This is a genomic window from Nesterenkonia sphaerica (assembly GCF_005771565.1).
GTDB classification, from domain to species: domain Bacteria; phylum Actinomycetota; class Actinomycetes; order Actinomycetales; family Micrococcaceae; genus Nesterenkonia; species Nesterenkonia sphaerica.
This window is the reverse complement of the sequence record NZ_VAWA01000013.1, coordinates 1-57,332: the sequence shown is the minus strand read 5'-3', so window position 1 is coordinate 57,332 and position 57,332 is coordinate 1. Positions and strand designations below refer to the sequence as shown.

The following is a 57,332-nucleotide window of genomic DNA, read 5'->3' as shown; positions in this document are numbered from 1 at the left end:
GGCTGGGCGGATTGTGCTGTGTCTGGCCCCACAGGCTGCGCGATTCGGCGCGGCTGAGATACAGCCGCTGCTCGGCGCGAGTCAGTCCGACATACGCCAACCTGCGCTCTTCTGACATCTGCTCCGAATCCCCCATGGAGCGTTGGTGCGGGAAGACGCCGTGCTCCATACCTGTGAGAAAGACCACTGGAAATTCGAGGCCTTTCGCCGTGTGGAGGGTCATCAGCGTCACCTGACCCTGCTCGGCGGCCAGCCGCTGGGACTCCGGATCGGCGGCATCGGGAATGGCATCAGCATCAGCGATCAGGCTGACCTGCTCCAGGAAGTCCTCCAGGGTCGGCGCCTCCTGTGTGGCCTCATACTCCTTCAGGACTGCGACCAGCTCGCCCAAGTTGTCGGCCCGGGACTCATCCTGCAGGTCCTTCGACTCACGCAGAGCCGCCATCATCCCGGACTGCTCCAGTGCGGCCTCCAGCACCACGGAGGGCTTCTCGGTGGAAGCCAGGGAGGCGACGTCGTCCATAATCCGCACAAATGAGCCGATACTTTTCACCGCCCGTGCACCTAAGGCGGTCTCCTCCGCACGGCGCAGAGCCTCGAAGAAGGTGGTGCGGTCCCGAGCCGCGAGCGCAGCGACGGCGGCTTCCGCCTTGTCTCCGATGCCCCGTTTGGGCTCATTGAGGATCCTGCGGAGGTTGACGTCGTCGTCAGGGTTATTGATGACACGCAGATAGGCCAGTGCGTCTTTGATCTCTTTGCGGTCGTAGAAGCGGGTGCCGCCGATGACTCGGTAGGGGATCCCCCGGTTGATCAGCCGCTCCTCCAAGGACCGCGACTGCGCGTTGGTGCGGTAAAAGACTGCCACGTCTGAGGGGCGGATGCCGTGATCGTCGCCGAGCTGGTCGATGGTGCGGGCGACCCATTCGGCCTCGTCGGCCTCGGAGTAGGCGGTGTGCACGGTGACCTTGGTGCCAGCGCCGTTGGCTGTCCAGAGCTGCTTGTCCACCCGGGCGGGGTTCTGGCTGATGACCGCGTTGGCGGCCGAGAGGATGTTCTGGGTAGACCGGTAGTTCTGTTCAAGTTTGATCGTGGCAGCTGCCGGATAGTCACGTTCAAATTCCACGATATTGCGGATATCGGCGCCGCGGAAGGCGTAGATGGACTGATCGGAGTCCCCCACCACAGTGAGCTCAGCCGGCGGGGTGTCCACCTCTGCCTCAGGACCGGTCAGCAGCCGGATGAGCCGGTACTGTGCGTGGTTGGTGTCCTGGTATTCATCGACCAGCACGTGCCGGAACCGGCGGCGATAGTTGTCCAGCACCGCGGGGAAGGCCTCCAACATGTAGACCGTCTCACAGAGCAGATCGTCGAAATCGTACGCATTGGCCGCACGCAGCCGCTGCGTGTACTCCCGGTAGACAGTGACGACCGCTTCGCTGAACGGCTCATTGGGCGCCTTGGCGCTGAACTCCTCCGCGTCAATCAGCTCATTCTTCAGCGCCGAGATCTTATTGCGCAGAGCACGCGGGTTGAACCGCTTGGGATCCAGCTGGTGCTCCTTGCTGATCTGGGTGACCAAGCGCAGCGCATCGGCAGCATCGTAGATGGTGAACGTGGACTTCCGGCCGATAGTGGCGGCCTCGGCTCGGAGGATGCGCACGCAGGACGAATGGAAAGTAGAGATCCACATCCGTTCCGCTGTGGGACCTATGAGCTCCGCCACCCGCTCCTTCATCTCCCGGGCAGCCTTATTGGTGAAGGTGATGGCCAGAATCTCGTGCGGCCGCGCCTGACCGGTCTGGATGAGGTGCGCAATCCGCCGGGTGAGCACCCGCGTCTTGCCCGATCCGGCCCCGGCGACGATCAGCAGCGGCGCCCCGGTGTGCAGTACGGCTTCCTGCTGCTGCGGGTTCAGTCCCGCTGTCGCATCGGACGGGGAGTAGAGGTGGCGCTGCTGCGGCGGCGCAGACTCCACCTGGTCCCACGACTGCTGGCCGCCCAGGGCCGACTGGGGCACTCGGGGCTCTGGGGGCGTCGTCGCAGATCTCTCAGAAGGGGGCGTAAAGAGGAATTCCATATCCCTCCCAGTCTACGCGGGCGGCAGCAGGGCACTCCGGCGCACCGGGTGATGGGTCTGTAGGATATCCAGTCATGTGCCGCTTCGGCGGCCCTGAGTTTAAGGCGTAGCAACCCTAAGAAGCAGAGTCGGCATGTAGGCATGCCGCCATCAGGCCGAAAGGTGCATGTGAACTCTTCGTCTGCACCAGGGGACGCTGCGAAATTCCGCCGCCTGGTCTGGGCATTGGCGTGCAGTGTGGGGGTCAGCTTTGGGGCGATCCTCTACGGCACCTCAGTGCTGATCACTTCTGGCGCGGCTGGTGCTGAGTTCTCGCTGGGGCTGCTTTCGGCTGGCTTTTCGGGCTCGGTGCTGACTGGGGCCGCTGTGGCGGTGCCGGTGGGACGTTACGCCGATCGGCACGGCATCCGCAGCATTGTGGCTCTCGGCGGAAGCCTCGTTTGTCTGGGATTCCTGGGTTTCGCCGCCAGCACAGCTCCATGGCAGGTGCTGTGCGCGTGGTGGCTGCTCATCGGCCCAGGAAGCGCCATGGTGCTGTTCGAACCGGCCTTCGTGGCTCTCCAGCAGTGGTTTGGCCGCGAGCGCCGCAATCGCGCAGCTGGAACGCTCACCGTGCTGACCGGTCTTGCGGGGCCAATCTTCATCCCCGCCACCACTTACGCCACGGATCTCCTCGGTTGGCGCATCACGGCCGCGCTGCTGGGGCTCAGCGTGCTGTTGACTGCCTCGCTGACTGTTGGATGGGCGTTACGAGGCGCGCCTGCGCCTCCAGGTGCCGCAGCGGGCGCAACCGTGGATCCATCGTCTCCTTCGCGGCGGGTGCGCGACAAGGGTGTTCCTCGAGGTTTCATCCCCCTGAGCATCGCGGCGGCCCTGACCATGGCAGTACTGGAAGCTTTCAATGTGCACCGCATCGCCCGGTTTGAAGCCTCAGGCTTTGACCCCGCAGTGGTGGGGTGGTGGGCAGCCGCGGTGGGGCTGTTGAGTCTCCCGGCCCGGTTTCTTCTGCCGGTGCTGGCCAACCGGTTCGATGCAGCCAAGCTCTACATCACGCTGACGGTGCTGATCATGCCAGCAGTCTGGCTGGCGGTTCGAGGCACCGCGACCTGGGAGATGCATGGGCACTTCATCATCTTCGGTCTGCTTTTCGGAGCGTTCATCCCACTGCGCGCGGTGATCATGAGCGACTGGTACTCAGGTGCCCGTTTTGGCGCGCTGATGGGATTGCAGGCTGTGGCCATCGCCTTGGGACGGGCCGCAGGGCCCGCAGTGGTGGGGTGGTTGGCGGAGACGCCAGTCGGCTACTCCGGTGCGGTGGCGCTGTTAAGCGCCCTGCTGGTGGTGACCGTGCTCTTGGTGGTGACGGCCATGGTCCGGCGAGGCTGAGCAGGCTGCCGATTCTGGGAGGATGGAGCTATGTCGAAGCGGCGGAAGAAGAATCGTGGCAACCCGCAGTTCAGCAGCGGCGCTGTCGAGCCGCGCTCGGCAGGGCGCCGGCCCCCCTCCCCGCAGCAAAATGCGGGCTCACCACGGATTCTGGTCTACGCCCTGTTGGGCATCACGCTCTTTCTGGGGCTGTATCTGCACGCCTATGCGATGCCGCAGCTGACCTACTTCGCTGATGGGTTGTCCATGCCCGGGGCGAGGATCACCGGCTACGACGCTGCCGACATAGCTGCTTTACAGGCTGCCCTGGAAAGGGATGCTGAGGGGCAGCTGAACTTCCTCCACAAGACGGCCGGGATGATGTTCCCAGTCACGGTGGTGCTCGCAACGTGGGGAACCGTGGGACTGCTGGCCCGCGGGCGGTGGCGGTGGGTCGCCGTGGCTGCTGCAGCCGTCTTTGCCGCTGTTGACATCACGGAGAATTTCCTCATCGACAACCTCTTATCTCAGGTGCCGGTCGAGGCGAGCACGGTGGCGGTCAGCTCAACGATGACTATCCTCAGCTGGGCGCTGCTGGGCATTGTGAGCGCCGTGGTGGTCACGGTGGTGGTGCGGGATTTCATCCTCACCGGCAGGCAACCACGCCGGAAGCCCGCATAGCGGCTACCATGGACGGGTGCCGCATCCGGCACGCTAGGCCTCAGTAGCTCAGGGGATAGAGCACCACTCTCCTAAAGTGGGTGTCGCAGGTTCGAATCCTGCCTGGGGCACAACAAAACACCTAGTCAGAGGCGTTTAGTCAGACTTGAGCATTTCTTCCATCTGCTCGATCTCTGCCGTCTGGTCCGCAATGACGTCCTCAGACAGCTCCAGGGCTTCCGGGTGGTGACCATGCTGCAGATGGTCCTCCGCCATGGTCACAGCCCCTTCATGGTGAGCAATCATCTGCTCCAGGAAGAGCTGTGAGGCCGCTTCTCCGCCGGAGCTCTCCAGCTCCTCGAGATCCTCATCACTCATCATGCCGTGGTGCGCATCAGATGCGTCGCCGTGCCCTCCGTGTTCGGCGTCCGCGGCATGGCCCCAGGATTCCATCCAGCTTTCCATCTGGTCGATTTCCGGCTGCTGAGCCTGCCGAATATCGTGGGCCAAAGCAGCGACATCCGGTGCGACGTCGTCCTTGTTCAGTAGGATGTCTGACATCTCCACAGCCTGTTCATGGTGGGCGATCATCCCCGAGACATACTCAATATCAGCGTCGTTGAACTCCTCATCGGTGGTATCGGCCGTGGGTGCGGACTCGGCACCCGTATCCGGGGCCTCCTGGTCTGCTTCACCGCAGGAGACCAGCGCCAATGTGCCGGTGAGTATTCCGATCAGAGCTGCAGATGCGGGGGACTTCATGGGCGCGCTCCTTCAGGGTCGGGGAGAGTTTTCCCCTTCAGTTAACCGGTCACTGATCGGATGGTCACGCTGAATCAGACGCCTTGAGCAAATCTTCATCAAACCCTGCGCAGCACTTGAGGGACAGCTCAGGATTTGTTGCGGCCCTGGGTGTCCGGTCGCAGCCGCGGGACGCTGAGCAGCAGCTCGAAAGGTCCCCGTGGGAACACCAGCAGCCACAGCACGGCGAAAAGGATCAATGCTGCGCCCAAGACCGCAGTGGTGGTCACCCCACCGAGCAGTGTCTCCGGCCCGGGCCGGACCAGCAGTGCGATAACGACCAAGTGCAGCACATAGGCGGTGAAGGCAAGCCGACCCAAGTCGGCCAGAGGTTTGGTGGCCAACCGGGTCCAGTCACCAACTTTGAGGCACACCCCCAGCACGAATACTGCGGCCCCGGTGCTTCCCAGCATCCACAGCGGCATTTCCGAATGCGCCACATCACTGACCAGCCGCTGCCACCCAGTGTGGCCGGTGGGTTCACCGAACACGGAGATCAGCAGAAACGAGACCGCGCGGGTGGCAACAGCGGTCACCCCTCCCCAGAGGACCATGCGGGTGGAGACTCTTGAGTCGGTGAGATTCTGGCGCCCGAGCCACATGCCGAACAGGAACGGGGCTGCCCACACCACCGCAGGGTAGGGCCCGGTCAGCAGTGTGCCGGTGAGGATCTCCCCGGGCATGGACGCTGCGGTGACAGGTTCTCGGTCAAACGCTTTGTCGGTGTGCTCTTGCATCAGGATCCACAGCACCGGCCCAAGACTGACGCTGACTCCGGCCAAGAGCAGCAGGAGACGGCCGCGGGCACGGGCCAGGGGCAGACCCAGAAGAAAGAGCGCGGCGTAGGTGGTCAGTATGACGCGCAGCCCATGGTCGAGTTCTTGGAGCAGCAGCCCCACCGCCAAGAGAAGTGTCGCTCGCCAGAGCACCTTTCCCCATGGGGTGCCCATGCCGCCGTGCCAGCTGCGGCGGGTCAGCAGTGCGAAGCTGATTCCGCCCAACAAGACGAACAGCAGCGAAGCCCGCCCGTGGGGGGCGCGGTAGAGAATCTCCGCGAGGGAATCTCCGCCACGGGGTCCCACATTGACAGCAACCATGCCCAGGATGGCCAGGCCGCGGGCGGCATCCAGTGCAGAGATGCGATCCCAGCGCGGCGCCGGCCGCCGCGGGGAGCGGGACCCAGCATCAGGTGACAATCTCCGGCTCCCCCAGTGCAATCAGTAGGCCGTACAACAGGTGACAATCTGCGCGACCATCTAGGATATCCAACAAATCGCGGTCCGTCTGCGGAACGCGGGACTCTTGACGGAATCTTCACACGGCCGACCAGGGGTTCGCCACCCCAATGCGCTCCTCAGCTCGAGGAAGTTCAATTCTGAAAGTGGCACCCTGACCGCGCCCCCGGCTGTGAACTGCCACGTGCCCGCCGTGCGCCTCGGTGATCGATTTCACGATCGTCAGCCCGATGCCGGAGCCGCCTTGGGCCCGGTCGCGCGCCGCATCCACGCGGTAGAAGCGTTCAAAGATGTGCGGAAGGTGTTCCTGTGCGATCCCGTGCCCGGTGTCCTCGACCGTGATGAGCACAGTCTGAGCAGTCGCTGCAGCGCTGAGGGTGACGCTGTCGCCGTCGTCAGTGTGCCGCAACGCGTTGTCCAAGAGGTTGGTCAGGACCTGTGAGAGCCGGTCCCGGTCTCCGGTGACCGCTGCGTCTGCTGGGGGCAGGTCCACCACCAGGCGCACCCCCTGTGCGGCGTAGAGACTGCGAGCCTGCGACTCTGCCGTCTGAAGGAGCTCCCTGACCGGTATGTGCTCGCTCTGCATTCTCAGCTGATGCTCCTCGGCGAGGCTGACAAGCGAGATGTCCTCTGCCAGGCGTCGCAGCCTGTCGGTCTGCTCACGCAGCATGCTCAAGGTCTCGGCATCGGCCTCAGCCACGCCATCGAGCATGCCTTCCAGATAACCGTCGACGGTCGCCAACGGCGTGCGCATTTCATGGGCAAGGTCTGACAGCAGGCGCTGGCGCGTCTGCTCCGTTTCTGCAAGCTTGACAGCCATACCGTTGAACGCAGCTGCCATTTCAGACATTTCGGTACCCATACCGTCTCGAGGTACACGCGCGGCATAGTCGCCGCCAGCGACCCGTGTGGCAGCGCTGCGGACTTTGTCCAGCGTCACCACAATGCGGCGGGCCAGGGCAAGACTGACAATAATAGAGGCCAAGGAAGCTGCACAGAGCGCCAGTAGCAGCGACAGTCTCCAGGTGTGATCGAAGGCTTCCTCAGCATGGGTCATCACCTCAGGATCCTGCTGCGGAGTCTCGACCATAAGCATGTGTTCATGGAAGATAGCCGGGCCGGTCAGCAGCGCCACCACCCAGGCGGTAAGTGCGCCCACTCCCAAGATCAGCATTGCACCGAAGAAAAGTCGGACTCCCAGCCGCGTGCGCACCGGCGTCCTGGCCGAATTCATCCCCCACGCTCCAACTTGTAACCCACCCCGCGCACCGTCCTGATGAAGCGCGGACTCCCCGGGTCGTCGCCGAGCTTTTTTCGCAGATTGCCCACATGGACGTCCACCAGGTGTTCGTCCCCCACCCATTGTTCACCCCAAATGCGATGAATCAGGTCACGGCGGGAGTGCACCGCAGCAGGCTCAGCGATCAGTGTCGCCAGGAGCTCAAATTCGGTACGGGTCAGCTCGATCTGTCGATCTCCCACGTACACCTCCCGGGCCAGCGAATCGACTCTGAGCTCCCCTGAGGCCCAGCGCTCGGGTTGCGCCTTCTGCTGCCTGGGCCTGCGCAGCATCGCCTTGACCCGCAGCACCAACTCCCGCGGACTGAAAGGCTTGGTGACATAGTCGTCGGCGCCAACCGACAGGCCAATCAGTCGATCGACTTCATCGGCGCGGGCGGTGAGCATAATGATGTAGCAGTCGGAAAAGGTACGCAGTTGTCGGCACACTTCAACCCCGTCCAACCCCGGAAGCCCCAGGTCCAGCACCACCACGGCCGGGGAGCAGGTCCGAGCCAAGTCGACAGCCTCGCCACCTTCGCCAGTGGCCTGGACCCTATACCCTTCACGCCTGAGATAGCCGCCGACCAGGCGCACCAAGGGCGCCTCATCCTCGACAAGCAGAACAAGAGGGGATCCAGAGTCGGCGACCATCCTCCGATGGTAGGACACCGGTGCCGGGCCACCACAGTGGGGAATCTGGATCGCATCAGTGCGCCGGGTCTTCCGGGCAGGTGAAGACGCCAGCCGCCTCCCAGGTGGCCCCCTCCTCCAGTCCGTACAATAACCGCGACACTGGTCCACGAGAGGCAAGAATTGAACACTTCACACCATGGCGGCAAGGTTCTGCGTGGGGCCCGCGTCATCCTGCCAGTGGTGGCGGTGGCGCTGTGGCTGATCATCACTGCAGTCGGTGGCCAAACTTTCGGCAAGGTCTCGGACGTCATCTCCAATGACCAGACCACGTTCCTGCCCGCTGATGCCGAGTCCACTCTCGCGCTGGAGGTGAGTCAGGAGTTCTCCGACGACGACGCCATCCCCGCAACAGTGGTTGCCGAGCCCACCTCAGGGCAGATCAGTGACCAGGACCTCTCCGCGCTGCAGTCGGCCTCAGCTGACTTTGCCGCGCTCGGCGGGACCGTTCAAGTGCTGCCACCGCGGGTCGCCGAGGACAGGGCGGCTGCACAGATTCTGGTGCTCATCGAGGAGCGGGCGGTGGAGGAAGGCGCAGTGGACCACCTGCGTGACGCCGTTCAGGAGCAGCTTCCGTCCAGTGACTGGACCGCGCACGTGACAGGTCCGGCGGCGCTCTCTGACGACTTTGCCGAGGCGTTCGCCGGTATTGACGGCATTCTCTTAGTGGTCGCGGTGGTCACCGTCTTCACGATACTGGTGCTGGTCTACCGATCCGTGATGCTGCCATTCCTGGTGCTGCTCTCTTCGGTCGCGGCGCTGTGCGCAGCGATCGTGGTCATCTATCAGATGGCACAGTTGGGCTGGATTCAGCTCAATGGACAAGCCCAGGGGATCTTGTCGATCCTGGTGATCGGGGCTGCCACGGACTACTCCCTCCTGCTGGTGGCGAGGTACAGGGAGGAGTTGATGCAGCGGGAGGACCGGTTCTCCGCACTGTGGCAGGCATGGCGGCGTTCCTTGGGGGCGATTGTCGCCTCCGGCGGAACCGTAGCGGTAGGCCTCCTCAGCCTGCTTTTCTCCGATTTGAACTCCAACCGTGCACTGGGGCCGGTGGCCAGCGCAGGCATCGTGTTTGCCATGATCGCGACACTGACCTTTCTTCCCGCCCTGCTGGCCCTGCTCGGCCGGCCGGTGTTCTGGCCGAAGACTCCGCGGGCCACGGCTGCGGCGGTAGCACCAGCCAGGCGTGAACTCCGCCAGCAGCGTCAGCGGACCCGCCTGTGGACGGCTGCGGCATCAGCGGTGCGCCGCCGGCCCCGCACCATCTGGATCGTCGTCACCCTCGTACTGCTGGGCGGGTCCGCCGGAGTGCTGGATCTCAGAGCTGAAGGAGTCCCACAATCGGAGCTGGTGCTGGGAGAGACAGACGCCAAGTCTGGTCAGCAGATGCTGGAGCGTCATTTTGACGCTGGCACAGGTGCGCCCACCAATGTGTATGCCCCGGCAGACGAGGCCGAAGAAGCCATCAGCATCATCGACTCCGTCGAAGGGGTCGGGGAGGCCTACTTGGTCTCAGGTGACGGGTCCCCGGCGTCGTCACCTGCGGAGGCTGCTGAGGCCGCAGGCTACGTGGAGATCTCCGTCACGCTGACCGACCCCGGCGATTCCCTCGCTGCGGAGCACACCGTCCGCGATCTGCGCCAGGGGCTGGATGGGCTCCAGGGCCAGGCGCTGACCGGCGGCACCACAGCGACCCAGTTGGACACCAACGCCACCGCCCAAGACGACCTGCGCACCATCATCCCGATCGTCCTGGCGGTCATTCTGGTCTTCTTGGTGGTGTTGCTGCGGGCGTTGGTGGCCCCCGTGCTGCTGCTGGTCACCACGGTCCTGTCCTATCTGGCTGCGCTGGGGATCTCAGCGCTGGTGTTCAACTACCTCTTCGACTTTCCCGGTGCAGACCCCGCGGTGCCACTGTTCGGATTCGTGTTCCTCACGGCACTAGGGGTGGATTACAGCATCTTCCTCACCACCCGCGCCCGGGAGGAGACCCCCCGCCGGGGAGCGCCTGACGGGCTGCTGCACTCATTAGTCGTCACCGGTGGGGTGATCACCAGCGCCGGAGTGGTGCTGGCCGCGACCTTCGCTGCCCTGGCGGTGCTGCCTCTGATGTTCATGGTTCAGCTGGCATTCCTGGTTTCCCTCGGTGTCCTGATAGACACTCTGGTCGTCCGCACCTTGCTCATTCCTGCGCTCGGGGTGGACCTGGGCCCACGCTTCTGGTGGCCTTCCCGGCTGGGGAGGCAGCGTACAACCGCGACGGTCGCTTGAACTTAGGGCGCCACGCCGGCAGCAGCGGGGCGGAAGCCCAGACGCACATTCTCACAGCAGCCGGGTCGACAGACATCGAACCACGGTCCCAGCTGGGTCACATGAGGACGGTCCTGAGGTGGAACAGCCGCCATCCGCTCCTGCACCAGGTCGACCACGCTGCTGACAAATGCCTGATGGACTCCTGGGGTCGGTGTGCGCACTGCCTTGAGTCCTGCATCAGCTGCCGCCTCTAGCGCCTCATTGTCGAGGTCCCACAGCACCTCCATGTGGTCACTGAGGAATCCCAGCGGCACCACTGCCACGGCCTTGACTCCCTCCGCCGGGAGTTCGGCAATCCGATCACAGACATCCGGTTCCAACCACGGCTGGCTCGGAGGACCTGAGCGCGACTGATACACCAGCTCCCATTGAGTCTGCGGGGTGGCGGTACCGGTTTCGGTCAGCTGATCCATGATCTGGGCGCCGACCGCCTTGTGCTGCGCGGCGTAGGCGCCTCCTTCACCAAGTTCTAGCTCTTGGGGGCCTGACCGCTCAGCGTCAGCAGTGGGGATGCTGTGGGTAGCGAACAGAATGCGGATCTGCTCCGGGGCGTACCCGTCGGACGCAAAGTCCTGAAGAGCCGTGGCCACCCCTTCGGCGAACGGTTGCACAAATCCGGGAACATCAAAGAACTGGCGGATCTTGTCAATGCGCACCACGCCTTCCAGGCCCGTCTCCTTCAGCGCCCGGGCAAAGTCCTCCCGGTACTGACGGCAGCTGGAATAGGAGCTGTATGCGCTGGTAGCGAAGGCCAGCAGCCTGGTGTGCCCATTGGCTGCGGCGTCCTTCACGGCGTCTTCCAGATATGGGTCCCAATTGCGATTGCCCCAGTAGACCGGGTGATCCATGCCGCGTCGGCGCAGCTCCTCCACCAAGGCCTGGCGCAGTTGCCGGTTGTGCTCGTTGATGGGGCTGACTCCGCCGAAGTGACGGTAATGGGTCGCTACCTCCTCCAGGCGCTCATCCGGAATGCCGCGGCCCCGGGTGACATTGCGCAGGAAAGGGATGACATCCTCCTGGCCCTCGGGGCCGCCGAAACCAGCCAGCAAGATGGCGTCGTACTCCTGGGGCCGGGACACGTGCGGGGCGCCATCTGCCGACGCCTCGGTGGCGTGCGGGACAGTTGAGCCCTCGTGTGTTTTCTCCGTCATGCTCAGGTTCCTTTCTGTGTGGGAGAAGTTCAATCAGCAGCAGATCCGTCCAGCGGACCGCCGCGTTATGCAGAGCCGAATATGAAAATCAGAAACATGGTCAGCGCGGCCCCCACCGCATAGTTGATCCACAAGAAGTGGCGCCAACCCTCGTGCGCTTGGCCGGCCTGGTCGTCGGTGAGATGACGGTGCGGCACCGCCGCCGCAATATAGGGCAACACCAACAGCCCCGCCACGGCAGCGGGCCACCCCAGACCGAACACGAGCAGACCCGCCGCTGCCCACAGGGCTAACACGGTACGGACGGTATTCCGAGCACCCAGGGCCGTAGCGATGGACGCGATGCCCGCCGCGCGATCTGGCCCGATGTCCTGCACCGCCCCAAAAGCGTGGCTGGCCATACCCCAAAGCAGGAAAGCGCCCAGGAGGCTCAGCGTCGCGCCCTCAATGTCAGCCCCGGCGAGCACCAGGCCATACACCGCAGGGCTGACGAAGTGCACACTAGAGGTCAGCGAATCCACTCCTGGGATCTCTTTGAACCGCAGCGGAGGCGCTGAATACGCCACCACGGCGAAGAGGCTGCACCCCAGAGCGATCCAGGACGGCCAGGTGCCCAGCAGCACCAGCGCCACGACAAACGGCACGCAGACCACTGCTGAGGCCAACAGCACCGTCCGATGCCGGCTCGGGGCAAGGAGGGCGCCCTCGGCCCCGCCCTTGCGGGGGTTGGCGGCGTCTGAGGCGTAGTCGAAGACGTCGTTGATGCCATACATCGCCAAGTTGTATGGGATGAGGAAGAAGAGCGTACCGATAATCAGCTCAGCCCCGACCTCGCCGGTGCTCAGCAAGTACGCCACCGCGAAGGGATATGCCGTGTTGATCCAACTCAGCGGCCGCGAGGAGCGAATGAGGTCACTGAGCATGGGACCTCCTTCGGCTTTGTACCCGGGCGAAGAGCACCCACAGCGAAGGCAGCAGCACCACTGCAGCAATCGAGTAGCTGAAGTCCTCAATCGGCGCCACACCTAAGCGAAGACCTGAAATACGCTCTTCGGAGTAGTCGACGAGCCCGACCCCGATAATGACATTGTCGAATATGGCGGTCAGCAGCAAGAGCACCGCGGCCGCGGCGGCGACGGCGCGCCAGGAGAAGTCGGCGCTGTGACTGCTGCGCGCATGAACCAAGCGGGCCCAGATTGCCACCAGTGCCGCGACGGCGAGGAACCCAGACGAGAGCGCCAGATAGGTCACGCCTGGACCCCCTTCATCAGTAGCCGTTGGGACCCCAGTACCAGGACCATGGTGATGTGGCAGAGGAACAGCAGAAAGACCAGCTCCTCTATGGGGAGCTCCGGAGCCAGCATGATCCCGGTCATGTACGGTCCGGTTCCCTGAAAGAAAATGCCCAGCCCAATACCGGCAAGGTCCCACAGCAGGAAAAAAACGGTGCCGAGGACTATCACCATGCTCGCCCGAAGTGGTTCCCGAAAGATGAAGACACGGTGCCTGAAGTCGATGAGCAATATGCAGGCTGCAGAGGTCAGCAGCGCCCCCAGGTACAGCAGGTTCGTCGGCTCAACCGGCATGTACGGCCTCCACCGGGCCGGTGGTGGTCTCCCTGCGCACGGACTTCAGCACCAGCTCAGCGCTGATCAGACACATCGGCACTCCAATCCCGGGCATGGTGGTGGCACCAGCATAGAAGAGTCCTGCGACTTTCGGAGACGCAATGGGCCCTCGCAGGAACGCGCTCTGCCGCAAGGTGTGCGCGGGCCCCAGGGCTCCCCCCTGCCAGGCACCGAAGTCACGAGCGAAGTCCTGCGGCCCCAGGCTGCGTCGGACCACCACACGTTCAGCAAGGTCCGGTATCTGTGCCCACTGGGCGATCTGTTCGATGGATTCGTCGACCACGCGCTCAACAGCCTCATCACCCTGCCCTCCGATGCCACCGGCCCCGAGCGAGGTGTCGGCGCGCAGCGGCACCAATACGAAGAGATTCTCATGGCCTGGGGGCGCCACCTCGTCCGTGGCGCTTGGCCGGCAGACATAGATGGATCGTGGCGGCCCTTCGGGGGGCCTCTTGCCGGCGATCTCGTCGAATCCACGCTGCCAATCCTGAGTGAACAGCAGCGTGTGATGGGCCAGCTGGGGGGTTGAGCCCTGAATCCCCAGAAGAGCCAGCACTGCGCTCGGGCCGGGATCTCTGCGCTTCCAGGCCCGAGGTGACCGCGTCCTATCCCTGGGTGTCAGCAGCTGGGTTTCTGTCACGTGCATGTCAGCGCTGGAGACCACGAGGTCGGCCGGGAGGAACTGCCTCCTGGCGCCTGACTCGGAGAAATGCACGCCGGTGGCGCGGCCTCGAGAGGTCGCAATGTGTTCAGCGGTGGCCCCGGTCCGGATCCTCACGCCCTGCTGCTGGGCCATGCGAGTGACCGCCTGGACGACCGCGCTGAACCCGCCCTTGGGGTACAGAACGCCTTGAGAAATGTCCAGGTGACTCATCAAGTGATAGAGACTCGGTGCCGCCGAGGGTGAGGTTCCCAGAAAGACCGCCGGGTAGCCAAGAATCTTCTGCAGGCGCTGGTCGCTGGTGTGGCCGGCGATGAACCTATCCAGTGGCTGCGTCAACAGCCGCAGCAGCCTCGGCAGACGTGTGATCAACGCCGGGTCCAGAAACGCTCTCCAGTGATCGTAGGTGGAGTAGAGCAGTCTTTGCGTGGCCAAGTCATACGCCTCAGCCGCCGAGGACAGGTAGTCCTTGAGAGAGTCCGCTGAGATGCCAAGAGACATCAGGGCGCGCTCGCTGTGCTGGGCGGGAAGGTCGAACGGCTTCGAATCGCCTTCGAAGAGTACGCGGTAGGCGGGGTCCAGAGGTTGCAGGTCGAGTTCGTGTGCCGCGGACGTGCCGAAAAGTTCGAAGAAGTGTTCAAAGACATCCGGCATCAGGTACCAGGACGGTCCGGTTTCGAATCGAAAACCTTGACAACCCCACTCCGCGGCTCGGCCCCCGAGCTCGCTTCTGGCTTCCAGCAGTGTCACCTGCATCCCTTCGCGGGCCAGCAGCGCCGCGGTGGCCAGTCCGGCGAAGCCTCCACCGATGACGACGGCTTTCTTTTCCGAGGCCGGTTGCCGGATCATGATCCTCGTTCCGGTGAATGGGTGATCAGCGTCTCAGCGAGGATTCGTGCTTTCACGTGGCTGGGAACTGACACCCGGGTGTGAACCGGCGCGGCGGCGTCCACGCGGCGCAAACGCTTGTTCAGCTCCGCAAACAGCGCGGTCGCCAGTGCCGTGGCCCGACGCGCTCCAGCAGGCAGCAGTGGTAGGGCACGGCGGGCCTCAGCGAGATCGGCCTCAATGTCGGCGATAATTTCTGACTTTCTGTGCTCACCGAGCACTCCGGGGGACGTTCCGGGGAAGTAGGTGCGGCCAAGCTGCTGCGAGTCTTCGGCGAAGTCACGCAGGAAGTTGATCTTTTGAAACGCCGCTCCCAAGCGAGCCGCGCCAGCTTCCAGCCGCAGCAGGTGTTCGGCTGAGACCGGGTAGTCCTGCAGAAATACCCGAAGGCACATCAGCCCTACCACCTCAGCCGAACCGTGGACATATGTCCTGTACTGCTCTTCGCTGAGCTGGACCACCGGCTCCAGGTCACGGCGCATGGAACGGAAGAAGGCGTGTACCAGCTCGGTGCCGATGCCGGCCGCACGGCCGGTCAGCGCAAAGGAGTGAACGACGAGGTTCGTGCTGAACCCGCGGTCCAAGGCCCCAAGCGTCTCCCGTTCCAGCGCGTCCAGCACTTCGCGGCGCAGGGCGGCATCGAGGCCGGCCTCTTCCGCGGTACCGTCCACAATCTCATCTGCGATGCGTACCAGCGCATAGACGTTGCAGATGCCGGCGCGTGTGGGCGGAGGTAACAGACGGGTCGCGAGACCGAACGAGGTCGAGTACTCACGGATCACGCAGGAGGCGGCCCGCTCGGCGGTGCGCGAATACAGGCCCAAGTGGCTCAGCAGGGGCACACTCATCAGTGACCCCGGGGGCGGACAGCGGCGTCTCCACGACTCTGATAGTGGGCCATCTGCTGGGCCTGGCTGACCAACCATGGAGAAAAGGCCCACGGGGCGGCCTCGATAGCGGCCGCGAGATTCGCTGGTGCCACCCACCTCAGTTCACACACTTCGGCAGGGTCGGGATCAGTTGGGCTGAGTGACACAGCGGAAAACACAGGACAGATTTCATTCTCAACGACCCCGGAGGCATCGGTAGCCTGGTACCGGAAGTCAGGAAGCTCGAGGGAGACCTCACCGACCTGCATACCCAGCTCGTGCCGTGCGTGCCGGTGCACGGCTTCCTCAAGGGACTCCGAAGGTTGGGGGTGGCCGCAGAAGGAATTGGTCCAGACGCCAGGCCAGGTACGCTTATTCAACGCCCTGCGTGTCACGAGCACCTCGCCTGCGGCGTTCAGCACATGACAGGAGAACCCCAGGTGCAACGGCGTGTGGGGGGAGTGAACTCGGTCTTTGCGTTCTGTACCACATGGTTGGCCCTGCTGATCGAGCAGCACCACGTGAGCCGCCGAGCTCTCCATATCTCAGCTCCTTTATAGTTAACCTAGCTAGCAACAAGCTCATCTAATAGTAACCTAAGGAAGACTTATGGCGAAGGGCGAGTCAGGCTCCCCCAGGAGCGAGAGATTCTCCATGACAGACCCTCGGTTGCTGGATCCCCACGAGGAAATTGTTCAGCACCGAGGGCTCACTGAGACGGAGTTGAACCAGACCGTACAAGTGCTCGAGTCGCTCCGGCGCTGGCACAGTGCCGAACGTAGTATGAGCGAAGCTGCACGCAAGCACATGGACTTGGGCGAAACAGACATGCGGGCGCTTCGCTACCTTATCGCCGCCCAGGCGAATAAGCAGTTGGCGACTCCCAGCGAGCTGGCCCAACACCTGGGAATCTCCACTGCTGCTGTCACTAAGCTGCTGGATCGCCTCTCAAGCCGGGACCATATTCGCCGGTTGCCGCACCCACAGGACCGCCGAAGTACCGCGATTCAGGTCACTGACGAGACTCGTCAAACTGCCCGAAGTGTGGTCGGCCGCACCCACGCGGGGCGATTCCATGCTGCTGCGGCACTGAGCTCTGACGAACGGGCGACTGTGATCCGGTTCCTGGACGCGCTTTCGGCCACCGTGGAGTCAGAGTGACGACTACTCGCTTCTCCGTGGCGTGTCCTTAACGACCTCGGCCCCGGCCCCACCGCGAAGGTGGGACCGGGGCCGAGGTCGTACAAAGACTGAGGGTCAGACAGCGCTGACGTTCTCTGCCTGCAGGCCCTTGGGGCCGGATGCAGTCTCGAACTGAACCTGCTGGTTCTCTTCGAGAGTCTTGAACCCGCCGCTGCCGGGGTCAATTGCGCTGTAGTGGACGAAGACATCGTCCGAACCGTCGGAGGGGGCGATGAAGCCGTATCCCTTTTCGGCGTTAAACCATTTCACGGTGCCAGTGGCCATGTGTGTTCCTAACTACTGTGTTACTTGCGATGCACCGATAGATTCACGGTGCTGATCCGCAGCGACCAGGCCAGGCCGGTGCGGAGATTTGTTGAGGCCACTGGGATAAAGCAATGACGATCAATATCCCCAACCTTACGCTACCGAGTGGTCACAGCCAATAATTCGCCGGAGACCGCTCTGCGTACCTGGTGCAGGCGGGAGGAGAATTCCCTCACCCCGGCACACCTGAGGGGTCAAGAAACGGCATCCAGACATCGCGCGGGGCATCCAGCTCGGCGGGCAGCCAGGTGTGGTGTCGCGGGACGCGCGGCATCGTAAGCAGCGACCAGCCCAGCTGGTCCAGAGTCTTGTCTCCTTTGCGCACGTTGCACGGTCCGCAGCATGCCAACAGATTGCTCCAGCTCGAGTCACCCCCTCGGGACTTGGGGATGACATGGTCAACGGTCGACGCCGAACCTCCGCAGTACCCACATTGCCGTCGGTCCCGCCGCAGCACACCACGCCGCGACGGCGCCCCGGGGCCTCGGCGGACCACGCGCACATACTGGTGGAGCAGGATGACAGCCGGACGCGGCACCAGGACCGAGGGCGCCACGATGGGCAGCCCGTCCTCGGCAAGGACACTGGCCTTTCCGCGCATGACCAGCACAGCCGCGCGGCGCGAGGTCACCACGTTGAGCGGCTCGTAGCCTGCATTAAGCACCAAGGTTCGCATGTATGTTCCCGGGTCTTCTCACCCTGTCCTGCACGTCTCGGGAAGCGTGTGCTTCCCACATCACTATAAGCCCCTGCACAGCAGAGGGTGCTAGATGATGCAGAGACGCCTGTGGTGTGCGACTTCTCGGAAGCCACACACCACAGGCGTGAAAGTCGGGACTGAGGGAAACCTCAGTAGGGACGCAGAATAGCGACGACGTTGTGCCAGCCCTCGTTATAGCCGTGGGTAGTGACACCTGAAGCTGCCAGCGCGCCGATCATCTGCCCGTTACCCACATAAATTCCTGCGTGGTACTGGCTCCGGATGCCGCTGACAACCACGATGTCACCGGGCTGCGGAGAGGACACGCGGGGGAATGAAGCCATCATTCCGTGGGTGCTGCGTGCGTTTCCTGGAAGCGGCTGACCCGCTTGTGCGTAGGCCCAGTTGATGAAACCGGAGCAGTCCATTCCGCCCAGCGTGGAACCTGCCCACAGGTAGGGGGTGCCAATCGCGCTGTATGCCGCACTGATGACGGAGCTGTTTGCCGCTGGTGCAGCAGGCTCTGCTTCGACACTGGTGCTGGCTGTCTGAGCGACCTCGGCCGTTGAGGTGGAGGTCTCACTTTCGGTCTGCACGTCAGCTGTTGACGATTCGGCCGCCTGCGCAGTGTTGGGCTGAGCTTCAGTCTCGGCAGCGGCGGAGCTTGCCTCGGCAGACTCACTCGATCCCTGTGAGCTGACAGCGGGACGATCGAAGGTGAGCTGGACGTCGGTGGATGCCGCCACCGCAGATGGCGCGGCATGGGCAGCTAGCTCGACATTGCCGGCGGTCTCCACCGACAGGGTGGACTGCGCGCGCCCTTCGGACGGCGTTTCGGCCTCAGCCATCGCCGCCACTGACGTGGTCAGGAACAGCCCGGAGGTGCCGAGCACGACACCCACTTTGCGTCCGGTCTTGGCAGCACGAGTCTTGGCAGCACGGCGGGCTTCGGCTTCGGCCGTAAGGCGGCGCTCTCGCCGCGTCCGAGTCAGGGTCTGTTCGATCATCACGGGAAGACTTTATAACAGATCCGCATCCATGTCACATTTAGATCACGAATCTCGCAACTTTTGCATAACTGCGCCTGGGTAAAGGCTGGTCGACGCAGCCCTACGGCCCATCTTCGGCGTCCATTCCGCCCTAGAAATGGGCAAAGACGACGGTTAAATACAGGTGTGGGGCGCAGTCTCATGCAGACTGGGCCCCACACCTGTGAGGTTCGTTACCTCAGCGTGACGGATTAGCGCGGGCGGTGAATGCTGGTCACGTTGTGCCAGCCGTCGTTGATTCCGTGGACGCGCACACCTGCGGAAGCTGTGGTGGAGATGACCTGGCCGTTGCCGACATAGATGCCACCGTGGGAGTTTCCGTTGGCCAGCACAATGTCACCGGGAGCCGGAGTGGAAACCCGCGGCAGGGATGCCATGCCGTGGGTGGTCCGGGGGACACTGATGCCTGCCTGCGCGTAGGCGTACTGGATCATTCCGGAGCAGTCGATTCCGGAGCCCGGTGTGGTTCCACCCATCACGTGCGGGGTACCCAAGGTGGAGTAGGCAGCGGAAATCACACTTCCGCGGCCGCCGGAGGACGGGGCTGACTGCTCGGTGGAGCTTGAAGCAGTGGTGGAGCTGGACTCACTTGCCGACCCGCCGCCGTTGGATGCGCTGGCCTGGCTGGAGGAGCCGCCCTCGGCCGAGGTGGTGCCGCCGGACTGGTTCGCGGCGGTGGAAGTGTTCGTTGCGGCTTCAGCGCCGGCATCCTGCGCGGCGGGCTGCGCTGGCGCTGGTTCAACCTCGGGGGCCGGGTCAGCCGCCGGGGCAACTGGTTCGGGGCTGGCCTGTGAGGTGATGACAGGCCGGTTCTCGCCGGAGCTGAAAGCGACGTCGGCGGATGCAGCAACGGTGGCATCAGACTCGACGCTGGCCTGCTCCGCGGTGGCCCGCTCGACGGTCAACAGGGCAGCATCGATCTGAACCGTACTCGCGGCGCGACCTTCAGAGGCAGTGGTGTCGGCGCTGGCAGCTACACCGGTGGCGATGACCAGACCGGCCGAGGTCAGCACCGCAGCGGTGGCGCGGCCCGCGTGCCCGGCGCTGGAGCTCTTCCGAGCTCGGCGTTCCCGGCGCGATACAAAAGTGTTGTTGTCAGTCACGTGAAAACCTTTCCCTGCACTGGGCGGTAGTTAGGCAAACTGTCCTCCAGCTGACATGCAGGGTCGGCGTCCGCCGGAGGATTTTCCAGGGCTTTTTGTTACATCTGCCCCGAGCACGCGTCTGACTTTATAACAGATTGATACAAATGTCACACTTAGGTCACGGAAGTACTCAGGTTTTTTCAAGCCAACGCAAAATGCTGTCACAGAATCGTCACGGAAGACAGCTCAGTGGGGAATATGTGAGGAAGATCTCACAGGGCTTCATGGACGAAAATGTGCTGGGCAATCTCCAATGGGAGCTCCACCTCAATGCGCCCCTCGTCCTCGTGATCAACCACGAACTCTGCATACGCCTCGCTCAGCCCTGTCAGCTCGAGGGCTACACCGGGCTGAAGGCCTACCTCAAGCAGCTGGTTCAGCACCTCGGGTTCCACCTGGACCGACTCGGCCAGCCGCTGCACCTTCCAGCGTGATCCGCCGGCGCCGGTTTCATACTCTTGAGCCACGTCGAGCAAGCTCTTCTGCGTCAGCTGTGCCGGGTGCGCGGCGACGCGCACGCCGAGTGCTTCCAACCCAGGGATCGGGTTGCCGTAGGGAGACTCCACGGGATCGTCCAGCAGTTCCACCAGTCGGCGTTCGACCCGCTCACTGATCACATGCTCCCACCGGCAGGCCTCCTCATGGAGGTAGGGCCATTCCAGGCCGATCACATCGGAGAGCAGTCGCTCCGCCAGGCGATGCTTGCGCATGACCTGCACCGCTCGGGTTCTTCCCTCATCAGTCAGTTCCAAGTGGCGGGACTCGGTCAGCCGGAGCAGGCCATCGCGCTCCATCCTGGCCACCGTCTGGGACACCGTGGGGCCCGAATGCTCCAGGCGCTCAGCTATCCGGGCGCGCAATGGGACGATTCCCTCTTCCTCGAGGTCGAGAATCGTTCGCAGATACATCTCGGTGGTATCGATGAGATCAGTCAACGTCTGCGCTCCTTGGTACTGTGATCACCAATGGCCGGTGTGCTCGGTCCAGCATAGTCGTGCCCGGAGATTCCATCATTTGTCCCCTATATATACGCCTGTACGCGCAGAGTGACACCACCCAAGGAGTGCACGTGAGCCCTGAGAACATCACAATACCTGCCGAGCTGCTGCCGCAGGACGGCCGCTTCGGCGCCGGCCCGTCGCGGGTGCGCCCCGAGCAGGTGCGCGCTCTCTCTGGTGCCGGCCGGACTCTGCTCGGCACCTCGCACCGCCAGGCCCCCGTGAAAAACCTGGTCGGGAGCATCCGCGAGGGCCTCGGTGAGCTGTTCAGCCTTCCCGAGGGCTACGAGGTGGTGCTCGGCGTCGGAGGCTCCACCGCTTTCTGGGACGTTGCCACCTTCGGACTGGTCCAGGCCAAGGCCCAGCACCTCTCCTTTGGGGAGTTCGGCGGAAAGTTTGCCAAGGCAACCGACTCTGCGCCGTTTCTCGAATCCAGCTCCATCATCACCTCCCCTGCTGGCCAACGTCCCTCACCGCAGGCAGAGGCCGGAGTCGACATCTACGCGTGGCCGCAGAATGAGACGTCCACGGGTGTCGCCGCCCCGGTTCACCGGGTGCAGGGAGCCGACGACGATGCCCTTGTGGTCATTGATGCCACCTCGGCAGCCGGAGGGCTCGCTGTGGACGTCACGGAGACCGATGTCTACTACTTCGCGCCTCAGAAGAACTTTGCCTCCGACGGCGGCCTCTGGATCGCCCTGATGTCCCCGGCAGCCCTCGCGCGCGCCGAAAGGCTAGCTGGGCAACGATGGATCCCTGACTTCCTGAGCCTGACCACGGCCGTGGAGAACTCCCGGAAGAATCAGACGTACAACACTCCCGCGCTGGCCACCCTGGTCACGCTCGAGGAGCAGATCGGTTGGATCAACTCCTCCGGCGGTTTGGCCTTCGCTGCGGCCCGCACCGCAGAGTCTGCCGGGCGCGTCTATGAATGGGCAGAGAGTCACCACTCGGCGGAGCCATTCGTGCCCGAGCCCGCCGATCGGTCGAACGTCATTGCCACCGTGGATTTCAGCGACTCAGTGGACGCCGCTGCGGTCGCCACAACCCTGCGTGCCAACGGCATAGTCGACGTCGAGCCCTACCGGAAACTGGGAAGGAACCAGCTGCGCATCGCCACCTTTGTCTCCGTGGAACCGGAGGACGTCAGCGCGCTGCTGCAGTGCATCGACTATGTGCTCGATGCCTGAGAACTCTGCTCCTGATCGGCCAGGCGCTCGGACCAGGGGACCCACTCAGGAGCGATAAGCGCATCCTCGCCGGGGAGCATACCCAGTTCGCACACCGTGACCTTCTTACTCCGGGGCGCGCGCGCAAGCGTGACAAACCATTCCCACCCTCGGTAGCCCGGGCGCTCCGCTGCGAACCGGTGGGTCACCAGGCGCTCTCCGTCGGCTACGGCGCCCACGTGCTGGCTGATCTGGTCGGCGGGAGCGACCTCGCCCAATGCGGAGCGCGCCACGCTCACCGCATCCGCCAGCACCGCGTCCTTCTTATAGGAGGCCATGATCAGGCGTCGAAGTCGTCGGCGACGCGGCGCAGCAGAGCTGCGATCTTCTTGGACTGCTCGGGCTTCGGATAGTGGCCCTTGCGCAGCTGGCCGGTGGTGTTGTCCAGCACATTGACCAGATCCTGGACCAGCTCGCCCATCTCCTCGGCAGGTTTGCGGGTGGCGCGCACCACTGAGGGGCCCTCATTGAGGATCCGGACACTCAGCGCCTGCTTGCCCCGGCGTCCATCCGCAATGCCGTATTCCAGTCGCGTTCCCGACTTCACTGTGGTGACCGAGGACGGAAGCGCCGATGAGTGTAGATACACCTCTTCGCCAGTGTCACCGGTGACAAATCCGAAACCTTTGTCAGCGTCGAACCATTTCACTTTTCCCGTAGGCACGTGTGTGCGACCTCCTTTTGCGCGACTACCAGAATACCCCCAATTGCCGGGCGATAGAATTGCCGCATGACCCCTTCAGCACCCGCTGCGCTGGCGCGAGCTTGCCTGATATCAGGCGTGACCGTCACTGCTCTGTCATTCGCCGCTCTGCTGAGCATTCTTGGTTTCTACTTCGCAGACAGCGTTCCCCATGCCAGCCTCTATTGGATCGCGCTGTGGGGCTTTCCCGCGGGATTCGTGCTGATGTGCCTGCACATGGTGCTCAATCTCAAGCGGCGCCGGGGGCACTGACACCCAGTTGCCCCGGAAAGCTAACCATGCGTCCAGCAGGCATACAGTCACCACCCAGGAATGGGCTCGATACTGACAGTTGTGACTGATAAAACTCCGGAAGCCAAGCTGCTCGTCGTCGACGACGAGCCCAATATCCGCGAGCTCCTCGCGACGAGCCTGCGTTTTGCCGGCTTTGAGGTGGCAGCCGCAGCGAACGGGCGCGAGGCCCTTGATATTGCTGAGAAGTTCCAGCCGGATCTGGCGGTGCTGGATGTGATGCTGCCGGACATGGATGGATTCACCGTCACCCGCCGGCTGCGCGCCTCTGGCAAGCACTTCCCCGTCCTGTTTCTCACTGCCCGCGATGACACCGACGACAAGATCACCGGCCTGACGGTGGGCGGTGACGACTACGTGACGAAGCCGTTTTCCCTCGATGAAGTCGTGGCCAGAATCAAGGCGGTCCTGCGCCGCACCGCGCCCTATGACGATGAGGACGCAGTCATCAGGATCGACAACTTAGAACTCGACGACGACGCACACGAGGTCCGCCACGAGGGCGAGATCATTGAACTGTCCCCCACCGAGTTCAAGCTGCTTCGCTACCTGATGATGAATCCGAACCGGGTACTGTCCAAGCAGCAGATCCTCGACCATGTGTGGGAATACAACTTCAACGGCGACGCCTCCATTGTGGAGTCCTACATCTCCTACCTGCGGCGCAAGATCGAATCCGGGGCCGAGGGCGCACCGGCGATCCAGACCAAGCGTGGGGTCGGCTACGTGCTGCAGACGTGGGAGCGACGGCAACGTTCGCAGGGAGCTGGCTCGTCGACGTAGCGACGCCTGACAGCAGGGCGCTTGCCCGGAGCAGTGACCGCCAGCCATTACCGCTGGCAGTCACCATCGATTCGCCCCGGGGCATAAACTCGTAGTTATGCGTCTGCTCTCCGCGATCTCACGAGCCTGGCGGAGAACCTCTCTGCGAAGCCAACTGGTCACCATCACCTCGGGTCTGCTGCTGCTGACGCTGGTGGTCACCACTTTTGTCTCCGCGTCGCTGTACCGGCAGGAGCTGCTGCGGAACATGGATGAGGACCTCCGAAGCAATGCTCAGGCGTTGGCGAACTATTTCTATGACATCCGCTCTGATGAGTTCGAGGATGATCAGGAAGATACTCGGCCCACGTGGGCGGAGTTCCAATCTATTTTTAGGTTCTACGGTTGGATGCTCGATGAGAACGGCGACCCTGTCCCGGGCCTGTCGTTGCGCGCCAGCAATATGGAGACCGCCGACGTCCCCCAGATCCCGCAACTGACCCCAGATGAGGCGGCCGAGCTCGGTCACGAGTCCTTTAACGTTCCTGGGACCCAGGAGAACTCCCGGGGTTTCCGCGTCCAAGCTCACCACTTGATGCACGGTGAGGAGTCGGTCATCATCGCGCTGCCCCTGGAAAGCGTGGAGACCTCGGTGGAACGTGCGAGCTTCCTCGTGGCGACCATCGGCCTGCTGGCCACCTTGGGAGCCTCCATCATCGCCTACTCCCTGACCACTCGTGCCTTCCGGCCGCTGCTGCGCGTGGAGAAGACGGCCGCGGCCATCGCCGGCGGGGATTTCTCTCAGCGGGTGCACACCACCGCCCCTCCGGAGACCGAGATCGGGCGGATGGCCACAGCGCTGAATGTGATGCTGGAGCACATCGAGGTGGCGTTCGCGCAGAAGGAAGCCTCCGAGGAAAAGATGCGCCGCTTCATCCAGGACGCCTCGCACGAGCTGCGCACCCCCCTGGTGACCATCCGGGGCTTCTCGGAGCTGTACCGGCAGGGGGGCCTCAATGACAATCCCGAGGCGGTGGGCACGGCGATGGGCCGCATTGAGTCTGAGGCCACCCGGCTGGGCCAGCTGGTGGAGGATATGTTGACCCTGGCCAGGCTCAATGAGCAGCGCGCACCAGAGCTGAAACCTCTTGACCTGAACATCCTGGCCCATGAAGCCGTCATGGACATGACGGTCAACGCCCCAGAGCGAGAGGTGAAAGTTATCGGGCTCGACGGCGGCTCCCCCTCACCTGCTCCGGTGATCGGTGACGAGGGCCGCATCCGTCAGATTGTGACGAACCTGGTGACCAACGCACTGCGCTACACTCCCGAGGGCACGCCCATGGAGCTCGCGGTGGGTACGGAAAGCCTGGACGACGGCGCGGCCGAGTCCGTGCTGCAGGTGCGCGACCATGGTGAAGGTATCGACCCGGAGGATGCGGACAAGATTTTTGAGCGCTTCTACCGGGCTGACTCCTCACGGCAGCGTGAGACCGGCGGCACCGGCTTGGGGCTGGCGATCTGCGCCGCTATCGCTGCTCAGCACGGCGGCAGCGTCCGCCACTCTGAGACACCCGGCGGCGGGGCGACGATGACCCTGCGACTTCCGACTGATGACACTTTCAGCTCCGACGACGAGCACGAGGAAGAGCTCACCGAAGAGGAACTGGAGCAGTTTCGCATGGCGGCCCGGGGTGCTCACGACAGCTGAGACGCCAGGGGCCGCAGAGTTTTCCCCACCGGCGGGACTGCGCTGAGCGACGCGCCGGGACCCCCACGGGAGGAGCCTGGGTCAGATGCCACGTGGTGCCTGTCCCTACCGTAGGAAGCGGAAGGGACACACCTGATGTCCTTTCGTATCCCTACGCAGGAAAGGACATGACCCATGGCGATATTTCAGATCGACACCGGTGACCTCATGGCGAAATCAGGCACTGTCGAGGCTACCCTGAGCCGCATTCAGTCCGATGTCAGTTCCATGGAGGGTCAGCTTCGCCAACTGCAGGAGACGTGGAAGGGCGCCGCTTCCGGAGCATTCCAGGAAGTGCTGACCCAGTGGCGTGCCACCCAGGTGCAGGTGGAGCAGTCCCTGGCCGGAGTCCGACAAGCGATGTCTGCGGCGTCCTCCCACTATGAGGAGACGGAGCTGGCAAACGCGCGGATGTTCGGACGGTGAGCGAGCAGAGAAAAAGCCCGCAGGCGGCTTGCCTGCGGGCTTTTTCTCTGGAGAGGGGGCGGATTACATCATGCCGCCCATTCCTCCCATTCCTCCCATGTCGTCCATACCGCCAGCACCGGCACCGGCCGGCTGTGGCTCAGGCTTGTCCGCCACCACTGCTTCGGTGGTCAGGAACAGGCTGGCAATGGATGCGGCGTTCTGCAGAGCTGACCGAGTCACCTTCACTGGGTCAGCCACTCCGGCTTCCAGGAGGTCCTCGTACTCGCCGGTGGCAGCGTTCAGGCCGTGCCCGGTGGGCAGAGACTTCACCTTCTCCGCCACGACGCCGGCTTCCAGGCCGGCGTTGACGGCAATCTGCTTCAGCGGCGCCTCAATCGCGAACTTCACAATGTTGGCACCAGTGGCCTCATCGCCCTCCAGTGAGAGCGACTCAAAGGCACGCGCGCCAGCCTGGATCAGGGACACCCCACCGCCAGCGACGATACCTTCATCCACTGCAGCCTTAGCATTGCGGACTGCATCTTCAATGCGGTGCTTCCGCTCCTTGAGCTCAACCTCGGTGGCCGCACCCGCCTTGATGACAGCAACGCCGCCGGCGAGCTTCGCCAGGCGCTCCTGCAGCTTTTCGCGGTCGTAGTCGGAGTCGGTGTTCTGGATCTCAGCCTTGATCTGGCTGACGCGACCGGAGATCTCGTCGGCGCTGCCAGCGCCTTCGACGATAGTGGTCTCGTCTTTGGTCACCACGACCTTCCGGGCGGTGCCGAGCAGGTCCAGGGTGGCGTTCTCCAGCGACAGCCCGACCTCCTCAGCGATGACCTGTCCCCCGGTGAGGATGGCGATGTCAGCGAGCATGGCTTTCCGGCGGTCACCGAAGCCCGGAGCCTTCACGGCCACAGACTTGAAGGTGCCCTTGAGCTTGTTGACCACCAGGGCAGCGAGGGCTTCACCCTCGACATCCTCGGCGATGACCAGCAGCGGCTTGCCGGACTGCATGACCTTCTCGAGGATGCCGATGACATCCTTCACCGAAGAGATCTTGGAGTTGGCGATCAGAATGTAGGGGTCTTCGAGCACTGCTTCCTGACGCTCAGCATCAGTGACGAAGTACCCTGAGAGGTATCCCTTGTCGAAGCGCATACCCTCGGTGAGCTCCAGCTCGAGGCCGAAGGTGTTGGACTCTTCGACCGTGATGACGCCTTCTTTGCCCACCTTGTCGAGAGCCTGGGCGATCAGCTCCCCAATCTGCTTATCTGCAGCGGAGATGGACGCGGTGGCCGCGATCTGCTCAGTGGTCTCCACTTCTTTGGCGGAGCTCAGCAGCTCCTGGGTGACGGCATCCACGGCTTTGTCGATGCCACGCTTCAGGCCCATCGGGTCAGTGCCTGCGGCGACGTTCCGCAGACCTTCTTTGACCAGTGCCTGAGCGAGAACAGTCGCGGTGGTGGTGCCGTCGCCGGCGACGTCGTCGGTCTTCTTGGCGACCTCTTTGACAAGTTCAGCACCGATCTTCTCGAAGGGGTCTTCGAGCTCGATCTCTTTGGCGATGGAGACACCATCGTTGGTAATGGTGGGTGCGCCCCAGGACTTCTCGAGCACAACGTTGCGGCCGCGGGGGCCCAAGGTGACCTTGACGGCGTCAGCGAGGCTGTTCAGGCCGCGCTCGAGGCCACGACGGGCCTCTTCGTCGAATGCAATGGTCTTAGCCATATCGGCACATGTCCTTCCTGGACGTGAGTAGATTCGGACGGTATTAGCGTCGGGGTCCCTGATTCCAGAGACCCGTGCAAACGCGGCAGCGTTTGAGCGGGCCACGTCAGGGACGGACCTTGTCAGATGCCCGCGACGGACGGCCGGTGCCCGGGTGTCACTCCAGGCACGTTGACGGCCTCACCTGATGGTTCGTCTTAGCAGTCTCATCATGAGAGTGCTAAGACAATTTTTAGCACTCTGCGGCTGAGAGTGCAAGAAGATCAGGGCCGCCTGAGGATGGCTACTGGTAGTCGGGTCCGACGATCACCACAATTGTCTGCCAGCTGCCGTCCTGGGAGACGATGTCGATGTCGAGCTCCTCGGCGATCGCTTCAGCCAGCTCCTGCTGCTCTTCACTGGGGTACATCACCTGTGGAGTGTTGGGGGTGCCCCAGTTGGCGAAGTCCCAGTCGATGGACTGCTGCACATCGAGTCCGAGGTCGTTCAGCTCGGAGCTGAGCTGACTGGCAGAACCGTCGGGAGCCCCGGCATTGACCGCGCGCACCGGGTGATCGTCACTCAGACCTGAGGCAGGTGCGTCCTCCTCAGCCTCCCCGTTTTCGTCGGCCTCGCCCTCATCTGCGCCTTCGTCGCCGTTGCCGTCGCCCTCGGCCTCATCGTCTGTCTCCGCAGCCTCACCCTCATCTGCGGTGTCCTGCTCCTCAGCAACGGGGGCGTCGTCGTCGGCGTCTCTGGTGATAAACCAGCCCGCTGCCGCAATCAGGAGCACGGCGACCACCGCCAGACCGATCCACTTCAGCATTCCCGAGGAGGCAGCCGAGCCCGCCGCGGCGGCGGGTGCACCGGCAGCGCGATGCTTACCGACTTCATCCCGCCGGTAGGGCTGCACCTCGTCAAACTCATCATGGGAGAACTGGCTCATCCCTCCATACTACGGGCGCGCCCGGACCCCCAGTGGCATATCCGCACGCTCTGCTGCGTGTGCGTCGTCTACCCTGGGGTGGTGTGAGTGCCTTTGCGAACCTGCTGCAGCCATTGGACCCCGGCTGGGAACATGCCCTGAGGCCAGCGGAGCCGCAGTTCGCCGCGCTCGCGGAAGAGATGAGAGCTCGGCGCCGGCGCGGAGACCATATCCTGCCCGCTCCGGCAGATGTGCTGCGGGTCTTTCGGCAGCCATTCGACGAGGTCCGGGTGCTGATCGTCGGCCAGGACCCCTACCCGACGCCGGGGCATCCCATCGGGATGTCGTTCGCCGTGGCCGCAGAGGTCAGCCCTCTGCCCCGGTCTCTGGGGAACATATTCAAGGAGCTGCACAGCGACCTCGGGATCCCGCCGAGCCCGCACGGGGACCTGACGCATTGGGCGCGTCAGGGCGTGCTGATGCTCAACCGGGTACTCACTGTGGAGGCCGGCGCTCCGGGCTCGCACCGTGGGATCGGATGGGAAGCGGTCACAGAGGCCGCCGTGCGTGCGCTGGCCACCTCCGGCAGACCTCTGGTCTCGATCCTGTGGGGCGCCCAGGCCCGGCAGCTGCAGCCGTTGCTGAGCACTGGCGCGCATACCGAGACAATCGTCTCAGCCCATCCGTCTCCGCTCTCCGCGTCACGGGGGTTCTTCGGCTCGCGGCCGTTCAGCCGCACCAATGATGCGCTGCAGCGGCTAGGGGCTGCACCGGTCGATTGGCAGCTGCCAGGCGCCCCGCGAGGCTGAGACTGGCCGAATATGCCGCTGAATCGGGCTGCTCAGTCCCCGTCGATCGGCAGAATCGGCCAATGAGTGCACCGGCAGGCGGGTCAGGCAGGGCGCGGCATCGGGGCCCGCGGTGTCCACCGGTCAGCGTCTGCGCGCATTCGCCCGCTCGTTGGACTCCAGTTTTGAGGTGAACCGCCGCATTACGACGTCGCCGAGCACAATGCCGGCAGCAATGGCCATGATCATGATCAGCGCGTTGAACAGCTCAAACAGCCCGCCCATCATGGATCCTGCGGTGTTCTCGATCGCGATCTGGTACATCCCGCGGAAGACCATGAGGCCCGGGAGCATGAACATCATGGCGGGCACCGCCACGACAAGCTGTGGCGCGCCCAGCCGCAGCGCGACCACCCGACCCAGCGCACCCACCACAAACCCGCCCACCACAGGGGTGAACCGGTCCCCCAGGCCGGAGAGCTCAGCCAGGTACAGCGCGCAGAATCCCAAGGCTCCCACAGCACCGGTGGGGAGGATGAGTGCCGGCCGGGTCTGCTCCACAATCGCCGCGGCACTGCAGGCGAAGAAGACCAACAGAATGAGGACCGGTGCCGGGTAAATGCGGGTGAGCCCCTGCGCCAATTCTGTCTGGACGATTCCCAGTCTCTCCGCGGTCACGACTGCCGCCATGATTCCCGCCGTCATACCGGCAAAGGCGATCATCGTGGAGACCAGCCGCCCTGCGGCCGTCATGGGAAAACCGTTGATCGCGTCCTGGATCGCCCCCACAATCCGCACACTGGGCAGCAGGATCATCAAGCCTCCTGCGGTGACCATAGAGGGCGTGATGTTGGCATCCAGCGCGAAGGCAGTCATGGCGAACGCCGAGGCCGCAAACCCCCCGCCGGCCAGCGTGAAGAATTCCGGCACCCGCCACAGCGTGAGCTGGCGAGCAGTCCACATCACCAGCAGCGTCGCCGCAAACCCCGCCGCCGCATCCAGAATCGGTGCACCCAAGTAGCTTGCGAAGAGACTGGCGAACAGGGCGCCGCTGAACGTGACCAACCACCGCGGGTACGGTTTGGGCTGCCGGGTAATGTCCTTCAGCTCAGCTTCAGCCTCAGACCGGGTGAGCCGCCCCGAGGTCACGTCTGCGACCAACCGGTGCACGGCGGCGAGCGCCTGGAAATTCTGGGACCAGGACCGCACCACACGCACCCGCGAATAGGGAATCTTCCCCTCCGGGGCCCAATTCAGGCTGATGGACTGGTTGGTGATGTCGGCGTCGGTGTTTTTCATCCCGAACGCCGTAGTGACCGCGATGATTGAAGTTTCCACCTCCAACGCTCCGGCGCCGTAGCGGAAAAGTGCTTCACCCAAGTCAAGCACGAAGCTCATGGTCTCGAGCTCGTCGAGCCCTTCGTGCACCTCGCCCTGGACGGTGTGCTGGAAGGGCGTGCCCTGCAGCCTGTCCACAATGGACTGCTCCGCGGTCTTGGGGCTCTCGGTCTGCATGATCTTGTTGAAGACGAACTGCGGGCTGACCCGACGGTCGAAGACAGTGCGGTTCAGCAGCGCAGAAGTCTTTCCGCCCTGGCGCACCCGGGGACGGAGCCAGGAGGGACTCAACACGGGGCGACGCCGTATGGGCTCATCGGAGCCCACCTCAGGAATCGGTGAGGATGGTCCGGTGACGGGGGGAAGGGACACCGGTCCGGACAGAGCCACCGGGTGAGTGGGTGCGGGGCCCTCCGGTTCGACCACCGGCAGCGCAGAAGTCAGTGTGGGAGGCTCTCCGGTGTCCGCCAGGGAAAAGTCATCGGTGAAGGTGTGCCGGGTGGAATCAGCTTCCTCGGCGGCAGCCTCTTGCGCAGCGCGCGCGGCCGCCGCGGCGTCGTATTCCTCCCACTCCAGGTAGGGGTCCTCACCCGCGGCCGCCCAGGAGGCGGCGATGGAGCCGGTGAGGTTCTTGATGAAACCTTCATCCTGCTCCTCCGGCTCCACGTCTGCGGGCCGGACCACCGGGATCATGCTGGTGTCGGTGGTGGGCCCCTTGATAACTGGGTCAATGGGAGCAGTGCGGTGCGCCGCTGTCTCGGCGTGCTCGGCTCGCGCAGACCCCGTGGCACGCGCTCCTCGCTCCGGCATGACACCTCCCGCAGACAAGACAAAGACACTCAGGTTTCGTCCAAAAAATGGGCCTGGCACAGTAAAAACCTACAGTCTGAGAGCCAGCCTGCAAGGGACAGAACGTCCCGGTGGTGGATCTGAATGGACTCGAACCATCGACCTCACGCGTGTGAAGCGTGCGCTCTAACCAACTGAGCTACAGATCCGGAAACCACAGAAGCTTAGCACTCGGAGAGTGAGTGACCCAACTCAGCGAATGGCTTCAGCAATCGGGGTTTCTCCGTCAAAGAAGTTGACGGTTCTGCGGCGCGCGGCATCAGTAGTGAGAACATGAGCAATCACTTCTGCCACATTCCCCCGTGAGGTCGCCACTGCTTCTGCACCACCGGCGGAGCTGGCTCGTGCCGCAGCCTCAGCGTCTACCACAGTGATCTTCCCCGAGGCCGGCTCGGTGGTCAGCGTTCCGGGCCCCAAAATGGTGTAGTCCAGCTCGGTGTGGCGCAGGTAGTTGTCCGCCTGATGCTTGGCCGCGGCGTAGGGATAGAAGGAACTCTGCGGGTCAAGGTGGTGAATATCCACCTCAGACCGAGCATAGGAGACCATGACGTACCGTCGTACCCCGGCTGCGCCGGCGGCCTCCATACTACGGATGGCAGCTTCCTGGTCAACGGCTTTGGTTCGCGCGGGATTGCCGCCGCCAGCACCGGCAGAAAATACCACGGCCCAGGCGCCGGCGAAGGCGTCCTGCAGCTCATCAGTAGTAGCGTGTTCGACGTCAAGAACCACGGCAGAGGCTCCCGTGGCCTCCACCTCGCTCCGCTGCTCCGGCTTGCGAATGATGGACTCCACTGTGAATCCGGCGTCCACAAGTTTGGGTGCGGCCAGCAGAGCGATTTTGCCGTGCCCGCCGATAATGACAACTTTTCGCTGATCAGCCATACCCTGCACAACAGTCACAGGTGGGAACTATTCCTGAACTCCCACTCATCGCCCTGCTCACCGCCTTGGTCAGCGCTCAGCGTCAGCCAACTCCAGTCCCATCTGCCAGAACGCCGACTCCATACGTGTGGCCGTGGCAAACGTCTCGGCCACCTCGCCAAAGCGAGCTTCCGGAAGGAAGCGTGCCCCCAGCGAGTCGAGCTCGGCCACGGCGTCCGCTGCCAGCTGCTGCGACTGCTCGGAAGCATACTCCGCGATCCACTCGGCGTAGGGGTGATCGGGGTGGTCATCGAGCACCGGCTGCAACCGGGCCCCGATTTCCGCATAGCCGACCACGCACGGAGCCAGTGCGACATGAAGGTCCAGTAGGTCGCCGCGGTTGCCAGCGTCCAGCACGTACCGGGTGTAGGCCACTGTCGCCGGGTGCTCGGGTGTGGCCTCCATGTCCTCGCGGCTGATCCCCCATCGTGCGCAGAGCCGTACATGCAGCTCTGTCTCTTCGACTGAGGCAGACAGCCCGCGCAGGCCTTGGGTGACGTCGGCCAGGGTCCGGCCCTTATAGGCCGCCAAGGCGTAGGCCCGGGCGAACTGGATGAGGAACAGGTAGTCCTGGATCAGGTAGTTCCGGAACGCCTCCGGCGGCAGAGTGCCGGCTTCCAGCTGGCGGACAAAGTCGTGATGAGTATAGGCGGCCCACTCGTCGTCGGCGGCTTTTTTTAGGCGCTGAAACAGGGTCATCGGACGTTCCTTTCCCTCCGGCGGTATGAGCCGCGTCAGGTTCATAGGGTTCCGCGCCTGCGTCCGGCGCGATCTCAGCTTCTGCCCGGAAGCTCCCCTCGGACAGTACTGACGGTACCGCATTGCACATTCCGCAATATCGATGTTGCGTAATCAGAAAAGCTCAGGGTAAGCTTCAAAGCACTTGGGTGCGACACAGCGAGTGACACCGCTCGCTGGAAGGGGACCAGCTCGGTGCGGGCTGGTCCCCTTCTTCTGCGTTCACTTTCTCCCCGCCCACCTCACTGCCTGGCACACCCCACCCCTGGCCACACTTCAGTCCTATACGCAATCGGGTCGCCCCCCACGGCCCTCATCGGCGACGATGGGGTCATGGCACCTTCTGGTCCGTCCCTCGTCCGCCGCAGCAGCCGGAGGATTTTTTTCGGCGCAGCTGGGGTGGTTGTTGCCGCCGTGCTGGTGATCGGCGCGCTCTGGCTTCTTCAACGCTCGCTGATCTACTTTCCGGACACCTCGGAGGTCCCCTCAGCTGCGGCAATGCTCACCGAGGGTGAGGACCTCACCCTGGAGACCTCTGACGGCCTCTCCCTCGGTGCCTGGTTCGCCCCAGCCGATCCCTCCGCAGAGGACCGAGACTTCGCAGTCCTGATGGCCCCGGGTAACGGCGGCAACCGCGAATCACGGGCTGGCTTGGCCGACGCCCTGCAGGAGGAAGGCTTCGCAGTGCTGGTCCTGGACTACCGCGGCTACAGCACCAATCCGGGCACCCCGAGCGAGGAGGGCCTCCTGCGTGACGGCGCAGCTGCTGTCGAGGCGCTCCGGGACCAGGGTTATCCGCCCGAACGCACCATCTACTTCGGAGAGTCCATCGGCGGTGGCGTGATCGCGGGTCTGCTGTCCAAGCATCCGCCAGCAGCCGCGGTGTTTCGCTCCCCGTTCACTGACCTGGCCGACGTCGGCCGCACACACTATCCCTGGCTACCGGTGCGCACCATTCTGCGTGATGATTTCCCGGTGATTCACCATGTCTCCCAGACCCAGGTCCCGATCTCTGTCATCCGTGCCGAGCGCGACTCCGTGGTCCCCAGCCACCTCAGCGCCGACGTCGCCGAAGCAGCGCCGAACCTGGTGGAGCATGAGGTGATCCCCGCAGCAGACCACAATGACACTCGCATGTTCGGCCCCGAAATCGCAGCAGTGGTGGGCCGCCTTGCCGACACCCTCGAGGAGTGACTCGGCCCGCTTGGCCTCGGCCCCGAGCAACACCCCCAGCCTCAGCGTCGGGGCGGAGCTCCAGCCGACTCCGGTGCTGTCGCACGCAGGGTCATCGCCAGAAGCAATGTCCCGACGCTCAGGACGGCTGCGGAACGGAAAGCAAGACGGAAACCTTCCAGCACCGCCTGATCGGGGGAAGCACCCTGTGCCGCCGCCTGAGAGGCCCCAATGCCGACCAGAGCCACCAGGGCCGCGGTGCCTACAGCTGCCGCTAACTGCTGCAGCGTGTTGAGCACCGCAGATCCGTGGGAGTACAGCGGCTGCGGCAATGGATTCATGGCAGTGGTGAACGCCGGCGTGAAAAGCAGCGCCAAGCCTGAGGAGAGGACCAGGTGCAGAGCCAGCACTATCCACGGGTGGGTGTCCGGCTGCAGCAGACTCATGCCGAACAGCGCGACGATCAAGAGCGACGCTCCCGGGATCACCAGCGGCTTCGGTCCCACCCGGTCATACACCCGGCCGACAATCGGAGCCACCAGTGCCATCAGCAGACCGCCGGGGAGCATGAGCAGCCCGGTGGCCAAGGTGTCCAGCCCGCGCACTGATTGGAGGAACAGCGGAAGCAGGATGAGCGCCCCGAACAGCGCCACCACCATCAGCAGCATCATCAGCAGACTTCGAGTGAACATGGTGTACCTGAATGGTTTCAGGCTCAGCAGGGCTGAGTCGGTCTGCTGCAGGCGCACCTGCAACAGGGCGAATGCGATCAGGCAGATGAGCCCCGCCAGAAGCACACCGAGAGCCAAGGGATCGACGCCGTGGATTTCTGCCGCCGACCCAACGTCCTCTGTGCCGTGGCCTCCGCCGATCTGGCTGATGCCGTAGACCAGGCCGCCGAACCCGGGCACTGCAAGCAGCAGGGACGCCACACTCAGCGGACGCCCGGCATCCCCGGGTTCAGTGGTCAGCCGAGGGCGCCCCAGAAATAACGCGATGACCGCAATCGGAAGGATAGTGAGGAACAGCCACCGCCACTCTGCAAAGTGCAGGATAAAACCTGACAATGCCGGCCCGATCGCCGGCGCCACAGAGATGACGATCGCGATATTGCCCATCACCACCCCCCGACGACGCAGCGGCACGAGCGTGAGCACTGTGGTCATCAGGAGTGGAAGCATGATGGCCGTACCGGCCGCCTGAACCACCCGCCCAGCCACGAGGAAGCTGAATCCGGCAGCCGCAGCACTGAGTGCGGTGCCGGCGATGAACAGGATCATGGCTGCGGTGAAGACACTGCGAAGACTGAACCGGCCGATAATGAACCCGGTGGTCGGAATGACCACCGCAAGTGTCAGCATGAACGCCGTGGTCAGCCACTGCACGGTCGTCTCCGCCACCTGGAATCTGTCCATGAGCGGAGTCAGCGCCACATTCATGAGCGTCTCATTGAGGATCATGACGAAAGCGGCGATCAAGAGCGCACCGATAGTCAGTTTGTGCACCCTCGGCAGCCGACCATCGTCCATCACCAACGGACCCGGGTCAGCAGCAGACTCTTCGGGCGCCCGGACCCGTGAGATGGATTCCACAAGATGCTCCTTTGGGCGCTCCAGGCTTCCGAGCCCCCTCCCGGGCTCGAACCGAGGACCTGCTTCTTCCATTAGGTCGACGAACGCCCGCTCACCACGGCATGTGGGGGAAACCCCTTGTCAGAAAAATCCTACCACTGCCGGCCATTACCGGTTGTGCTCGGCCCGTGCCAAGCGTTCTGCATACCCATCGCGTACCGCAGACTTCTTCTTCGACCTCGGTGAGGCGAAATGACCGCCACCGCAGGCTTGGATTGGGCCTTGACTGGGTGGAGCGGCTGATGACGGGCCTCAGCATTTAGGGGTGTGTGCAGGTGTTGGCGAGAGACGGTTACCCCTTGGGCCGACGCGAAGGCGACGGGCACCCCGATCACATCTGTTTTCGCTGGAAGTAGCCCATTCGCACGGTGAATAACCAACTCCATCTCATGTCTGGGCCACCACGTGATTCTGGTAAGCCGTCTTGTGACTCCTCACGGTCTGTAGACTCACTGGGTGCAATGGTTCGAAGCGATCATTCTGGGCCTGGTTCAGGGTCTGACGGAGTTTCTCCCTATCTCATCCTCCGCTCACCTGCGGATCGTCGGGGAGTTCCTGCCCGGCGCCCAGGATCCGGGTGCGGGGTTCACCGCCATCACCCAGCTCGGCACAGAGGCTGCAGTGCTGGTGTACTTCTGGCGCGACATTGTCCGGATCCTCAAAGCATGGTTCTCCGCAGTCTTCGGCCGGGGGTCCCACACTAACCCTCACGCCCGAATGGGTTGGCTGATCATCGTCGGTACTATTCCGATAGTGGTGCTCGGGCTGCTGCTGGAGGACTACATCATGTCCACCTTCCGCAGTCTCTGGATCGTGGCGACCACGCTGATCGCCTTTGGCATTCTGCTGGGTTTCGCCGACTGCATCGGGAAGCAGCGCAAACCATTGGAGCAGCTCAGCGTCCGGGACGGCATCATCTTCGGCTTCGCCCAGGCGATGGCACTGATCCCCGGTGTCTCCCGGTCCGGAGGGACGATCACCGCGGGCCTGCTGATGGGGTACACCCGTGAGGCTGCCGCCCGATACTCATTCCTACTGGCGATCCCGGCGGTGTTCGGCTCCGGGTTCTACAAGCTCGTGAGAGCGTTCGGGGAACAGTCAGGCCCCTACTCCATGGGGCACACCATCCTGGCCACCGCGGTGGGGTTCGTGGTCGCCTACGTGATCATCGGTTGGTTCCTCGCCTATGTCTCCCGCAATAGCTATACCCTCTTCGTGGGTTACCGGATCATACTGGGCCTCTTCGTGTACATCATGCTCAGCTTCGGCATTATCAATGCCTAAGGCAGCGCCACTCAGAGCCTGTACATCCACAGAACCAAGTCCCCTGCAGGCTCGGCATCAGAGTGAGCCCGACCTAGGCCCCGTGACTAAGGGGCCAATTCCAGGTTCGTGCAGAGCGAGCTGTAGCGATCGACCGATTCCTCGGGGACCAAGGAGGTCACCTTCCCAACTTCATCCTCCATGGTGATCTCTAGTGCCGCCTGAACAACGTCTACGTGCACTTTCACGGTTAGCAAGTACTATCCTGGATACAAATACTCATCTTCCGGGAGGTGCTTCCACTTCAGTGGAATCTGACCAACGGCCGAGAGTCGACGTCTCGTGCTGACTGCGCTTCTGAGTCTCCTTGCTGGAGTAGTACTCACACTGATCATTATCGCGGCGAATGGCTACTTTGTGGCTCAAGAATTTGCCTATATGTCTGTAGACCGCAATAAGCTCCGTGCCCGCGCTGCTTCAGGAGATCGGGCTGCGGAAAGAGCTCTCAAGGTCACTGAGCGAACGTCATTCATGCTCTCTGGCGCTCAGTTAGGTATCACCATCACTGGCTTACTGGTGGGCACCATTGCGGAGCCGCTCATTGGCCGATCCCTGGGCGTGATATTCGGGGGCGTTGGCATTGCCCCAGCAGTCAGTATCACGGTGGGCACGGCAATCGCGCTTGCGGTCTCGACAGTGGTGCAGATGATTTTTGGGGAGTTATTTCCTAAGAACTACGCCATCGCGAATCCTGCTCCTTTGGCTCAGGCATTGGCTGGGTCTACCCGGGTCTACCTTTTGGTCTTCGGGTGGCTGATCAGTGTCTTTGACGTTTCCGCGAATGCGTTACTACGACTGATGCGTATTGAACCGGTCCACGACGTGGATTCAAACGCTACGGCAGAGGACCTCGAGCACATCGTCTTCACTTCGCGAGAATCTGGTGAACTTCCTGAAGAGTTGTATTTGACGCTGGATAGGGTCCTGGACTTTCCGCAGCACGACGTCGAGCACGCCATGATCCCCCGCTCCCGGACGGACATTATCCAACCTCGGACCACTGTCGGTGAAATCCGGGCTCACATGGCCAACGGGCATACCCGCTACCCGGTCATCGATGCAGACGACCAACCAGTTGGGGTCGTCCACCTCCTCGATGTACTCACCTCCACGCTCACGGAAGACTCTCCGGTCACCCAGCTGATGCGTGAGCCCGTAATCATTCCCACTGTGATGCCCCTGCCGGAGGCGGTCAAGAGACTTGAAGAGACGACGTCCGCCATGGCTTGTGTCATCGACGAGTACGGAGGATTTGCGGGCATCGTCACCTTAGAGGATCTTGCGGAGGAGATCTTCGGGGAGATCACTGACGAACACGATGAAGAGGAAGAGGCCGAGCTGATAGAGATAAAGGAAGGCCGGTGGGAAGCTGATGGCGACATCCACCTAGACGAGGTTGAGCGGCGAATGGGCTGTGATCTGCCATCGGGGGATTACGAGACGCTCGCGGGCCTCCTCATGGCCCATGCAGGTGACCTCTTAGAAGTTGGCGAGACTGTGACGCTGGCGATTCCACCTTCCTCTTCTGAATACGGTGAGGACGAGGTTGTGCCACGAGAGCTCCATGTCACGGTGCTAAGTGTCGATAAGCATGTTCCGCATAAGCTGGCGCTCACGATCAGGCAAACCTTGAGCGTTGATAAGGGTGATGCGCAGTGAACCCACTATTGGTGTCTGTCATCACTGTAGGCCTGATCGTCTTGTCGGCTTTTTTCGTCATCATCGAGTTTGCCCTACTAGCTGTGCGGCGGCACCGGTTAGAAGAAAACGCAGAGTCCAGTGCCTCAGCTCGAGCTGCTTTGCGCAGCCTCAACGAGCTCACCCTCATGCTCGCCGGTGCCCAGTTAGGCATTACGGCTTGCACGTTCGCACTTGGCGCAATTACCAAACCTGCAGTGCAATATGCCATGAGGCCATTGTTCACCAATTGGGGATTGCCGCCGTGGATCGCAGATCCTGTTGCATTTGCTCTGGCTTTGATTCTTGTGACGTTCTTGCACCTAGTCGTAGGTGAAATGACGCCGAAATCCTGGGCTATTGCACACCCTGAACGTTCCGCACGATTGATAGCACTGCCAGCACGCGCTTTTATCAGCGCATTCCGTCCACTGCTGGCCTGGATCAACAACATGGCCAACCGACTTGTCGCTGCCACAGGCGTTGAGCCGGTCAATCGGGCAGCAGCCGCCGGTTATGATTCCCAGACCATTCAGCGCCTCGTCGACGACTCCACCCTTGCAGGTGTCCTTGATGAAGCCTCGGGTTCTCAGATCTCGCGCATCATCGGGCTCGAATCGGTCAAGGTGTCGGATGTGATCGCTACCCGGAGCAGAACCCCTACCGAGGTCCCGGCTACCGCGACGGTCGCCGACGTCCAAGTCGCCGCCCAAGTCAGCGGCCATCTGCGGATTCTCATCGCTCCAGAACGACCACAGCCCCCCCGTGTGGTCCACGTGAGAGACACTTTGGACGCAGCAGATGATCAGCTGGCTGAAGAATTCGCTCGGCCGGCGCTCGTCGTCGCCTCCGAGACCTCGGTCTACGAGGCCTTCTTACAGATGCGGTCAAACAGTGAGCAACTGGCTGTAGTGAGGGATGGCCAAAGGTTCCTCGGAGTGATCACCTGGGCAGACGTGCTGAAGCAGGTCTGGCCAGCTGTAGAAGAACAAATGACCGACACTTCTCGATCTAAGTGACATCGCCCAGCGTGACGACCATGTGCGATTACGAAACGCTCCGCTCCCGATCGCAGCATCGGGAGTCCAGTTCGCCAATACGGAACGGGCCGTGCCCCCTCTTCAGGAGAGGCCGATGGTAATGCGGTAGAACTCCGCCTCCGATGGCTCCTCCAGATCCCCAGAGGCCTCCTCCACCCCGGAGACCTCGCCGGATGGTGGCGCCTCGACGGGAGACCCCCGTCGCATTTCAGACCACGACCTCTTTTCTCACGTATGCGTTGGCAGTGGAATTCGATGCTCCTCTCTGACGTCTAAGTGTGAAAAGGAACGGTCTGAGCTGAGGGCACCGAGAAAAACGCAGATTCCCGCAAGGACAAACCCTTCCCTATGCCTTAGCTTGGGAAACTTGCCGGGTGGATGCCCGCCGCCGAGGAGAGCGTCATTTCGGTGATGGGAAGAATCCGCCGTACCGAGTACGAACCACGTTGCCCAAACGTTCGAACTGTGAGCTAGTCAAATGCGTCTGAGTCGGGATTTTAGCGGAGCCCCCTCCCGGGTTCGAACCGAGGACCTACTGTTTACAAGACAGTTGCTCTACCAGCTGAGCTAAGGAGGCGTGGGCTGCTCAAGAGGGCGCAGCACCAACACATTATTCTAGCGCCGGGTCGGCAGTTCTGACCAACTGAGAGGTCAGGCGCACCACCGTCAGTACTACTCGTCGGCGGCGTCGTCCTCGTCTATCTCCTCTTCCTCGACGTCCTCTACATCATCTTCGAGCTCATCGGTGAGGTCCTCGCCGGTCTCACTCTGGTATTCCTCCACGGCAGCGAGGATGACCTCCCCGGTGGCCATAATGTCTTGGACTTCCTCGCCGTCGACGTAGATAGTCGGTGTCGCTGTCACGCCGTTGGCGCTGGCCAGGCCGGTGGTGTAACTGACGAAGGCGCGGAAGTCTCCACCCTCGATGCAGTCGGAGATGTCCACCCCGTAGTCGTTCTCCGCACGGCCAGCGAGCTCCTCGTTCGAATACTCCGCACCCTGTGCCCGTTCAGCGGTGACGGTCCCGAGGAACGGTGAATAGTGTTCTGGATGCTCTTCTGCCATACAGGCGAAAGCATTGGCGGCGCGCGCTGAGTAGGCCATCGGCTGGAACTGAACGGACCGGTACTCGAGGGTGATCGCGCCTGCGTCCACCCAATCGGTGAGCATCTGGTGGTAGGCGGACTCAAAGCTGCCGCAGCCCGGGCAGGCCGCATCGGTGTAGATCACCACATGCGGGGGCTCGCCCTCTTCACGCGGCTCGACCCCAACTGGCGGCTCCTCCGGCGATTCCGCCGCCGGGACGCCCTCCAAGTCCTCCGCATCTACGGTGCCGATGTCATCACCCTCGGCCAGTTCGGAGGAGGAGGTGAGCACGAACCCGCCCTGCTCATTGGCTGCAGCGGGCGCCGGACCCTCGGTGTAGCTACCGTTGTCATCGCGGTTGACGACCCAAAGCGTCAGACCGACCACTACTGCGACTGCCACCACCACGACGCCGATGCGCAGCAGCAGAGACTGCATCTTCTGCTTGCGCTCCTGCTCCTGCTGCAGTTTGCGGGCCTTTTCGCGCGCGCTGGCTCCATTACGTGCCATAGGTGAAGGGACTCCCAATGATGACGGTCTGCGGATTGTGAACGACAGCTACCAGAATACCGTTCGTGTCGAACCGCTCGGGGTAGGGTGAAACAAAGAGCCGAAAGGGGCGCACACGCCATGACGGAGACTGTCGAAAAGGACGCCTACCAGGCCGGGTACGAGTTCGTAGTGGTCGCCAACCGGCTGGCGGTCAACCGAGTCACCGCCAAGGACGGCTCCACAGGCTGGCAGCGTTCCCCGGGCGGACTGGTCACCGCCCTAGCTCCGATCATGTCCAGTTCAGGAGGCGCCTGGGTCGGCTGGCACGGCGCCGCAGATGAAACTTTGGAGCCCTTCGACCACGACAGCATGCACCTCCACCCGGTGCCGCTGAGCGGGCAGGAGGTCGAAGACTTCTACGAAGGTTTCTCCAACGGCACCCTGTGGCCGCTCTATCACGACGTCATTGCCCGTCCGCTGTTCCACCGGCACTGGTGGGACGCCTATCAGCAGGTCAATCAGCGATTCGCGGAGGCGGCAGCCAAGGTCGCCGCAGAGAATGCCACAGTGTGGGTTCAGGACTATCAGCTGCAGCTTGTCCCACAGATGCTGCGAGAACTCCGCCCGGACGTCAAGATCGGATTCTTCAACCACATCCCGTTTCCCCCGCCGGGTCTCTTCGCCCAGCTGCCGTGGCGTCACGCGGTGATGAAGGGACTGCTCGGTGCTGATCTGATCGGTTTCCAGCGGGAGTCCGACGCTAAGAACTTTCAGCGCGCCGTCCGCGCCAGGCTGGGTTTCTACATCAAGTCAGACAGGGTCTTTGTTCCGTGGGAGGACGACGCCGCAGCGCCCCTGGAAGGCTTCACCGCCGACCCAGCCCGCGGCACCGCGCCCCGGCAGCTGTCAGTACCGGCTGAAGGGACCTTCCGGACCTCGGAAGCCACAGCTTTCCCGATCTCGATCGACACCGACCGGATAGTGGAGCTCTCCAACGATCCCAAGATCATCTCCCGCGCCGCACAAATCCGCGCCGAACTCGGCAACCCGGACACGATCTTCCTCGGAGTGGACCGGCTGGACTACACCAAAGGCATTCGCCACCGGTTGAAGGCCTACGACGAGCTCCTCCAGGAGGGCAAGCTCCGCGTGGGCAAACACGCACTGGTGCAGATCGCCTCTCCCTCGCGCCAGGGTGTGGAGACCTACCAGCGGCTGCGCGACGAGATCGAACTGGCCGTGGGCCGGATCAACGGCGAGTTCGACACGATGGGCCATACCGCCATTCGGTACCTGCATCACTCCTATCCCGTTGAGGAGATGGTGGCGCTGTATTTGGCAGCCGACGTCATGCTGGTCACCGCGCTGCGTGACGGGATGAACCTGGTGGCCAAGGAATACGTGGCCGCCCGGCGCGATGGCACCGGTGTCCTGGTGCTCAGTGAGTTCACCGGTGCTGCCGACCAGCTCAGGCAGGCTCTGCTGATCAACCCGCATGACATCGACGAGCTCAAAGCCGCCATAGTGCAGGCGGCAGTGTTGGACCGCGAGGACGAGCAGAAACGCATGCGCTCCCTGCGCCGCCAGGTGGTCAGCCACAATGTGCAACGCTGGGCGGAGGAGTTCATGCACCGGCTCCATGAGCTGTAGTGCGGCACACCCACCGAACTGATGGCTGATTCTGCTCCTGCCCACTCGGCTCAGTGGTCGATTCTGCCCGTGCAATGTGACAATCCGACCTGTTCCAGCGGTGAAATCGGCCACTGAGACACAGGCACCCTCGTGAACGGAGACTGAAGATGGCAATTCCCCCCGAATTGGACGCCGCTCTGCAGGATTTCGCCGCACAGCAGACCCTGCTGGTATGTGTCGATTTCGATGGCTGCGTGGCGGAACTGGTCGCCGACGCCGCGGCGGCTCGTCCTGTTCCAGTCAACGCTGAGGCCCTCGAACGGCTTGCCCAGGTGGACGGGGTGCGTCTGGCCTATGTCTCTGGCCGGCCGCTCCAGACGCTGCAGGAACTGGCCAGTCCCCCTGCGCCGGCGCTGCTGTTCGGCTCCCACGGCGCGGAGCGGTGGTTGGGCCCTGATTCGGCCGGGCTGGAGCTCGACGACGAGCAGGCCGCCGAGCGCCGGGAGGTGCTGAGCACCCTGGAGACTGTGGCGGCCGAGCATGAGGGCGCCTGGGTGGAGCACAAACCGGCGGGTGGGGCCATCCATGTCCGGCGCATGGATGACCCCACCCTGGGCGAGGCTGTCCTTGACCAGGCTCGCAGCGCACTCGCGTTGGTGGACGGCGCGCACATCAAAGAGGGCAAACAGGTCCTCGAAGCCTTGGTGGTGCAGTCTTCCAAAGGTGAGGCGATTGAGGAGCTTCGCGAGCTGACCTCCGCTGATGCGGTCTTCTTCGCCGGGGACGATGTCACCGATGAGCAGGGATTTGCGGTGCTGCGGGAGGGGGATGTGGGGCTCAAGGTCGGCCCTGGTGAAACCCGAGCGGACTTCCGGGTCCCCGAGCCCGCCAATCTTGCGGAAGTCCTGCATCGCATCGCCCAGCTCAGGGACCGCGCCAGCTGATCAGCACCGCAGGCGGAGTCCTCCCCTCAGGGAAGTGCTTACGCCTAGACTTTGGACCATGAGCACCGCCACCGGACTGAGCCTGACTGCTTCGGGCACCATCCCCCAAGAGCTGCTGGACCTACCGTGGCAGCTGCCGCTGGCCCAGTGGCCCGCCGATGTGTTGGCCGCTCTACCGCGGGGCATCTCGCGGCATATTGTGCGGTTCGCCTATCTGGGGGGGTCGGTCATCGCCATCAAGGAGACCTCGGAGCGCGCCGCCCGGCACGAATACCGCATGCTGCGCCAGCTGGGGCGGCTCGGGGCTCCCTGCGTCAAACCGGTCGCGGAGGTGACAGGGCGGGCCGACGAAAACGGGGAGCCGCTTTCACCAGCACTGGTCACCCGGCACCTGCGCTTCTCACTGCCCTACCGCGCGGTGTTCAACCAAATGATGCGCAAGGCCACGCTTCAGCGGCTGATCGATGCCCAGGCACTGCTGATGGTGGAGCTGCACCTGCTGGGCTTCTACTGGGGTGACGTCTCACTGTCCAACACCCTCTTCCGCCGTGATGCTGGAAACTTCAAGGCCTATCTGGTGGATGCCGAAACCGGTGAGCTGCATCCGAAGCTCTCCACCGGCCAGCGCGAATACGACCTGGAGGTCGCGCAGATCAACATTGCCGGTGAGCTGATGGACCTCATGGAAGGCGGGTTTGTCGATGAGGACGTCGACGCCGTGGCCACCAGCGGGCAGTTCATCGACTCATACCGGGGTCTGTGGCATGAACTCACCGGTGACACGGCATTCAATCCCGATCAGCAGTGGCTGATGGAGGAGCGGATCCGGCGGCTCAATGAACTGGGCTTCGATGTGGAGGAGTACGATATTCGTTCCGCCAGCGATGCTGGCCGCCTCCTACTGCGGCCCAAAGTGGTGGATCCGGGACACCATCAGCGCAGGCTGATGGCACTGACCGGTCTCGACGTGCAGGAAAACCAGGCCCGGCGGCTGTTGGGAGCAATCGATGCCTACCGAGCCGCCCACGATCCGCACGGGGATGAAGCCGTGGCGGCCCACATGTGGACCCAACAGGTGTTCCAGCCGATCATCAACAGGATTCCGCGAGAACTGCGCAACAAGCTTGAACCTGCAGAGATCATGCACCAGCTGCTGGACTACCGCTGGCAGCGCTCCGAGCGTGAGGGCCGGGACGTCCCATTGGAAGAGGCCCTTCCGTCATTTATCGAGGAGGAGCTGCGAGGTTACCGCGATGAAGCGATTCTGATGGTCAACCCGCCCACCGACGTGATGAAACAGTTGGAGCTGGGCGCTGACTCATCTGGCACCCAGGACGACGACGCCGGGAATGACGAGGACGCCTCCGCCTGGTATTCCTGAGAGAATTCGCCTCTCACTGGCGCCGGGGCAGATGAACTCCGGCCAGCATGCAGCGCACGGACCCGCCGGAGGATTCAATGGTGGAGACATCGCTGGTCAGAATCCGGGAGGTGCGTCTGATAGCCGCAACTTGGTCCGCCCGGAGTGCGCGGTAAGCGGTCGTGGACATCGCCAGAACAGGACCGGCGGAGCCGGTCAGCTGAAGCACATTGCCCGCGAATTGCTGGACCTGCGATTCCGACAGATCCACAATCGTCTCGCTCGAGCACCGCAGCTGATTGAGCACACCGTCGCGCTCAGCCGGCTGCGGGATTAGTCCGCTGGCCAGTACGGAGACGGTCTCTCCCACGCTCATCATCACGTTCGTGTGATAGATCGGCGTCCCGGAGGAGTCCACGGCGTCGAAGAGCACCGGCTCCAGGTCCAGCTCCGCGCAGTAACGCTGAAACAGTCGCGGGGTCAACCGGTGTGAGCGACACCCGAACGCGACGCCACGCCGATGGTCGATGACCACGGATCCGGTCCCCTCGAGAAACTCGCCGCCGTCCTCTTCGGCGCTGAAGTCCAACACCTCACGAATCTCGAACTCGCGCGCCAGCAGCTCCAGCACGTCTGAGCGGCGCTCATGCCGGCGGTTTGGCGCGAACATGGGGCACAACACCACCCGGCCGTCGGCATGGGTGGTGAACCAGTTATTGGGAAAGACGCTGTCCGGGCTCAGGCCCTGCTCATCGTCAACCAGCGTGACTCCGATGCCTTCCCGGGTCAACGCCTCCGCCAGCTGTGTGCTTTCCCGGTAGGCCTGCTCCGCTGCCGCTCTCCCTCCTTGAGTGAGATTTCGCTGAAAGGCGTTGTCAGCGGCGGTGTCCGGGTTGACGGAGAACCGGTGCGGCCGCACCATCACCACATGAGACGGCGACTGGATGGGCACCAGGTGTGCTGCGGTGAGAAGCTCGGCGCTCATCACTAGCCCACCGGTTTCAAGGTGTTCACCAGAGAGAACAGGTCCTTGGGATCCTCCGGGTCTGCCACCAGGTCGATGTAGGTCTGCAGATCTGTTCCTGCAGTCGCGTCGCGGGCACAGCGCAACGCCGAGAAGTCCGCAATCGCGAAGCCCACGGAGTCAAAAATTGTGATCTGCTCAGCGGAGGTCCGACCCTCTTCCGCACCGGTGAGAACCTTCCAGAACTCGGTGACCGGAAAGTCCGGTGCCATCTGCTGAATCTCACCCTCAACACGCGTCTGCTCCGGAAACTCCACGAACACCTTGGCGCGGCGCAGCAGCTCGGGGTCGAGCTCTGTCTTGCCCGGGCAGTCACCTCCGACGGCATTGATATGCACCCCGGCGGGCACCTGCTCACTGCTCAGGATGGTGGCGCGGGCTTTATCAGCGGTGCACGTAGTCACGATATCGGCACCCACGACGGATTCCGACGTCGATCCGGCCTCCTGGATGTCGAAACCCAGGGGCTGTAGGTTGCGGCGAAGCTTCTCCACCGCAGCGGGGTCGACGTCGTAGACACGCAGTTGATCAATACCCATCAGGGCTCGGAAGGCCAGAGCCTGGAACTCTGCCTGGGATCCGGCACCGATCATCGCCATCACTTGGGCCCCGGGGCGGGCCACTCGCCGAGCGACCATCGCTGACGTGGCCGCCGTGCGGAGGGCGGTGAGCAGCGTCATCTCGGCAAGGAAAGTGGGGTACCCGTTGTCCACGTCGGCGAGCATGCCAAAGGCAGTCACTGTCTGGAAACCCCGGGCGGGATTGAACGGGTGGCCGTTGACGTACTTGAATGCATACTCCTTGGTGTCCGAGGTGGGCATCAGCTCGATGACACCAAAGGGCGTGTGGCTGGCCACCCGCGCCACCTTGTCGAAAGCTTCCCAACGCGCGAAGTCGGCTTCAAGGTACTCGACCATCGAGGCCATGATCGGCTCCACGCCGTCGCGCTGGATCCACCGCGTCATGTTCTTCACGTCCACAAATTCGGTCACTCCAAGGCCTCCGTCACTGGTGTTTACAGGGTATAAATCAAGAGTACGGATATCGATGTGCAAGCGAAATATCCACTTCGAGACATTTTTGCCAAACCATTGAACAGATTGTGACCATTTGAGTAGCATATTGTTATGGATGGTCTCAGTGATGTGGACCGGGCACTGATTTCTGAGCTCAGGCGCGATGGGCGGGCGCCAGTCTCGGTCCTGGCGGACCGGCTGGGAGTCTCCCGAGCCACGGTGACAAAGCGCATCGATCGCCTGACTGCGGAGGGAGTCATTGTCGGGTTCAGTGTGCGCGTCCGGAACCCGCAAGAAATTTCCGAGATCCGGGCCATCAGCCTCATTGAGCTCTTTGGACGGGCCACCAGTCAGGTCATTGCGGAGTTGCGGGGCTACCCGGAAATTACTGCTCTGCACACCACCAACGGCGCATGGGACCTTGTGGCGGAGATTTCGTGCCGTGACCTTCAGGAGTTCGATGCTCTGTTGACCCGGCTGCGCGGAGTCAAAGGAATCATGAACTCCGAGACAAGTCTGCTGCTGAGCTCGGTCGTGAGATGAGACCGACCATCAGAAGCACTGCGGGTGGCGGTGCCGGTCAGCGACTACCGCCGCAGGAGCTTACGCCCAATTTCTGTTGCAGTGCGGTTCATCAGCGGGACCGCATGCCGGACGAAGGCGTCATCCATGCGCGCAGTGGGGCCTGAAACTGACAGGCCCATGCGCGTGGGCCCGTGCGGAATGGAGACCGCCAGGCATCGGACTCCGATCTCCTGCTCCTCATCGTCCAACGCGTACCGCTGACGGGAGATGATGGGCAACTGCTCGAGAAGCGCGTCAGGGCGCGTCAGAGTCTTGGGGGTCATCGCGGGCATGCCGGTGGAGGCCAGCACTTCGCGAACCCGCTGCGGGTACATCGTTGCCAGCATCGCTTTGCCCACGCCGGTGGAGTGCATATAGGCCCGGCGCCCCACTTCGGTAAACATACGCATAGAGTGCGGCGAGGGGACCTGCGCAATGTAGACGACCATCTCCGACTCCATGGCGGCCATATTCACGCTCTCACCCAGCTCTGCCACCAGGGACTGCATCTGCGGTACGGCGAGTCCACCCAACTGGCGCGTGGCTCCCTCACCCAGCGGCACCAAGTGGGCCCCGAGGGCGTAGCGTTTGTCGGGCAGCTGATGAACCACCCCCAGGCCGATCAGCGTGTGGAGGAGGCGGTGCACCGTAGGGCCTGCCAGTCCGGATGCAGCCTTCAGCTCGCCGGCAGTGGCGCTTCCGTTGAATTGGACGAGGTCATCCAGCAGCCCGAAGGCGCGCTCGATCACCTGGACGCGCTGGGGTTGGCGTCTCGCGACCGAGTCCGTATCCCGGACCGTTTCTTCCATAGTATGGATTCTATGACATAGAAATAGGCATAGCGCAACCACCCGTCACAGTGATCTGAAGGAGCAATTCATGACCATCTCCGTCAACGCCCCCTATGAGGCCGAAGGTACCGAGCAGATTCTCACCGATGAGGCTCTGCAATTTGTTGAAGAGCTGCACGCACGGTTCGCGAAGACCCGAAACGAGGTGCTGAGCAACCGCGACGCCGCCCAGCAGCAGGCCGCCCGAACCGGCGCCATGGACTTTCCCGCAGAGACGGCTGAAGTGCGCGGAGGGGACTGGAAAGTTGCCGAGCAGCCCCAGAGCCTGGCTGACCGCCGGGTGGAGATTACGGGACCGCCAGCTCCGGCGAAAATGGCCATCAACGCGCTCAATTCCGGCGCGAAAGTGTGGTTGGCGTGCTTGGAGGATGCGCTGTCTCCCTCGTGGCAGAACGTCGTCTCAGGACAGAAGAACCTCTACGAGGCCGCCCGTGGCACGCTGCAGTTCACCTCCCCCGAGGGAAAGCAGTACACCCTCCGCGACGACGTGCCGCTGCCGGTGGTCGTGGTGCGTCCCCGCGGGTGGCACCTGCCAGAGAAGAACATCACTATCGACGGCGAACGCGCGATCGGGGCGTTGGTCGATTTCGGACTGCACTTCTTCCACAACGCTAAAGTCCTGAGCGAGAAGGGGACCGGCCCGTTCTATTACCTGCCGAAGCTTGAACACTACTTAGAGGCCCGGCTGTGGAATGACATCTTTACCTTCGCGGAGGAGAGGCTGGGAATCGACCATGGCACCGTCCGCGCCACGGTGCTGATTGAAACCATTCCGGCAGCTTTCCAGATGGACGAGATCCTTTACGAGCTGCGTGAACACGCTTCCGGTCTCAACGCGGGGCGCTGGGACTACCTGTTCAGCATCATCAAGTATTTCCGGGCCTCGGGTTCAGACTTTGTGCTCCCGGACCGGGCGCAGGTGTCCATGACTCAGCCGTTCATGCGCGCCTACACCGAGCTGCTGGTGAAGACCTGCCACCGCCGCGGAGCATTCGCCATGGGTGGCATGGCGGCCTTCATCCCAAACCGGCGCGAGCCTGAGGTCACCGCACAGGCCATGGAAAAGGTGCGCGACGACAAGGCCCGAGAAGCCCGGGACGGCTTCGACGGATCATGGGTCGCCCACCCGGACATGGTGGACCTCTGCGCGGAGGAGTTCAGCAAAGTCCTCGGAGACAAGACCAACCAGCTCGACCGACAGCGCGACGACGTCGAGGTCTCAGCGCAGGATCTGCTCAATATCGGCGCCGCAGAAGGCGAAGTCACCGAACAAGGCGTCCGCACCAATCTCTACGTCGCCGTCTACTACACCGCTGTGTGGCTCTCCGGCAACGGCGCGGTCGCCATTCACAATCTCATGGAGGACGCCGCCACCGCCGAGATCTCCCGCTCCCAGGTCTGGCAGCAGATCCATAACCAGACCGTGACCGCTGATACCGGGGCGCCGGTGACGAAGGACCTGGTGGAGAAACTCCTCAGCGACGAAGTCAGCCGCCTGCGCTCCGAGATCGACGACGCCGAGACGTTCAGCAAGTACTTCGAGCCAGCTGCCGATGTCGTCCGGCAGCTGGTGCTGGACACGGAGAACTACGAGGACTACCTCACCATTCCGGCCTATGAGGTGCTGCGCTGAACCAGCGGTTATAGGTCATGGTCTGTGAAGAGGCGCTCATCGGGGTCGGTGAGCGCCTCTTCCAGTAACGCCCGGTTAGCCTTCAGTGACTGCAGGTCCCGCTTAACCACTTGGTCCCGCGTCTTGGCCACAGCCTCAGCGACCAGATTGATTTGCGCTTTGAACTCTGCAGCGTGCTTCGGTTTCGCCGAGTCCGGCAACCCTAAGAACAGATCCAGAGTGCGTGGCAGATGCCGAGAGATGGTGTGAAACACCGCATCCTGCTGTTCGGGAGCTCGCTCCAGGGTGGCCCAGCGGTCGACGATCTCCTCAAGCCCGACTACTGTCATCCGCAGCTGGCCGTGGCTCGAGGGGGGAAACTGATGGGCCCTGCTCCGGACTGTTGCCTTCAGCTCGCCCAGGCGTTCTCGGAGGGACTGCTGTTGGCTGGTCAACTCGGCCCTTCTGCGCTGGAGGCTCAATTCGCGGCCGTAGAGCATCCCGTACGTCCCGCCTGCAGCGGCACCGCCCACCACGGCACCAGCAGCGAACGCCCAGGGGCTTGGCAGCATGAGAATGAGCAGCACCGCAAACCCAATCAGAAACGCTGCAGCGGAGGCCGAATACTTCAGCATTCTCTGCTGCTGTCCATTCTCTGGTGCTGGACCTTGATCTGTCACCAACTCAGCCTATCTGTGGAAAGTGGGCAGGTCCTCGACGCAGCACGCCGAGGACACCAGGTCGCCCGGGCAGCGGGCTGAGACTCCATATGGTCGGGGTGACAGGATTTGAACCTGCGGCCTCGTCGTCCCGAACGACGCGCGCTACCAAGCTGCGCTACACCCCGTGGCGCCATGTGACAAGTATTGAGTCTATCGCGGCACGGCACTCTGCAAGAAATCGGCAGAGACACAACTGAGGCCTGAACGCGGCGTCGTTGCCGTGCTCAGGCCTCAGTCTTTATGTTGTGTCCGGCGGTGTCCTACTCTCCCACACCCTTCCGGGTGCAGTACCATCGGCGCTGTGGGTCTTAGCTTCCGGGTTCGGGATGGGACCGGGCGTTTCCCCCACGCTATGACCGCCGTAACTCTTTCAACCCCGTCCCCCACCCCCTTCACAGGGGTGGGGGTGGGTAAGTCTTGGGTGGTGCGGATATGTGGTTTTCTGGTGTGGTCTGTTGTTGTTTCAGAACCGCATAGTGGACGCGTAGCACATAGAACACTTCAACACGAATGCTGCAGCGTGTTTGCCTGGCCCCCTCATACTCCCCCTTATGGTCCCTCTCGGGGCTCAATGGGGGTGGGGTGGTGTGTAAGTGGTCGGCTTATTAGTACCAGTCAACTGCACACATTGCTGTGCTTCCATTTCTGGCCTATCAACCCAGTGGTCTACTGGGAGCCTTCACACCTCAAAGGGTGATGGATTCGGGGCTCAATGGGGGTGGGGTGGTGTGTAAGTGGTCGGCTTATTAGTACCAGTCAACTGCACACATTGCTGTGCTTCCATTTCTGGCCTATCAACCCAGTGGTCTACTGGGAGCCTTCACACCTCAAAGGGTGATGGAGATCTTATCTTGAAGCCGGCTTCCCACTTAGATGCTTTCAGCGGTTATCCATCCCGAACGTAGCTAATCAGCGGTGCCCTTGGCAGGACAACTGACACACCAGAGGTTCGTCCGTCCCGGTCCTCTCGTACTAAGGACAGACCTTCTCAAATCTCCTACGCGCGCAGCGGATAGGGACCGAACTGTCTCACGACGTTCTAAACCCAGCTCGCGTACCGCTTTAATGGGCGAACAGCCCAACCCTTGGGACCAACTCCAGCCCCAGGATGCGACGAGCCGACATCGAGGTGCCAAACCATGCCGTCGATATGGACTCTTGGGCAGGATCAGCCTGTTATCCCCGAGGTACCTTTTATCCGTTGAGCGACGGCCCTTCCATACGGTGCCGCCGGATCACTAGTCCCAACTTTCGTTCCTGCTCGAGATGCCTCTCTCACAGTCAAGCTCCCTTGTGCACTTACACTCAACACCTGATTGCCAACCAGGCTGAGGGAACCTTTGGGCGCCTCCGTTACTCTTTAGGAGGCAACCGCCCCAGTTAAACTACCCACCAGGCACTGTCCCTGGACCCGATCAGGGCCCGAAGTTAGATGCCTAACAACACCAGAGTGGTATTTCAACGATGACTCCACCCCCACTAGCGTGAGGGCTTCGACGTCTCCCACCTATCCTACACAAGTGATGTCAAACACCAATACCAAGCTATAGTAAAGGTCTCGGGGTCTTTCCGTCCTGCTGCGCGTAACGAGCATCTTTACTCGTAGTGCAATTTCGCCGAGTTCACGGTTGAGACAGCGGGGAAGTCGTTACTCCATTCGTGCAGGTCGGAACTTACCCGACAAGGAATTTCGCTACCTTAGGATGGTTATAGTTACCACCGCCGTTTACCGGGGCTTAAATTCTCCGCTTCGCAGCCAAAGCCGCTAACAGGTCCTCTTAACCTTCCGGCACCGGGCAGGAGTCAGTCCGTATACCTCGTCTTACGACTTCGCACGGACCTGTGTTTTTAGTAAACAGTCGCTTCCCCCTGGTCTCTGCGACCACCACCAGCTACCAACCGCGAAGGGCTGGGCACCAGGGTGGTCCCCCTTCTCCCGAAGTTACGGGGGCATTTTGCCGAGTTCCTTAACCGTGATTCTCTCGATCGCCTTAGTATTCTCTACCTGACTACCTGTGTCGGTTTAGGGTACGGGCGGCTAAAACCTCGCGTCGATGCTTTTCTTGGCAGCATAGGATCACCGGATCCCCACCCAAAGGTGGGGCCCATCAAATCTCAGGCACACAGACCACGGATTTACCTATGGTCCGCCCTACATTCTTAGACCCAGACAACCATCGCTGGGCCCGGCTACCTTCCTGCGTCACACCTGTTAATACGCTCGCTCCACCACATCAGGTCCCACGCTAGTCCCACACCGTGGGCACCAAAGGCGCCCATCAGCATGGTTTCGGGTGGTTAGTCTCAGTAGTTTCGCGTGGGCGGTTCTTCGCCGGTACGGGAATATCAACCCGTTATCCATCGACTACGCCTGTCGGCCTCGCCTTAGGCCCCGACTAACCCAGGGCAGATTAGCTTGACCCTGGAACCCTTAGTCATTCGGCGGACACGTTTCTCACGTGTCTTTCGCTACTCATGCCTGCATTCTCACTCCAACACACTCCACAACAAGCTTACGCTGCTGCTTCACCGCAGTGTCGGACGCTCCCCTACCCACCCAACCCCCACAACGAGGGCTGAATGCCACAGTTTCGGCGGTGTGCTTGAGCCCCGCTACATTGTCGGCGCGGAATCACTTGACCAGTGAGCTATTACGCACTCTTTCAAGGGTGGCTGCTTCTAAGCCAACCTCCTGGTTGTCTCAGCAACTCCACATCCTTTCCCACTTAGCACACGCTTAGGGGCCTTAACCGGTGGTCTGGGCTGTTTCCCTCTCGACGATGAAGCTTATCCCCCACCGTCTCACTGCTGAGCTCTCACATCACTGGCATTCGGAGTTTAGTTGACGTCAGTAACCTTGTAGGGCCCATCAGCCATCCAGTAGCTCTACCTCCAGGATGAAACACTCAACGCTGCACCTAAATGCATTTCGGGGAGAACCAGCTATCACAGAGTTTGATTGGCCTTTCACCCCTACCCACAGCTCATCCCCCCAGTTTTCAACCTAGGTGGGTTCGGGCCTCCACGTGCTCTTACACACGCTTCACCCTGGCCATGGGTAGATCACTCCGCTTCGGGTCTAGACCCAGCAACTAAAAACGCCCTATTCAGACTCGCTTTCGCTACGGCTACCCCACACGGGTTAACCTCGCTACTGAGCACTAACTCGCAGGCTCATTCTTCAAAAGGCACGCCATCACACACCACACGGGCATGCTTTGACGGATTGTAGGCACATGGTTTCAGGTACTCTTTCACTCCCCTCCCGGGGTACTTTTCACCATTCCCTCACGGTACTGATTCACTATCGGTCAACAGGGAGTATTCAGGCTTACCAGATGGTCCTGGCAGATTCACACACGATTCCTCGAGCCGCGTGCTACTCGAGAACACACCACAGGCCGGCCGTACGCATTACCACTACGGGACTCACACCCTCTACGGTGACCGTCTCAACAGTCTTCGCATATACGCCGACACCTCAACCCAGAGGACCGGTGGATCCTCCACGGGTGGTCTCACAACCCCAGCAACGCAACCCCCACCGGGTATCACACGCCACTGGTTTAGCCCCATACGCTTTCGCTCGCCACTACTCACGCAATCACTCTTGTTTTCTCTTCCTGCCGGTACTGAGATGTTTCACTTCCCGACGTTCCTCCCACCACGCCTATACATTCAGCGTGGGGTGACACACCACTACAGCATGCCGGGTTTCCCCATTCGGACATCCTGGCCTCAACGCTCGGTTATCAGCTCCACCAGGCTTATCGCAGATTCCCACGTCCTTCATCAGCTCCTGTTGCCAAGGCATCCACCATGCGCCCTTAAACACTTACGACACACAAAAAATACACAAACAAACAAAAAAGATGCTCGCGTCCACTATGCAGTTCCCAAACAACAACCCCCACCCCAACCACCACAGACCACACAGCCTGCAGCAGCCACAAAAGCAAGGACCACAATCCAAAGGCCTATAGCCTCAGGACCCAACAGTGCGCCACACACCACAACAACAACACCAACCAGCACACCTTTTCCACCACCAGCCCCCCCACAGGGAACCAACAGGTACTTCAGCACACCCAGCCAGCATCACCACCGTGATGGCCCCGACACGCGGAGCATTCATTGAAAATTCCACCCATGAGCAAACCCCCCAGCAGCACATTCGGCCACATCAAGAGGGCGGACCCCACTCGGGCCCAAGCTCCTTAGAAAGGAGGTGATCCAGCCGCACCTTCCGGTACGGCTACCTTGTTACGACTTAGTCCCAATCGCCAGTCCCACCTTCGACCATTCCCCCCAAAAAACTGGTTAGGCCATGAGCTTCGGGTGTTACCAACTTTCGTGACTTGACGGGCGGTGTGTACAAGGCCCGGGAACGTATTCACCGCAGCATTGCTGATCTGCGATTACTAGCGACTCCAACTTCACGAAGTCGAGTTGCAGACTTCGATCCGAACTGAGACCGGCTTTTAGGGATTAGCTCCACCTCACGGTATCGCAACCCACTGTACCGGCCATTGTAGCATGCGTGAAGCCCAAGACATAAGGGGCATGATGATTTGACGTCGTCCCCACCTTCCTCCGAGTTGACCCCGGCAGTCTCCCATGAGTCCCCACCATCACGTGCTGGCAACATAAGACAAGGGTTGCGCTCGTTGCGGGACTTAACCCAACATCTCACGACACGAGCTGACGACAACCATGCACCACCTGTGAACCAGCCCCGAAGGGAAACTGCATCTCTGCAGCGATCCGGTCCATGTCAAGCCTTGGTAAGGTTCTTCGCGTTGCATCGAATTAATCCGCATGCTCCGCCGCTTGTGCGGGCCCCCGTCAATTCCTTTGAGTTTTAGCCTTGCGGCCGTACTCCCCAGGCGGGGCACTTAATGCGTTAGCTACGGCGCGGAAAACGTGGAATGTCCCCCACACCTAGTGCCCAACGTTTACGGCATGGACTACCAGGGTATCTAATCCTGTTCGCTCCCCATGCTTTCGCTCCTCAGCGTCAGTAACAGCCCAGAGACCTGCCTTCGCCATCGGTGTTCCTCCTGATATCTGCGCATTTCACCGCTACACCAGGAATTCCAGTCTCCCCTACTGCACTCCAGCCTACCCGTACCCACTGCACACCCGAGGTTGAGCCCCGGGCTTTCACAGCAGACGTGGCAAACCGCCTACGAGCTCTTTACGCCCAATAATTCCGGATAACGCTCGCGCCCTACGTATTACCGCGGCTGCTGGCACGTAGTTAGCCGGCGCTTCTTCTGCAAGTACCGTCACAAAAAGCTTCTTCCTTGCTGAAAGCGGTTTACAACCCGAAGGCCGTCATCCCGCACGCGGCGTCGCTGCATCAGGCTTGCGCCCATTGTGCAATATTCCCCACTGCTGCCTCCCGTAGGAGTCTGGGCCGTGTCTCAGTCCCAGTGTGGCCGGTCACCCTCTCAGGCCGGCTACCCGTCATCGTCTTGGTAAGCCATTACCTCACCAACAAACTGATAGGCCGCGAGTCCATCCAAAACCGCAAAAGCTTTCCACCAGCCCCCATGCGGAGACCAGTCATATCCGGTATTAGACCCAGTTTCCCGGGCTTATCCCAGAGTCAAGGGAAGGTTACTCACGTGATACTCACCCGTTCGCCACTAATCCACCAGTGCAAGCACCAGCATCATCGTTCGACTTGCATGTGTTAAGCACGCCGCCAGCGTTCATCCTGAGCCAGGATCAAACTCTCCATCAAAAAA

General features: G+C 62.4%; 50 protein-coding genes, 4 tRNA genes, 3 rRNA genes and 1 riboswitch (1 of these 58 running past the window's edge). Of the genes, 20 read left to right on the top strand and 37 right to left on the bottom strand.

Annotation, left to right across the window (positions count from 1 at the left end; genetic code table 11):
• On the bottom strand, nt 1-2,077 hold the 5' portion of the coding sequence (pcrA, locus tag FEF27_RS10045; RefSeq protein ID WP_138170723.1) for a DNA helicase PcrA. Its footprint begins 389 nt before the window's first position; the window shows 2,077 of its 2,466 coding nt (coding positions 1-2,077); it begins with the start codon at nt 2,075-2,077; the stop codon falls past the left edge of the window.
• A 168-nt stretch (nt 2,078-2,245) separates the two neighbouring features.
• Between pcrA and FEF27_RS10040 the strand changes: the two genes are divergently transcribed.
• From FEF27_RS10040 to FEF27_RS10030, 3 genes are all read left to right on the top strand, one after another.
• Nucleotides 2,246-3,463, top strand: a complete 1,218-nt coding sequence (locus FEF27_RS10040) for an MFS transporter (RefSeq protein WP_166429989.1) — start codon at nt 2,246-2,248, stop codon at nt 3,461-3,463.
• A 30-nt stretch (nt 3,464-3,493) separates the two neighbouring features.
• Entirely contained in the window at nt 3,494-4,123 is a 630-nt protein-coding gene (locus FEF27_RS10035) for a hypothetical protein (RefSeq protein WP_138170721.1), read from the top strand.
• 37 nt (nt 4,124-4,160) lie between these two features.
• Nucleotides 4,161-4,233: transfer RNA gene (locus FEF27_RS10030), tRNA-Arg, on the top strand.
• 25 nt (nt 4,234-4,258) lie between these two features.
• Here FEF27_RS10030 and FEF27_RS10025 read toward each other — a convergent pair.
• From FEF27_RS10025 to FEF27_RS10010, 4 genes are all read right to left on the bottom strand, one after another.
• Complete coding sequence (locus FEF27_RS10025; protein WP_138170720.1) at nt 4,259-4,864, bottom strand: DUF305 domain-containing protein; 606 nt, start codon at nt 4,862-4,864, stop codon at nt 4,259-4,261.
• 128 nt (nt 4,865-4,992) lie between these two features.
• On the bottom strand, nt 4,993-6,099 hold the full coding sequence (locus FEF27_RS10020) for a DUF418 domain-containing protein (RefSeq protein ID WP_138170719.1): 1,107 nt from the start codon (nt 6,097-6,099) through the stop codon (nt 4,993-4,995).
• A gap of 118 nt (nt 6,100-6,217) precedes the next feature.
• Nucleotides 6,218-7,372: a sensor histidine kinase gene (locus FEF27_RS10015; protein WP_138170718.1), complete on the bottom strand. Its 1,155-nt coding sequence runs from the start codon at nt 7,370-7,372 to the stop codon at nt 6,218-6,220.
• Complete coding sequence (locus FEF27_RS10010) at nt 7,369-8,070, bottom strand: response regulator transcription factor (RefSeq protein WP_208009783.1); 702 nt, start codon at nt 8,068-8,070, stop codon at nt 7,369-7,371. The genes FEF27_RS10015 and FEF27_RS10010 overlap by 4 nt, the downstream gene beginning before the upstream one ends.
• A 162-nt stretch (nt 8,071-8,232) precedes the next feature.
• On the opposite strand from FEF27_RS10010, the gene FEF27_RS10005 reads away from it, so the two are divergent.
• On the top strand, nt 8,233-10,383 hold the full coding sequence (locus FEF27_RS10005) for an MMPL family transporter (protein WP_208009781.1): 2,151 nt from the start codon (nt 8,233-8,235) through the stop codon (nt 10,381-10,383).
• A 2-nt stretch (nt 10,384-10,385) separates the two neighbouring features.
• On the opposite strand, the gene FEF27_RS10000 is transcribed toward FEF27_RS10005, so the two are convergent.
• The 7 genes from FEF27_RS10000 to idi form a co-directional block, all read right to left on the bottom strand.
• Nucleotides 10,386-11,576 carry a ferrochelatase gene (locus tag FEF27_RS10000; protein WP_138170717.1) on the bottom strand — a complete coding sequence of 397 codons (1,191 nt, stop codon included), beginning with the start codon at nt 11,574-11,576 and terminating at the stop codon, nt 10,386-10,388.
• 65 nt (nt 11,577-11,641) lie between these two features.
• A complete protein-coding gene (locus FEF27_RS09995; protein ID WP_138170716.1) occupies nt 11,642-12,499 on the bottom strand; it encodes a prenyltransferase in 858 nt (285 codons plus the stop codon).
• Entirely contained in the window at nt 12,489-12,827 is a 339-nt protein-coding gene (locus FEF27_RS09990) for a lycopene cyclase domain-containing protein (protein ID WP_138170715.1), read from the bottom strand. The genes FEF27_RS09995 and FEF27_RS09990 overlap by 11 nt, the downstream gene beginning before the upstream one ends.
• Entirely contained in the window at nt 12,824-13,162 is a 339-nt protein-coding gene (locus FEF27_RS09985; protein ID WP_138170714.1) for a lycopene cyclase domain-containing protein, read from the bottom strand. The genes FEF27_RS09990 and FEF27_RS09985 overlap by 4 nt, the downstream gene beginning before the upstream one ends.
• A complete protein-coding gene (gene crtI / locus FEF27_RS09980) occupies nt 13,152-14,714 on the bottom strand; it encodes a phytoene desaturase family protein (protein ID WP_138170713.1) in 1,563 nt (520 codons plus the stop codon). The genes FEF27_RS09985 and crtI overlap by 11 nt, the downstream gene beginning before the upstream one ends.
• Nucleotides 14,711-15,601, bottom strand: coding sequence for a phytoene/squalene synthase family protein (locus FEF27_RS09975; RefSeq protein WP_166429988.1), 891 nt, complete (start codon nt 15,599-15,601; stop codon nt 14,711-14,713). Before FEF27_RS09975 ends, crtI begins: the two co-directional genes overlap by 4 nt.
• Entirely contained in the window at nt 15,601-16,164 is a 564-nt protein-coding gene (gene idi / locus FEF27_RS09970; RefSeq protein WP_138170712.1) for an isopentenyl-diphosphate Delta-isomerase, read from the bottom strand. Before idi ends, FEF27_RS09975 begins: the two co-directional genes overlap by 1 nt.
• Before the next feature lie 112 nt (nt 16,165-16,276).
• Here idi and FEF27_RS09965 point away from each other — a divergent pair, with 112 nt between their 5' ends.
• Nucleotides 16,277-16,783, top strand: coding sequence for a MarR family winged helix-turn-helix transcriptional regulator (locus FEF27_RS09965; protein ID WP_138170711.1), 507 nt, complete (start codon nt 16,277-16,279; stop codon nt 16,781-16,783).
• 96 nt (nt 16,784-16,879) lie between these two features.
• Here FEF27_RS09965 and FEF27_RS09960 read toward each other — a convergent pair whose 3' ends face one another.
• The 5 genes from FEF27_RS09960 to FEF27_RS09940 all read right to left on the bottom strand — a co-directional run bounded on the left by FEF27_RS09960 (nt 16,880) and on the right by FEF27_RS09940 (nt 20,960).
• Nucleotides 16,880-17,089, bottom strand: coding sequence for a cold-shock protein (locus tag FEF27_RS09960; protein ID WP_138170710.1), 210 nt, complete (start codon nt 17,087-17,089; stop codon nt 16,880-16,882).
• A gap of 214 nt (nt 17,090-17,303) precedes the next feature.
• Nucleotides 17,304-17,807 carry an HNH endonuclease gene (locus FEF27_RS09955; RefSeq protein WP_138170709.1) on the bottom strand — a complete coding sequence of 168 codons (504 nt, stop codon included), beginning with the start codon at nt 17,805-17,807 and terminating at the stop codon, nt 17,304-17,306.
• Nucleotides 17,808-17,980: 173 nt separating this feature from the next.
• Nucleotides 17,981-18,838: a C40 family peptidase gene (locus tag FEF27_RS09950; protein ID WP_138170708.1), complete on the bottom strand. Its 858-nt coding sequence runs from the start codon at nt 18,836-18,838 to the stop codon at nt 17,981-17,983.
• 233 nt (nt 18,839-19,071) lie between these two features.
• Nucleotides 19,072-19,983, bottom strand: coding sequence for a C40 family peptidase (locus FEF27_RS09945; RefSeq protein WP_138170707.1), 912 nt, complete (start codon nt 19,981-19,983; stop codon nt 19,072-19,074).
• Between the two features lie 254 nt (nt 19,984-20,237).
• Nucleotides 20,238-20,960 (bottom strand): iron-dependent transcriptional repressor DtxR, encoded by a 723-nt coding sequence (locus tag FEF27_RS09940; protein WP_138170706.1) that lies wholly within the window; start codon nt 20,958-20,960, stop codon nt 20,238-20,240.
• Nucleotides 20,961-21,094: 134 nt separating this feature from the next.
• Between FEF27_RS09940 and serC the strand changes: the two genes are divergently transcribed.
• A complete protein-coding gene (gene serC / locus FEF27_RS09935) occupies nt 21,095-22,213 on the top strand; it encodes a phosphoserine transaminase (RefSeq protein WP_138170705.1) in 1,119 nt (372 codons plus the stop codon).
• Here serC and FEF27_RS09930 read toward each other — a convergent pair.
• Nucleotides 22,195-22,530, bottom strand: a complete 336-nt coding sequence (locus FEF27_RS09930; protein WP_138170704.1) for a DUF3027 domain-containing protein — start codon at nt 22,528-22,530, stop codon at nt 22,195-22,197. The genes serC and FEF27_RS09930 overlap by 19 nt on opposite strands.
• 2 nt (nt 22,531-22,532) lie before the next feature.
• On the bottom strand, nt 22,533-22,916 hold the full coding sequence (locus tag FEF27_RS09925) for a cold-shock protein (RefSeq protein WP_138170703.1): 384 nt from the start codon (nt 22,914-22,916) through the stop codon (nt 22,533-22,535).
• 66 nt (nt 22,917-22,982) lie between these two features.
• Between FEF27_RS09925 and FEF27_RS09920 the strand changes: the two genes are divergently transcribed.
• The 4 genes from FEF27_RS09920 (at nt 22,983) to FEF27_RS09905 (ending at nt 26,184) form a co-directional block, all read left to right on the top strand.
• Nucleotides 22,983-23,207, top strand: coding sequence for a hypothetical protein (locus FEF27_RS09920; RefSeq protein ID WP_138170702.1), 225 nt, complete (start codon nt 22,983-22,985; stop codon nt 23,205-23,207).
• Nucleotides 23,208-23,288: 81 nt separating this feature from the next.
• Entirely contained in the window at nt 23,289-24,029 is a 741-nt protein-coding gene (locus FEF27_RS09915; RefSeq protein WP_243729195.1) for a response regulator transcription factor, read from the top strand.
• A 97-nt stretch (nt 24,030-24,126) separates the two neighbouring features.
• Complete coding sequence (locus FEF27_RS09910; protein ID WP_138170700.1) at nt 24,127-25,719, top strand: sensor histidine kinase; 1,593 nt, start codon at nt 24,127-24,129, stop codon at nt 25,717-25,719.
• Between the two features lie 174 nt (nt 25,720-25,893).
• Nucleotides 25,894-26,184: a WXG100 family type VII secretion target gene (locus FEF27_RS09905; protein WP_138170699.1), complete on the top strand. Its 291-nt coding sequence runs from the start codon at nt 25,894-25,896 to the stop codon at nt 26,182-26,184.
• 63 nt (nt 26,185-26,247) lie between these two features.
• Here the strand turns inward: FEF27_RS09905 and groL are convergent, their stop codons facing one another.
• The gene (groL, locus tag FEF27_RS09900) at nt 26,248-27,894 is read right to left on the bottom strand and encodes a chaperonin GroEL (protein WP_138170698.1); all 1,647 of its coding nucleotides are present in this window, start codon (nt 27,892-27,894) and stop codon (nt 26,248-26,250) included.
• Nucleotides 27,895-28,177: 283 nt separating this feature from the next.
• On the bottom strand, nt 28,178-28,819 hold the full coding sequence (locus FEF27_RS09895) for a LytR C-terminal domain-containing protein (RefSeq protein ID WP_138170697.1): 642 nt from the start codon (nt 28,817-28,819) through the stop codon (nt 28,178-28,180).
• Nucleotides 28,820-28,902: 83 nt separating this feature from the next.
• Between FEF27_RS09895 and FEF27_RS09890 the strand changes: the two genes are divergently transcribed.
• Complete coding sequence (locus FEF27_RS09890; RefSeq protein ID WP_138170696.1) at nt 28,903-29,607, top strand: uracil-DNA glycosylase; 705 nt, start codon at nt 28,903-28,905, stop codon at nt 29,605-29,607.
• A 123-nt stretch (nt 29,608-29,730) separates the two neighbouring features.
• Here the strand turns inward: FEF27_RS09890 and FEF27_RS09885 are convergent, their stop codons facing one another.
• The 4 genes from FEF27_RS09885 to FEF27_RS09870 form a co-directional block, all read right to left on the bottom strand.
• Complete coding sequence (locus FEF27_RS09885) at nt 29,731-31,734, bottom strand: threonine/serine exporter family protein (protein ID WP_138170695.1); 2,004 nt, start codon at nt 31,732-31,734, stop codon at nt 29,731-29,733.
• 111 nt (nt 31,735-31,845) lie between these two features.
• A tRNA-Val gene (locus tag FEF27_RS09880) sits at nt 31,846-31,922 on the bottom strand.
• A gap of 43 nt (nt 31,923-31,965) precedes the next feature.
• Nucleotides 31,966-32,655: an NAD(P)H-binding protein gene (locus tag FEF27_RS09875; protein ID WP_138170739.1), complete on the bottom strand. Its 690-nt coding sequence runs from the start codon at nt 32,653-32,655 to the stop codon at nt 31,966-31,968.
• A gap of 69 nt (nt 32,656-32,724) precedes the next feature.
• A complete protein-coding gene (locus FEF27_RS09870) occupies nt 32,725-33,393 on the bottom strand; it encodes a TenA family protein (RefSeq protein ID WP_138170694.1) in 669 nt (222 codons plus the stop codon).
• A riboswitch (TPP riboswitch) is annotated at nt 33,388-33,502 on the bottom strand. Its footprint overlaps the gene before it by 6 nt.
• Before the next feature lie 263 nt (nt 33,503-33,765).
• Here FEF27_RS09870 and FEF27_RS09865 point away from each other — a divergent pair.
• A complete protein-coding gene (locus tag FEF27_RS09865; protein ID WP_138170693.1) occupies nt 33,766-34,626 on the top strand; it encodes an alpha/beta hydrolase in 861 nt (286 codons plus the stop codon).
• Nucleotides 34,627-34,667: 41 nt separating this feature from the next.
• Here FEF27_RS09865 and FEF27_RS09860 read toward each other — a convergent pair whose 3' ends face one another.
• Entirely contained in the window at nt 34,668-36,197 is a 1,530-nt protein-coding gene (locus FEF27_RS09860) for a DHA2 family efflux MFS transporter permease subunit (protein ID WP_243729194.1), read from the bottom strand.
• 495 nt (nt 36,198-36,692) lie between these two features.
• Here FEF27_RS09860 and FEF27_RS09855 point away from each other — a divergent pair, with 495 nt between their 5' ends.
• The 3 genes from FEF27_RS09855 to FEF27_RS09845 all read left to right on the top strand — a co-directional run bounded on the left by FEF27_RS09855 (nt 36,693) and on the right by FEF27_RS09845 (nt 40,255).
• Complete coding sequence (locus FEF27_RS09855) at nt 36,693-37,520, top strand: undecaprenyl-diphosphate phosphatase (RefSeq protein WP_138170692.1); 828 nt, start codon at nt 36,693-36,695, stop codon at nt 37,518-37,520.
• A gap of 321 nt (nt 37,521-37,841) precedes the next feature.
• Entirely contained in the window at nt 37,842-39,218 is a 1,377-nt protein-coding gene (locus tag FEF27_RS09850; protein ID WP_138170691.1) for a hemolysin family protein, read from the top strand.
• A gap of 11 nt (nt 39,219-39,229) precedes the next feature.
• Complete coding sequence (locus FEF27_RS09845; RefSeq protein ID WP_243729193.1) at nt 39,230-40,255, top strand: CNNM domain-containing protein; 1,026 nt, start codon at nt 39,230-39,232, stop codon at nt 40,253-40,255.
• Nucleotides 40,256-40,357: 102 nt separating this feature from the next.
• On the opposite strand, the gene FEF27_RS13795 is transcribed toward FEF27_RS09845, so the two are convergent.
• The 3 genes from FEF27_RS13795 to FEF27_RS09835 all read right to left on the bottom strand — a co-directional run bounded on the left by FEF27_RS13795 (nt 40,358) and on the right by FEF27_RS09835 (nt 41,872).
• Complete coding sequence (locus FEF27_RS13795; RefSeq protein WP_279526795.1) at nt 40,358-40,483, bottom strand: hypothetical protein; 126 nt, start codon at nt 40,481-40,483, stop codon at nt 40,358-40,360.
• A gap of 297 nt (nt 40,484-40,780) precedes the next feature.
• Nucleotides 40,781-40,853, bottom strand: a tRNA-Thr gene (locus FEF27_RS09840).
• A 95-nt stretch (nt 40,854-40,948) separates the two neighbouring features.
• A complete protein-coding gene (locus FEF27_RS09835; RefSeq protein WP_138170689.1) occupies nt 40,949-41,872 on the bottom strand; it encodes a thioredoxin domain-containing protein in 924 nt (307 codons plus the stop codon).
• Between the two features lie 120 nt (nt 41,873-41,992).
• Between FEF27_RS09835 and FEF27_RS09830 the strand changes: the two genes are divergently transcribed.
• The 3 genes from FEF27_RS09830 (at nt 41,993) to FEF27_RS09820 (ending at nt 45,811) form a co-directional block, all read left to right on the top strand.
• Nucleotides 41,993-43,504, top strand: a complete 1,512-nt coding sequence (locus tag FEF27_RS09830; protein WP_138170688.1) for an alpha,alpha-trehalose-phosphate synthase (UDP-forming) — start codon at nt 41,993-41,995, stop codon at nt 43,502-43,504.
• 149 nt (nt 43,505-43,653) lie between these two features.
• Nucleotides 43,654-44,430: a trehalose-phosphatase gene (gene otsB, locus FEF27_RS09825; protein ID WP_138170687.1), complete on the top strand. Its 777-nt coding sequence runs from the start codon at nt 43,654-43,656 to the stop codon at nt 44,428-44,430.
• A gap of 58 nt (nt 44,431-44,488) precedes the next feature.
• On the top strand, nt 44,489-45,811 hold the full coding sequence (locus FEF27_RS09820; RefSeq protein WP_138170686.1) for a DUF4032 domain-containing protein: 1,323 nt from the start codon (nt 44,489-44,491) through the stop codon (nt 45,809-45,811).
• Between the two features lie 13 nt (nt 45,812-45,824).
• On the opposite strand, the gene ctlX is transcribed toward FEF27_RS09820, so the two are convergent.
• The gene (gene ctlX, locus FEF27_RS09815; protein ID WP_138170685.1) at nt 45,825-46,775 is read right to left on the bottom strand and encodes a citrulline utilization hydrolase CtlX; all 951 of its coding nucleotides are present in this window, start codon (nt 46,773-46,775) and stop codon (nt 45,825-45,827) included.
• Between the two features lie 2 nt (nt 46,776-46,777).
• Complete coding sequence (locus FEF27_RS09810; protein WP_279526794.1) at nt 46,778-47,806, bottom strand: ornithine cyclodeaminase; 1,029 nt, start codon at nt 47,804-47,806, stop codon at nt 46,778-46,780.
• A 135-nt stretch (nt 47,807-47,941) separates the two neighbouring features.
• Here FEF27_RS09810 and FEF27_RS09805 point away from each other — a divergent pair, with 135 nt between their 5' ends.
• Nucleotides 47,942-48,373 (top strand): Lrp/AsnC family transcriptional regulator, encoded by a 432-nt coding sequence (locus FEF27_RS09805; protein ID WP_138170683.1) that lies wholly within the window; start codon nt 47,942-47,944, stop codon nt 48,371-48,373.
• 44 nt (nt 48,374-48,417) lie between these two features.
• Here FEF27_RS09805 and FEF27_RS09800 read toward each other — a convergent pair whose 3' ends face one another.
• Complete coding sequence (locus FEF27_RS09800) at nt 48,418-49,203, bottom strand: IclR family transcriptional regulator (RefSeq protein WP_138170682.1); 786 nt, start codon at nt 49,201-49,203, stop codon at nt 48,418-48,420.
• Nucleotides 49,204-49,273: 70 nt separating this feature from the next.
• Here FEF27_RS09800 and aceB point away from each other — a divergent pair, with 70 nt between their 5' ends.
• Nucleotides 49,274-50,878 (top strand): malate synthase A, encoded by a 1,605-nt coding sequence (gene aceB / locus FEF27_RS09795; protein ID WP_138170681.1) that lies wholly within the window; start codon nt 49,274-49,276, stop codon nt 50,876-50,878.
• 8 nt (nt 50,879-50,886) lie between these two features.
• Here the strand turns inward: aceB and FEF27_RS09790 are convergent, their stop codons facing one another.
• From FEF27_RS09790 to FEF27_RS09770, 5 genes are all read right to left on the bottom strand, one after another.
• Nucleotides 50,887-51,492, bottom strand: coding sequence for a hypothetical protein (locus FEF27_RS09790; RefSeq protein WP_166429987.1), 606 nt, complete (start codon nt 51,490-51,492; stop codon nt 50,887-50,889).
• A gap of 135 nt (nt 51,493-51,627) precedes the next feature.
• Nucleotides 51,628-51,704 (bottom strand) — tRNA-Pro (locus FEF27_RS09785).
• Between the two features lie 122 nt (nt 51,705-51,826).
• Nucleotides 51,827-51,943: ribosomal RNA gene (gene rrf / locus FEF27_RS09780) — 5S ribosomal RNA — on the bottom strand.
• A 362-nt stretch (nt 51,944-52,305) separates the two neighbouring features.
• Nucleotides 52,306-55,420: ribosomal RNA gene (locus FEF27_RS09775) — 23S ribosomal RNA — on the bottom strand.
• Between the two features lie 380 nt (nt 55,421-55,800).
• Nucleotides 55,801-57,328: ribosomal RNA gene (locus FEF27_RS09770) — 16S ribosomal RNA — on the bottom strand.
• The 16S, 23S and 5S rRNA genes sit together here with 1 tRNA gene alongside, the layout of an rRNA operon.
• Between the last annotated feature and the right edge of the window lie 4 nt (nt 57,329-57,332).

What these genes read in the sequence shown, in the direction of transcription:
- FEF27_RS10035 (WP_138170721.1), top strand. Translation starts at nt 3,494, where the DNA reads ATGTCGAAGCGGCGGAAGAAGAATCGTGGCAACCCGCAGTTCAGCAGC.
- FEF27_RS10025 (WP_138170720.1), bottom strand. Translation starts at nt 4,864, where the DNA reads ATGAAGTCCCCCGCATCTGCAGCTCTGATCGGAATACTCACCGGCACA.
- FEF27_RS10015 (WP_138170718.1), bottom strand. Translation starts at nt 7,372, where the DNA reads ATGAATTCGGCCAGGACGCCGGTGCGCACGCGGCTGGGAGTCCGACTT.
- FEF27_RS10010 (WP_208009783.1), bottom strand. Translation starts at nt 8,070, where the DNA reads ATGGTCGCCGACTCTGGATCCCCTCTTGTTCTGCTTGTCGAGGATGAG.
- FEF27_RS10000 (WP_138170717.1), bottom strand. Translation starts at nt 11,576, where the DNA reads ATGACGGAGAAAACACACGAGGGCTCAACTGTCCCGCACGCCACCGAG.
- FEF27_RS09995 (WP_138170716.1), bottom strand. Translation starts at nt 12,499, where the DNA reads ATGCTCAGTGACCTCATTCGCTCCTCGCGGCCGCTGAGTTGGATCAAC.
- FEF27_RS09985 (WP_138170714.1), bottom strand. Translation starts at nt 13,162, where the DNA reads ATGCCGGTTGAGCCGACGAACCTGCTGTACCTGGGGGCGCTGCTGACC.
- crtI (WP_138170713.1), bottom strand. Translation starts at nt 14,714, where the DNA reads ATGATCCGGCAACCGGCCTCGGAAAAGAAAGCCGTCGTCATCGGTGGA.
- FEF27_RS09975 (WP_166429988.1), bottom strand. Translation starts at nt 15,601, where the DNA reads ATGAGTGTGCCCCTGCTGAGCCACTTGGGCCTGTATTCGCGCACCGCC.
- idi (WP_138170712.1), bottom strand. Translation starts at nt 16,164, where the DNA reads ATGGAGAGCTCGGCGGCTCACGTGGTGCTGCTCGATCAGCAGGGCCAA.
- FEF27_RS09965 (WP_138170711.1), top strand. Translation starts at nt 16,277, where the DNA reads ATGACAGACCCTCGGTTGCTGGATCCCCACGAGGAAATTGTTCAGCAC.
- FEF27_RS09960 (WP_138170710.1), bottom strand. Translation starts at nt 17,089, where the DNA reads ATGGCCACTGGCACCGTGAAATGGTTTAACGCCGAAAAGGGATACGGC.
- FEF27_RS09955 (WP_138170709.1), bottom strand. Translation starts at nt 17,807, where the DNA reads ATGCGAACCTTGGTGCTTAATGCAGGCTACGAGCCGCTCAACGTGGTG.
- FEF27_RS09950 (WP_138170708.1), bottom strand. Translation starts at nt 18,838, where the DNA reads ATGATCGAACAGACCCTGACTCGGACGCGGCGAGAGCGCCGCCTTACG.
- FEF27_RS09930 (WP_138170704.1), bottom strand. Translation starts at nt 22,530, where the DNA reads ATGGCCTCCTATAAGAAGGACGCGGTGCTGGCGGATGCGGTGAGCGTG.
- FEF27_RS09920 (WP_138170702.1), top strand. Translation starts at nt 22,983, where the DNA reads ATGACCCCTTCAGCACCCGCTGCGCTGGCGCGAGCTTGCCTGATATCA.
- FEF27_RS09910 (WP_138170700.1), top strand. Translation starts at nt 24,127, where the DNA reads ATGCGTCTGCTCTCCGCGATCTCACGAGCCTGGCGGAGAACCTCTCTG.
- FEF27_RS09905 (WP_138170699.1), top strand. Translation starts at nt 25,894, where the DNA reads ATGGCGATATTTCAGATCGACACCGGTGACCTCATGGCGAAATCAGGC.
- groL (WP_138170698.1), bottom strand. Translation starts at nt 27,894, where the DNA reads ATGGCTAAGACCATTGCATTCGACGAAGAGGCCCGTCGTGGCCTCGAG.
- FEF27_RS09895 (WP_138170697.1), bottom strand. Translation starts at nt 28,819, where the DNA reads ATGAGCCAGTTCTCCCATGATGAGTTTGACGAGGTGCAGCCCTACCGG.
- FEF27_RS09885 (WP_138170695.1), bottom strand. Translation starts at nt 31,734, where the DNA reads ATGCCGGAGCGAGGAGCGCGTGCCACGGGGTCTGCGCGAGCCGAGCAC.
- FEF27_RS09875 (WP_138170739.1), bottom strand. Translation starts at nt 32,655, where the DNA reads ATGGCTGATCAGCGAAAAGTTGTCATTATCGGCGGGCACGGCAAAATC.
- FEF27_RS09870 (WP_138170694.1), bottom strand. Translation starts at nt 33,393, where the DNA reads ATGACCCTGTTTCAGCGCCTAAAAAAAGCCGCCGACGACGAGTGGGCC.
- FEF27_RS09865 (WP_138170693.1), top strand. Translation starts at nt 33,766, where the DNA reads ATGGCACCTTCTGGTCCGTCCCTCGTCCGCCGCAGCAGCCGGAGGATT.
- FEF27_RS13795 (WP_279526795.1), bottom strand. Translation starts at nt 40,483, where the DNA reads ATGCGACGGGGGTCTCCCGTCGAGGCGCCACCATCCGGCGAGGTCTCC.
- FEF27_RS09835 (WP_138170689.1), bottom strand. Translation starts at nt 41,872, where the DNA reads ATGGCACGTAATGGAGCCAGCGCGCGCGAAAAGGCCCGCAAACTGCAG.
- FEF27_RS09830 (WP_138170688.1), top strand. Translation starts at nt 41,993, where the DNA reads ATGACGGAGACTGTCGAAAAGGACGCCTACCAGGCCGGGTACGAGTTC.
- otsB (WP_138170687.1), top strand. Translation starts at nt 43,654, where the DNA reads ATGGCAATTCCCCCCGAATTGGACGCCGCTCTGCAGGATTTCGCCGCA.
- FEF27_RS09820 (WP_138170686.1), top strand. Translation starts at nt 44,489, where the DNA reads ATGAGCACCGCCACCGGACTGAGCCTGACTGCTTCGGGCACCATCCCC.
- ctlX (WP_138170685.1), bottom strand. Translation starts at nt 46,775, where the DNA reads ATGAGCGCCGAGCTTCTCACCGCAGCACACCTGGTGCCCATCCAGTCG.
- FEF27_RS09805 (WP_138170683.1), top strand. Translation starts at nt 47,942, where the DNA reads ATGGATGGTCTCAGTGATGTGGACCGGGCACTGATTTCTGAGCTCAGG.
- FEF27_RS09800 (WP_138170682.1), bottom strand. Translation starts at nt 49,203, where the DNA reads ATGGAAGAAACGGTCCGGGATACGGACTCGGTCGCGAGACGCCAACCC.
- aceB (WP_138170681.1), top strand. Translation starts at nt 49,274, where the DNA reads ATGACCATCTCCGTCAACGCCCCCTATGAGGCCGAAGGTACCGAGCAG.
- FEF27_RS09790 (WP_166429987.1), bottom strand. Translation starts at nt 51,492, where the DNA reads ATGCTGAAGTATTCGGCCTCCGCTGCAGCGTTTCTGATTGGGTTTGCG.